Genomic DNA, 57406 nt, shown 5'->3' with positions numbered 1-57406 from the left:
GACTTCGCCCTCGGCTGTGGCGGCAAGGGCGCCAACCAGGCGGTCGCCGCGGCCAAGCTGGGCAGCGAGGTGCTGATGGTGACCAAGGTCGGCGACGACCTCTTCGCCGACAACACCCTGGCCAACTTCCGCCGCTTCGGTATCGACACCCGCCACGTGACCCGCGCGCCGGGTCGCTCCAGCGGCGTGGCGCCGATCTTCGTCCAGCCCGATTCGCACAACAGCATCCTCATCGTGAAGGGCGCCAACGCCGCCCTCGCGCCGGCCGACATCCAGACGGCGGAAGCCGACCTGCGCGGCTGCGCGCTGATCGTGCTGCAGCTGGAGATCGCCCTGGAGACCGTCTATGCCGCCATCGACTGCGGCCAGCGGCTGGGTATCCCGGTGCTGCTCAATCCGGCGCCGGCGGTGGCCGACCTGAGCGCCGCGCACCTCGCCCGGCTGGATTACTTCGTCCCCAACGAGACCGAGCTGGCCCTGGTCAGCGGTCTGCCCGTGCAGGATCGCGAGAGCGCCTTTGCCGCCGCGCGGGTGCTGGCCGGTCGCGGCATCCGCCACGTGGTGGTCACCCTCGGTGCCCAGGGCGCGCTGTACGTGGGCGCGGAGGGCGAGTTCAGCCTGCCCGGCCAGGCGGTGGCAGCCATCGACACCACCGGCGCCGGCGATGCCTTCATCGGCTGCTTCGCCCATGGCCGCGTCCAGGGCCTCGGCCTGCGGGACGCCATGCAGCGGGCGGTGGCCTATTCGGCGCTGTCGGTCACCGGGCGCGGCACCCAGACCTCCTATCCCGAGGCCGCGGTCTTCGCCGACTACCTCGCGTCCCTGGATCTCTGACCCACACGCGGCAATCCCCCCACCCTGGCATCCCTACGGAGAACAACAATGAGCCAGTCACCCCTGCGGCCCAGCGCCGACGGCTACTACCTGAACCGCACGCCGTGGTTCGCCTTCATCCTGCTGTGCTGCATCTTCGCGCTCTGGGCCGCCGCGGCGAGCATGAACGACGTGCTCATCGCCCACTTCAAGAAGGCCTTCCTGCTCAGTGACTTCCAGACCGCCTTCGTCCAGTCGGCCTTCTATCTCGGCTATTTCTTCCTGGCCCTGCCGGCCGCGCTGATGGTGCGGCGCTTCAGCTACAAGACGACCATCCTCTTCGGCCTGTTCCTCTACATGGTCGGCTGCCTGCTGTTCTTTCCGGCCGCGTCCATGGCCAAGTACGGCATGTTCCTGCTGGCGCTGTTCGTGATCGCCGCCGGACTGTCCTTCCTGGAGACCGCCTGCAACACCTATTCGACCCTGCTCGGGCCGCGCGAGACCGGTACCCGGCGGCTGAACATCTCCCAGACCTTCCACCCCTTCGGTGCCATGACCGGCGTCTACGTGGGCAGCTTCGTGATGTTCAAGGACGGCGACGCCAGCCAGGCGCAGCTGCTGCAGATGAATCCCGCCGAGGCCGCCGCCCAGCAGCTGCAGATGATCCAGGCCACCCTGACGCCCTACCAGTGGATGATCGGCGTGCTGGTGCTGATCTTCGTGCTGATCGCCTGTACCCGCTATCCGTCCTGCAAGGGCAACGATGCCGTGCGCAGCGAAAACGACGGTATCGCCGCCAGCCTCGGGCGGCTGCGGCGCAATCCGCGCTTCGTCTTTGGCGTGCTGGCGCAGTTCCTCTATGTCGGCGCCCAGGTCGGCGTCTGGAGCTTCACCATCCGCCTGGCCATGCAACTCGGCGGCATGAACGAGCGCAGCGCCTCCTGGTTCCTGCTCACCACCTTCGCCGCCTATTTCGTCGGCAAGCTGATCGCCAACCTGCTGATGCGTCGCTGGCATCCGGCCAAGGTGCTGGGCGTCTACGGGGTGCTGTGCATCGCGCTGCTGGCCTACACCATCCTGGTGCCCAACATCACCGCGGTGTACGCCGCCGTGGGCGTAAGCATCTTCCTCGGCCCCTGCTGGCCGACCATCTATGGCCTGACCGTCGACGGCATCGGTCGCGACACCGAATTCGGCGGTTCGCTGCTGGTGATGAGCATCGTCGGCGGCGGGGTGATCCCGATCTTCCAGGGCCTGCTGTCCGACTACACCGGCGGCAACATGCAGCTGGCCTATTCGGTGCCGCTGCTGTGCTTCACGGTGATCGTCGCCTACGCCCTCTACTGCCTGCGTCATCCGGCCAGCGAGCGGCTGCCGGTGGGCGCCGCCCAGACCGCCTGAGGAGGGCGCTGCCATGTCCGTACGCCTGCCCTTGCAACCTGAGCAATTCACCGCGTGCGAGCGCACCCTGCTCGCCAGCGACGCCTTCCAGGTGCGCGCCTGGACCTATCCTTCCGGGGTGCTCGCCCTGGCGCTGGAGAATCGCCGCGGCCGGCTGATCGTGCTGCCCTACCAGGGGCAGATGGTCTGGGACGCCACCTTCGACGGTTGTCGTCTGACCATGCCCGGGCTGTTCGACCAGCCGCGGCCGACCCGGCGGATCATCGAGACCTATGGCTGCTTCATGTTCCACGCCGGGGTGCTGCGCAACGGCTGCCCGGCACCGGAGGACAGCCACGAGCTGCACGGCGAACTGCCCTGCGCGCCGCTGGACGAGGCCTGGCTGGAGCTGGGCCGGGACGCGGAGGGTGACTTCCTGCGCCTGGGCGGTCGCCATGACTACGCCATGGGCTTCGGCGATCGCTATCGCGCCCAGCCGAGCGTGACCCTGAGACCGGACAGCGCCGTGTTCGAGCTGGGCCTCGAGGTGGAAAACCAGGCTGGCCAGCCCATGGACCTCATGTACATGGCGCATATGAATTACGCCTATGTACCTGGCGGTCGCTTCCATGAGCCCCTCGGCGTGGCCCGTACCCGGGTGCGCACCAGCGTGCCGGCCCATGTGCGGCCTACCCCCGACTGGCAGGCCTTCATCGCCGAGCTGGCCGAAGATTCGGAACGGCTACGGGTGCTGGAGGCGCCCGCGCGCTACCAGCCGGAGATCGTCAGCTTCATCGATGCGCCGGGCACCGACGCGGCGGGGGAGGCGCACTTCCTGCTGGAGCATCCGGGCGGCGCCGCCTTCTACACGGCCTATCGCCCGGCGGCCTTGCCCCATGCCACGCGCTGGGTGCTGCACAACCCCGATCAGCAGGTGGCGGCCTTCGTGCTGCCGGCGACCTGCGAGCCGGAGGGCTATCTGGCCGAGTCCGCCAAGGGGCAGGTGCAACAGCTGCACCCGGGTGAACGGCGCGTCTTCAGCGTGCGCACCGGCTATCTCGCCGCTGCCGAGCGCGACGCGCTGCTGGCGCGCCTGGCCGACCCGGCGCGGATCAGGTAAGCAGTTGCGCGCCGTTCGCCTCGATCCGCTCGCGATAGCTGCGCGGAATGCGCCCGTCGCTGACCACCCCGTCGAAGTCGTCGAGCGCCGCGAAATGCGCGGCGCGCACCACGTCGAACTTGGTATGGTCGACCAGCAGCAGCCGCTGCTGGGCCTGGCGCAGGACCTTCTGCTTGACCTCGACCTCGTTGAAGTTGAAGCAGGTGACGCCGAAGTCCTCGCTCACCCCGGCCGCCGAAACGAAGGCATGGGTGAGGCGCACGCCATCGAGCACCCCGGTCTCCAGGCGACTCTCGAAGATCTGGTTCTTGCGCTGGAAGGTGCCGCCGCACACCACCAGGGTGCAGTTGACCTTCTGCTGCAGCTTGAGCAGCACGTTGAGCGAGTGGCAGACGGCGGTGAATTCCAGGTCATCGGGAATGAAGTCCACCACGAAGGGCGTGGTGGTCCCGCAATCGAGGAAGACGGTGTCGCCGGCGCGGATCTGCGCCGCGGCCAGCCGACCGATGCGGCGCTTTTCCTCGACCTGGCGCAGGTCCTGTTCCACCACCTGGTAGCCCGGGGCCTCGCTGCCGCCGACATCGCGGGTGACATGACCGCCGAGCAGCCGCAGGCCGTCCGGCGGGAGCCGCAGGTCGCGTCTCAGGGTCATTTCCGAGACACCCAGCAGCTGGGCCATCTCGCGCAGGTGAATGGCGTGCTGATCCTGCAGCGCCTGGTGCATCAGCTTGAGCCTAGCGGCTTTCTTGCTATCCATGAGGGGTGCGCTACGGGAGTCCGACTAGAGGTGCAGGCCGCACCAACCAAGAATTCTGATTCGATCATACGCTACCCGTGCCTGAGGAGGCCCCATGCAGCTTGAACCCGGCGAACTCGCCAAGACCATCGACCACACCCTGCTCGCCGCCGATGCCCGCCGCGCCCAGATCGACCGCCTGTGCCAGGAGGCGCGCACCCATGGCTTCTATTCGGTGTGCGTGAATTCCGCCCAGGTCCCCCACGCCGCGGCGCAGCTCGCCGGCAGCGCGGTCAAGGTCTGCGCGGTGGTGGGCTTTCCGCTCGGCGCCGGGCTGAGCGCGGCCAAGGCCTTCGAGGCCGAGCAGGCCATCGCCGCCGGCGCCGGGGAGATCGACATGGTGCTCAATATCGGCTGGCTCAAGGATGGTCTGCTGGACGAGGTGTCCGCCGACATCGCCGCGGTGCAGGCCGCCTGTGGTGCGGTACCGCTCAAGGTGATCCTGGAGACCGGGCTGCTCGACGAGACCCAGAAACGCCAGGCCTGCCGGATCTGTCGCGACCTCGGGGTCGCCTTCGTCAAGACCTCGACCGGTTTCGGCCACGGCGGCGCGACCCTGGACGACGTCCGCCTGATGCGCGAGGAAGTGGGTCCGGAGATGGGCGTGAAGGCCTCCGGCGGCGTGCGCGACCGGGCCACCGCCCAGGCCATGCTGGACGCCGGCGCGACCCGCCTGGGAACCAGTTCGGGCGTGGCCATCGTCAGCGGTGGCGAGGGTGGGGCGGGGTACTAGGGTTAGATCCTGAAAGCATCGCGGCCATGGCGGTCCGCCGTAGCGGCCGCTCCTACAGAGGCGTCACTCCCTGTAGGAGCGGCCCATGGCCGCGATCAGACCTGGCACGACTACCCCGGCCCCTGCCGGTACAGCTTGGAATCCTGGAAATCTCCCGGCGCTAGCACCTCGCCGACCAGGATCAGCGCGGTGCGACGGAAATCCTTGTCCCGCGCCCGTTCGACGATGTCGGCCAGGGTGCCCTGGACGCTGTCCTGGTCCGGCCAGCTGGCGCGGTGGACGATGGCCACCGGGCAGGCGGGGCCATAGTGCGGCAGGAGATCGGCGACGATGCGCTCCAGCTGGCCGACGCCGAGGTGGATGGCCAGGGTCGCGCGGTGGCGGGCCAGGTCGGCCAGCGCCTCGCCTGCCGGCATGGCCGTGCGACTGGCATAGCGGGTGAGGATCACCGTCTGGCTGACCCCGGGCAGGGTCAGCTCGCAACCCAGCAGCGCGGCGCAGGCGGCGGTGGCGGTCACGCCGGGAACGATGGCGTAGGGAATGCCCAGCGCCTGCAGGCGGCGGATCTGCTCGCCGATGGCGCCATACAGCGAGGGATCGCCGGAATGCACCCGGGCCACGTCCTGGCCGCGGGCATGGGCAGCGGCCAGATGGCCGACGATGGCCTCCAGGTCCAGGTGGGCGGTGTCGATCACCGTCTCAGCCTGGTGGCCCTCCAGCACCGCGGGCGGCACCAGGGAGCCGGCGTAGAGGATCACCGGGCACTGGCGGATCAGCCGCTGGCCCCTGACGGTGATGAGGTCGGGATCGCCGGGGCCGGCGCCGATGAAATGGACGGTCATGGGGTTTCCTCGGCCAGGGCGACGAGCAACTCGGCGACGCTGGCGAATTCGCGGTCGACGGTGGGCAACGCGGGGCGACGCAGGATCAGCACCGGCAGGCCCCGCTCGCGGGCGACCTGCAGCTTGGGCTGGGTGGCGGCGCTGCCGCTGTTCTTGCTGATCAGCACATCGAAGTCGCCCTGGGCGAAGAGCGCGCGTTCGGCCTCCAGGGCGAAGGGGCCGCGGTCGGCGATGATCCGCGCCCGGGCGTGGCCGGGATGGGGGTCGAGCAGGCGCAGGGTCCAGAACTGCCCGCCGGGAATCTCCTGGAGATGCTCCAGCGGTTCGCGACCCAGGGTGAAGAAGGGGCGGGCGAAGGGTGCCAGGGCTCGCTGCAGCTCGGCCCAGTCGGCCACCTCGCGCCAGTCGTCGTCCGGTCCGGCCTGCCAGCCGGGTCGGCGCAGCGCCCAGCAGGGGAGGCCGGCCTCGGCCGCGGCCAGGGCGGCGTTCTGGCTGATCTGCGCGGCATAAGGGTGGGTGGCGTCCAGCAGCAGCTCGATGCCCCCGTCGCGGAGAAAGGCGGTCAGCCCGGCGCCGCCGCCGTAGCCGCCGACCCGCACCTGGCAGGGCAGGTCCTGGGGCACCCGGCCGAGACCGGCGAGGCTGTAGAGGGCGTCCGCCGGCAGCGTGCGGGCGATGGCCAGGGCTTCGGTGGTGCCGCCGAGCAGGAGGATCTTCATGGGCAGTCTTCCGTCAGAGCGGCGGAGGTTTCGTCATGCATGGCGTGCTCTCGCCCCCGGCCCCTCTCTCCGAGGGAGAGGGGAGGAAAAGCAGTGCCTGGGGGCGAGCGGCGGAGTAGGGCGGTGGGCCGCGCAGGCCGCTTGCTCGTCGGTTGGCGCAGCGCGCGCAGCGGGGGCATCAAAGGCCGGCTTGAGCGCCAGACTTCCATCAGCCCAGCGGACCACCCCCTCTCCCCCGCAGGGAGCGGGTTGGAGTGAGGGGGCAAGGCGCCGCTCACAGTCTTCGAGGATGAAGGAGGCATACTCAATCACCCTCCCTACTTTTGGCAGGCCACCGCCACTCACGGCTTAACCACTTCCAGCAAGGTGATGGGCAGCGCCGCGCGCCAGGTATCGAAGGCGCCCAGTGGCTGGGCCTGGGCGACTTGCAGGCGGGTCAGGTCACCACCGTGGCGTTCGCGGAAGGCCACTAGGGCGGCTTCGGTCTGCAGGGTCACGGCGTTGGCGACCAGGCGGCCGCCGGGGCGCAGGGCGGCCCAGCAGGCGTCCAGCACGCCAGGGGCCGTGAGGCCGCCGCCGATGAAGATGGCGTCCGGGGTGGCCAGACCGGCCAGGGCCTCGGGCGCCTGGCCGGCCACCAGGTGCAGCGCCGGGGCGCCGAGCTGGTCGCGGTTATGGAGGATATGGGCCTGGCGACCGGCGTCGGCCTCGATGGCCAGCACCCGGCAGCGGGGATGGCTGCGCGCCCATTCGATGCCGATGGAGCCGCAGCCGGCGCCCACGTCCCACAGTAGTTCGCCCGGGCGCGGCGCCAGGCGCGCCAGGGTCACGGCGCGCACGTCGCGCTTGGTCAGTTGGCCGTCGTGGCGATAGGCGCTGTCCGGCAGGCCGGGGGTGAGCGGCAGTCCCGCTTCACCGGTCTCGCTCAGTACCTCGATGGCGACCAGGTTGAGCGCGGCTGCTTCCGCCTGCGACCAGTCCTGGGCGCGGCCGCTGATCCGTCGCTCCAGAGGACCGCCCAGGTGCTCCAGCACCTGCAGCTGGCTGGCGCCAAAGCCCTGGTCCACCAGCAGCGCGGCCAGGGCGGCGGGGCTGTGGCCGTCATTGCTCAGTACCAGCAGGCGTGCGCCGGGATGCAGGTGGCGCACCACCCCGGCCAGGGGCCGCGCCACCACCGACACCAAGGCGACCTCCTGCAACGGCCAGCCCAGCCGAGCCGCGGCCAGGGAGTAGGAGGAGGGCGCCGGCAGCACCTGCAGTTCGTCGGCCGACAGCTGGCGCGAAAGGCTCGCGCCGACGCCGAACAGCATGGGATCGCCGCTGGCCAGCACGCAGACCGGGGTACCGCGGCGGTCCAGAACCGGGGTCAGGGCGAAGGGTTGCGGCCAGGGCTCGCGGATGGCGCGAATGCAGGGTGGCAGCAGCGCCAGCTGGCGTGGACCGCCCATGATGACCCGGGCGTCCAGCAGGGCGCGGCGGGCCTGCTTGCCGAGGCCGGGGTAGCCATCTTCGCCGATACCCACCACGGTCAGCCAGGGAATCATGAACACACCTCATCGAACGTCAGCCGACCGGGCGTTTTCAAGGGGTCGGGCAAAGCGGGCATAATAACGTCTTTCCCCGTCCAGCCCGACCTTCCGCCGTGAATCCTCCCTCTCCCTCCGCCCTCGTCCCGCGGCCTTCGGCCTGTCCGGGGCTGCTGCGCATCGTGCCCGCGCGCGATGGCGGCCTGTGCCGGGTGAAGTTGCCGGGCGGGCGACTCACGGCGGGCCAGGCGCGGGCCATCGCCGCCGCCAGCGAGCGCTGGGCGAACGGGGTACTGGAGCTGACCAACAGAGCCAACCTGCAACTGCGTGGCGTGCGCCCGGACGGCGCCGACGCCCTGGTGGCCGCGCTGCAGGCCGCCGGTCTGGGTCCGGCCGATCCGGCCGCCGACGACGTGCGCAATCTGCTGCTCAGCCCGGCGGCGGGCCGCGATCCGCAGCAGCTGCAGGATGTCCGCCCGCTGGCCGCCGAGTTGCTCGCCCTGCTGGAAGGCGACCGCCGGCTGCATGGCCTGTCGCCCAAGTTCGCCCTGCAACTGGACGGCGGCGAAGCCCTGGCCCGGCTCGACCATCCCCATGATGTCTGGCTGTCGGCCCACGCCGAAGGCTATCTCCTCGGTCTGGCCGGTACCCCGCTGGATGCGCCGCTGGGCCTGATCCCCACGGGGCGCGAGAGGGCGACGGTGGCAGCCCTGCTGCACCGTTTTCTCGACCTCGCCGGTCCTGAGCAGAGCCGCATGCGCCAGTTGCTGGCGCAGCATCCGGTTGCGGAGCTGTTGGCTGGACTGGACCTGCTGCCGGCCCCAGCTAGCCCTCGTTCGCCAGCGGCAACGGCGCGGCGCCTGGGCAGCCATCCCCAGCGTCAGCCAGGTCGCTGCTGGGTCGGTGCCCAGCCCGCGTTGGGGCGGCTGCCGGCCATGACCCTGGCAGCGGTCGCCGAACTCGCCGAGCGTCGCGGCAATGGCGAGCTGCACCTGACGCCCTGGCAGGGCCTGCTGCTACCCGATGTACCGGTCGGCACGGCGCCCGACCTGCTCGCGGCCCTGGGCGCCCTGGACCTGGTCACCGACCCCGCCGCGTCCCTGGCCCGGCTGATCGCCTGTACCGGCAGCCAGGGCTGTGCCAAGGGCCAGGCCGACACCAAGGGCGATGCCTTGCGCCTGGCCGAGCGGCTGCCGGCGGACGTGGAGGTGCACCTCTCCGGTTGCCCGCGCAGTTGCGCCCTGGCCGGCCAGGCGCCCCATACCCTGCTGGCCGTGGCCCCCGGCCGCTATGACCTCTTCGTGCGCGACGCCACCCAGCCCGGTCCGGGCCGGCGGCGCGCCACCCATCTATCCCTCGACGAGGCCGCCGCCTGGCTGGCCCGGAGTCCCAGTGATGCTTGAATACGAACGCGACGGTCAGGCGATCTATCGCCAATCCTTCGCCACCATCCGCGCCGAGGCCGATCTCTCGGCCATCCCCGCCGACCTGGAAAAGCTCGCCGTGCGGGTGATCCACGCCTGCGGCATGGTCGACGTGGTCCAGGACCTGGCCTTTTCCCCGGGTGCCGGGGCGGCCGGTCGCGCGGCCCTGGCGGCCGGCGCGCCCATCCTCTGCGATGCGCGCATGGTCGCCGAGGGCGTCACCCGCACCCGCCTGCCGGCCAACAATCAGGTGATCTGCACCCTGCACGACGAAGGCATCCGCGAGCTGGCCGTGGCCCAGGGCAACACCCGCTCGGCGGTGGCCCTGGAGCGCTGGCGACCGCACCTGGCCGGCAGCGTGGTGGTGATCGGCAACGCCCCCACGGCGCTGTTCTATCTGCTGGAGATGCTCGATGCCGGCGCGCCCAAGCCGGCGCTGATCCTCGGCATGCCGGTGGGCTTCGTCGGTGCCAGGGAGTCCAAGGACGCCCTGGCCGCCGACAGCCGCGGCGTGCCCTATGTCATCGTCCGCGGCCGCCGGGGCGGCAGCGCCATGGCCGCCGCGGCGGTCAACGCCCTGGCCACGGAGGTGGAGTGATGGCGGGCCGCCTGCTCGGCCTGGGCGTCGGCCCCGGCGATCCGGAACTCATCACCGTGAAGGCCCTGCGCCTCCTGCAGGGCGCGCCGGTGGTGGCCTATTTCGTCGCCAAGGCCAAGGCCAACGCGGGCCAGGGCGGCAATGCCTATGGCGTCATCGAGGGCTATCTGCTGGATGGCCAGCAGCGCCTGCCGCTGGTCTATCCGGTGACCACCGAGAAGCTGGCGCCGCCGCTGTCCTACGAGACGGTGATCGCCGACTTCTACGACACCGCCGCCGCCCAGGTGGCCGGCCATCTGGACGCCGGCCGTGACGTGGCGGTGATCTGCGAGGGCGATCCCTTCTTCTACGGCTCCTACATGTACCTGCACGACCGCCTGGCCGAGCGCTACGAAGCCCAGGTGGTGCCGGGGGTCTGCTCCATGCTCGGCGGCGTGGCCATGCTCGGCCTGCCGCTGGTCTATCGCAACCAGACCCTCACGGTGCTCTCCGGGGTGCTTTCCGCCGAGGAGCTCAAGGCGCGTCTCGCCAGCGCCGACGCCGCCGTGGTGATGAAGCTCGGGCGCAACTTCGAGAAGGTGCGCCAGGTCCTGCGCGACCTGGGCCTGGACGAGCGCGCCCGCTACATCGAGCGCGCCACCATGGACAACCAGCGCATCGTCGCGCTGGATGCCGTCGAGCCCATGGCCTCGCCGTATTTCTCGCTGGTGGTGGTGCCGGGGGTGAAATGGAAGGGTTGAGCCCGGCCATCGTCATCCTCGGCCCCGGTGCCCTGGCCACCGCCCGCCGCGTGCAGGCCGGCCTGCCGGGCAGTCTGGTACACGGCCTGGCCGGGCGGGTCGAGGGCGATGTCAGCTACAGCGCCTTCGGCGACCACCTGCGTGACCTCTATCGCCAGCAGCGCCCGTTGCTGGTGCTCTGCGCCGCCGGCATCGTCATCCGCAGCCTGGCGTCCTTGTTGGATGACAAGACCGCCGAGCCGCCGGTGCTGGCGGTGGCCGAAGACGGCAGCGCCGTGGTGCCGCTGCTGGGCGGCCTGGCCGGCGCCAATCGCCTGGCTCGTCAGCTGGGTAGGCTGCTGGACGTGGCCCCGGCCATCACCACCAGCGGTGAACTGAGATTCGGCACCTGCCTGCTCGATCCGCCGGCCGGCTATGCCCTGGCCGATGTCGACGTGGCCAAGCACCGGGTCGCCGATCTGCTGGCCGGCGCCCCGGTACGCATCGAGGGCGAGGCGCCCTGGCTGGACGAGGTGCCCCTGGCCCGCGATCCCGAGGCGCGGCAACGCATCCTGGTCTCGCCCATGACCAGCGCCGACGACCATACCCTGTTGATCCACCCCCGCGCCGTGCTGGTGGCGGTACGCGCCGATGCCACCGCCGCCGCCATTACCGCGCTGCTCGCCAGCACCGGCTATGCCACCGGGGCCGTGGCGGTGCTGCTGGCCCAGGCGGCCGACATGGCCGCGCCCGGCCTGGCCGAGCTGAGCCAGGCGCTGGAGGTGCCGCTGAAATTCGTCGACGCCCGCACCCCGGAATTCGCCCAGGCGGCCGTGACACGGGCCCAGGCCCAGGGCCTCGCCCTGCATCTGCATGACCGGCCGCTGGACGCCGATGACCTCGGCCAGCGCCGTGGGCGCCTCAGCGTGGTGGGCCTCGGCCCCGGCGCGGCCGAACTCATGGCACCGGTGGTACGCCGCGCCCTGGACCAGGCCCAGGACGTACTCGGCTATGCCACCTACGTGCAGATGGCCGGCCCCCTGCGCCCGGACCAGCTGGCCCATGCCAGCGACAATCGCGAAGAATTGCAGCGCGCCCGCCACGCCTTCGAACTGGCCGCCAGCGGGCGCCAGGTGGTGATGGTGTCGTCCGGTGATCCGGGCGTCTTCGCCATGGCCGCCGCGGTACTGGAGGTGCTGGAGGGCGCCGCTGACCCGCGCTGGGCGGCGGTGGAGCTGGAGATCCTGCCGGGCATCACCGCGGCCATGGCCAGCGCCGCCCTGGCCGGGGCGCCGCTGGGCCACGACTTCTGCCTGATCTCCCTGTCCGACAACCTCAAGCCCTGGACGGTGATCGAGCATCGCCTGCGCCAGGCCGCCGCGGCGGACCTGGCCATGGCCTTCTACAACCCCATCTCCAAGGCCCGACCGCATCAGCTGGACCGGGCGCTGGACGTCCTGCGCAGCTGTCGCTCGGCGAACACCCCGGTGATCCTCGGTCGCGACGTCGGCCGTCCCGGTGGCGGTCTCGAATACACCAGCCTCGGCGCCCTGCGCAGCGAGATGGTGGATTCGCGCACCCTGGTGATCCTCGGCTCCAGCCATACCCGGCGCTTTCCGCGGGCCGACGGCGGCGAATGGGTCTATACGCCGCGCTGGTACGATACGGAATTGTTATAAAGTAACATTTAGTGCTTGAATCCTGGTCGCCGCTGGCTCACCCTCGGCGACCTTTCCGTTCCCTGGCGGGAAGCCGGTGCAACTCCGGCGCGGTCGCGCCACTGTGAGCTTCGCGAGAAGTGAGCCAGACCTTGCCAGGGGACATCCATCATCCACCAGGGACGCGTCATCCCAAGGAGAGTCCATGTTTCGCCATCTTCTGCCGCTGCTCGCCGCCGGCCTGCTGTCCGTATCCTCCCTTACCGCCCAGGCGGCCACCCCCTATCCGCTGACCATCCACAACTGCGGCCGCGACCTGGTCTTCGAGCGCGCGCCCCAGCGCCTGGTCAGCCTGGGCCAGGCCAGCACCGAATTGCTGCTGCGCCTGGGCGTGGGCGCGCGCCTGGTGGGCACCGGCGTCTGGTTCGGCGGCTTGCCCGCGGACCTGCAGGCGGCGGGCAAGGGCATTCCGCGGCTGGCCGACAACGCCCCCAGCTTCGAGGCCGTAGTCAGTACCCGGCCGGATCTGGTGGCGGCCCAGTACACCTATCACGTCGGCCCCGGCGGCGAGGTGGCGGACTTCCCCCGCTTCGCCAAGCTGGGCATCGCCGCCTATGTGGCGCCCAGCGATTGCGAAGGCAAGGCGGTGACCGCCGATTCCAACAGCGACGGCAGCCGCAGCGCGCCCTTCGACATGCAACTGGTGACCCGCGAGGCCCAGGAGCTGGCGGCCATCCTCGATGTGCAGCCGGCCGGCAAGCAGCTGGTCGCCGAGCTGGACCGCCGCATCGCCGCCGCCGGCGAGCAGGCCAAGGCGGCCGGGGTCCAGGGGCGTTCGGTGCTGTTCTGGTTCTCCAGTCCGCGGCTGGAAGGGGACCCCTGGGTCGCTGGCAACCTCGGCGCACCGGCCTGGATCGCCCGCGCCCTGGGCCTGCGCAACGTGGTCGACAGCGCCGAGGAATGGCCGGCGGTGAGCTGGGAGCGCATCGCCAGTCTGGACCCTGACTATATCGTCGTGGCGCGCATGGACCGCCGTCTCTATCCCGCCGATGACGTGGACAAGAAGCTGGCCTTCCTGCGCAGCGATCCCCTGACCCGCGAATTGCGGGCGGTGCGCGAGAACCACCTGCTGGTGGTGGACGCCCCGACCCTCAATCCCTCGCTGCGGGTGGTGGACAGCGTCGAGACCCTGGCCGCCGACCTGGCCAAGCCGCAACCATGAGCCTGCCCCTGGCGGCCGAGGGGGCCCGGCCCTGGCGCTGGCTGCTGGGCCTGGCCGCGGTGCTGGCGCTGGCGGCGAGTGTGGTGCTGGCGGCATCCTTCGGCGAGATGCCCATCGCGCCCCTGACCAGTCTGCAGGCCATCGCCAACGGCCTGGGCCTGGGGCCCTATCCGGTGGAGCGCATCGTCCAGGGCATCGTCTGGGAATACCGCCTCAGTCGTGCCCTGGTGGCCGCCTGCTGCGGTGCGGGCCTGGCGGTCTCCGGCGCCATTCTCCAGGCGCTGCTGCGCAATGCCCTGGCCGAACCCTATGTGCTGGGGCTGTCGGCCGGCGCCTCCACCGGCGCGGTGCTGGTGATGCTGCTGGGCGTCGGTGGCGGCATGCTCGGCGTGTCCCTCGGCGCCTTTCTCGGCGCCGTGCTGGCCTTTACCGTGGTGCTGCCCTTTCTCGGCAGTGGCGGCAGCACCCGCATCATCCTTGCCGGAGTGGCCGCTTCCCAGCTGTTCAATGCCCTGACCGCCTACATCGTCGCCACCGCGGCCAATGCCGAGCAGGCGCGCAGCGTGATGTTCTGGCTGCTCGGCAGCCTGGCCGGGGTGCGCTGGCCGGATGTCTGGCTGGCCGCCGGGGTGGTGCTCGCCGGGCTGCTGGTGTGCCTGGCCTGCGCCCGGGCGCTGGATGCCTTCGCCTTTGGCGAGGACGCCGCCGCCAGCCTCGGCGTGGCGGTAGGGCCGCTGCGTCTCCTGCTGCTGGCGGTCACCGGCCTGATCACCGCCTGCCTGGTCAGCCTGGTGGGCGCGGTGGGTTTCGTCGGCCTGGTAATCCCCCATGTGGCGCGCTTCCTGGTCGGCCCGGGGCATGGGCGGCTGCTGCCTACCTGCGCCCTGATCGGCGCGCTGTTCATGGTGCTGGCCGACATCGTCGCCCGTACCCTGGTGGCCAAGCAGACCCTGCCCATCGGCGTGGTCACCGCCCTGGTCGGCGCCCCGGCCTTCGCCTTCATCCTCTATCGCGCACGGGAGGTCCGATGAGCCTCGCCGCGCGTGAAGTGGCCTGGAGCGCCGGCGGCCAGCCGATCCTCGCCGGGGTGACCCTCGCGGTGCCGCCCGGCGGGGTGCTCGGGTTGCTCGGCCCCAATGGCTCGGGCAAGTCCAGCCTGCTGCGGCTGCTGGCCGGGCTGCGCCGACCGGAGCAGGGCAGGGTCAGTCTCGACGAGACGCCGCTGGCCGAGCTGCGCCGCCGCGACCTGGCACGGCGGGTGGCGCTGGTGGAGCAACAGGCCGGCACCGAGGCCGATCTGTCGGTGGCCGAGGTGGTGCGTCTCGGGCGCACGCCCCATCGCGGTCTGCTCGACGCCTGGAGCGCGCGCGACGCCGAGGTCTGCCAGCGCGCCCTGGCCCAGGTCGGCCTGGTCGACAAGGCGGCACGGCGCTGGCACAGCCTCTCCGGTGGCGAGCGCCAGCGCGCCCAGATCGCCCGTGCCCTGGCCCAGGAGCCCAGCGAACTCTTGCTGGACGAACCCACCAATCACCTCGATATCCAGCACCAGCTGGAGATCCTCGACTTGGTCCGCCGCCTGCCGGCGACCTGCGTGCTGGCCATCCACGATCTCAATCTGGCCGCGCTGTTCTGCGACCGCCTGGCGGTGCTGCGCGACGGTCGCCTGGTCGCCGAAGGCAGCCCGGCCGCGGTGCTGACGGCCGAGCTGATCCAGCAGGTCTGGGGAGTGAAGGCGCAGGTGACGCTGGACGGTCCCGACGGTCGGCCGACGATCCGCTATCGACTGGGCTGACGGCGCCGCACCGGGCCGGCCCGTTCTTCGATCGCCTGCCTGAGCTGCTGGCGACCCCCCAGCCAGAAGACGGCCTCGGTGGCGATGAACAGCGGGCCTATGGCCAGGCCGGCCAGGTCGTCGAGAAAGGCCGGCTTGCGCCCCTCGTAGTGGTGGCCTACGAACTGGATGGCCCAGCCGACCAGGAACAGACCCAGCCCCCAGCCCAGCCAGACGCCCGTGGTCCGGGCCGCCTGCGCGGCACCCAGCCAGAGGGCAAGCCCGAGCAGGACGCCCATCAGCAGCCCCAGGGGCCGATCCAGGCGCAGGTAGAAGAACGCCACCGCGCCGGCCACGGGGACCGCGGGCGACAGCGGCCAGCCGGCCAGGCTGAGGACCGGTCGCGACAGCAGGATGGCCACCGCCAGCACGATCAGCAGGATGCCGGGGAAGTGGCTGGCGATGTTGCGCGGATCGCGGTGGTAGCGTGCGTATTGGCTGAGATGATCTTCCAGGGTCTTCATCGGCAGGCATCCAGGCGGCTGGGCGGGAAGCCTGAGCATGCGCCTGGAAGCCCCTGCGCGTCTGCGGGCACCGGGCGAAAGACGATTGCGATAATCGCCCCCTCGCTCGATAATCGATCAAAAGCCTGCCGAGGACCGGTCCGATGGACGATAACCGCACCGCTCATGCCACCGGCCTGCCGCCCCTGGCCGCGCCGCCCATCATCGCCTCGCCGGCCAAGCGCATCGAAGCCTTCACCGGCGACCCGAACTTCATGACCTCCCTGGCTCGCGGCCTGGCGGTCATCCATGCCTTCCAGGAGCGCAAGCGCCAGCTGACCATCGCCCAGATCAGCCATCGCACCGAGATACCCCGCGCCGCGGTGCGCCGCTGCCTGCATACCCTGATGAAGCTGGGCTACGTCACCACCGACGGGCGCACCTATTCGCTGCTGCCCAAGGTGCTGACCCTGGGGCACGCCTATCTGTCGTCGACGCCGCTGGCGGTCACCGCCCAGCCGGTGCTCGACCGCCTCAGCGAGCAACTGCACGAAGCCTGCTCCATGGCCACCCTGGAAGGCGACGAGATCCTCTACATCGCCCGCTCGGCCACGCCGCAGCGGCTGATCTCGGTGGATCTCAGCGTCGGCAGCCGGCTACCGGCCTATTGCACCTCCATGGGCCGCATCCTGCTCGCCGCCCTGGACGATGCCGCCCTGCACGACTACCTGGAACACGCCGACCTGCAGGCCAAGACCAGCCGCACCCTCTATCAGCCGCCGGCGCTCATCGAGTGCCTGGGCCAGGTGCGCCAGCAAGGCTACGTCATCGTCGACCAGGAGCTGGAGGTGGGGCTGAGATCCCTGGCGGTGCCCCTGCGAGACGCCGCCGGCCAGGTGCTGGCGTCGCTCAACGTCGGCACCCACGCCAGCCGGGTCAGTCGCCAGGAGCTGGAGACGCGCTTCCTGCCGGTGCTGCTGGCGGCCAGCCAGGAATTGAGCACCCGGCTGTTTCACTAGCGAATCCGGTCGATTATCGGCCATATCGCCGATAATCGAATTGTCAGCTGTTCGGGGTTGGGCTTAACGTCAGCGCAGTGGCGCACCTAGCCGATAACAACAACACGAGCAGACCACCATGACGCAAACCCTCGCGGGCGCCGTGCCCCTGGCCGATTCCTCGGCTACGGCGACAGCCGGCACCCTGGACGTCCAGCACTTCATCAATCGCCAGGCGCTGTCCGCCTACCAGTGGCGCATTGTCGCCCTGTGCTTTCTCATCGTCTTTCTCGACGGCCTCGACACCGCGGCCATGGGCTTCATCGCCCCGGCGCTGTCGGTGGAGTGGGGCATCCCGCGGGCCAGCCTGGGGCCGGTGATGAGCGCCGCGCTGGGCGGCATGGTCTTTGGCGCCCTGGGCTCCGGGCCGCTGGCCGATCGCTTCGGGCGCAAGGGCGTGCTGGTGGTCGCCACCTTCATCTTTGGTGGCTTCAGCCTGCTGTCGGCCTTCAGCGCCAACCTCGAACAGCTGGTGATCCTGAGATTCCTCACCGGGCTGGGCCTGGGCGCCGCCATGCCCAACGCGACCACGCTGCTCTCGGAATACACTCCCGAACGCCTCAAGTCGCTGCTGGTGACCAGCATGTTCTGCGGCTTCAACCTGGGCATGGCCGGCGGCGGCTTCGTCTCGGCCTGGATGATCCCGGCCTATGGCTGGCACAGCCTGCTGGTGCTGGGCGGGGTACTGCCCCTGGCGCTGGCCGTGGTGCTGCTGCTCTGGCTGCCGGAATCGGCGCGCTACCTGGTGGTGCACGGCAAGAGCGCCGAGCGCATCCGCCGGGCGCTGGCGCCCATCGGCCGCGAGGCCGCCGAGGCGCGACACTTCGTGGTGCCCGAGCAGAAGTCGGTCAAGACCGGCAACGTCTTCGCGGTGATCTTCAACCGCAACTACAGCGCCGGCACCCTGCTGCTGTGGCTGACCTATTTCATGGGCCTGGTGATCGTCTACCTGCTTACCAGCTGGTTGCCGACGCTGATGCGCGACGCCGGCGCCAGCCTGGAGCAGGCCGCCCTGATCGGCGCGCTGTTCCAGTTCGGCGGGGTGCTCAGCGCGGTGTTCGTCGGCTGGGCCATGGACAGATTCAATCCGCACAAGGTGATCGGCCTGTTCTATGTGCTGGCGGGCGTCTTCGCCTATTGCGTCGGCCAGAGCCTGGGCCAGGTCGCCCTGGTCGCCACCCTGGTGCTGGTGGCCGGCATGTGCATCAACGGCGCCCAGTCGGCCATGCCCTCGCTGGCGGCACGCTACTACCCGACCCATGGCCGCGCCACCGGGGTGTCCTGGATGCTCGGCATCGGCCGCTTCGGCGCCATCACCGGCGCCTGGATGGGCGCGACCCTGCTGGGCCTGGGCTGGACCTTCACTCAGGTGCTCACCGCGCTGCTCCTGCCGGCGGGTCTTGCCGCCCTGGCGGTATTGATCAAGGGCGTGGTCAGCCACGCCGATGCCACCTAGCGTCGACGGCTTCCCCTTTGCCGGTGGCAGGCGCTAGGCGCAGGCACTGCCACCGCGTAAAGTTGCACCCTTTGCTAGCTTCGCAGTCACCCGCCCTAGAGCCTGTCCATAATCTGCTGCGCGTCGGCCAAACAGCGTTGAAAACCCCCTGGGTCGCCAGCCCGGTCGGAATGCTCATTTACTTCAAGTAAACTCGAGCGCGAGTCCGATCCGCGTCCTCAGGCCTTTTCGCCTTGTTTGGCTCTAGCTCGCGAGATTATGAACAGGCTCCTGGAGCGGGTGCAGACGTCCAAGGGGTTCCATGAAAGGTTTCGCTCGCAGCGGGCAGTGGGCTGTCCGGCTGGTAACGCTTATCGCTTGCTTTCTGATTGCTCCGGCCTTTGCCGAGACCCGCCAGGTCACCGACGTCCTCGGCCGCACGGTGACCATCGAGGCGCCGGCCAAGCGCGTGGTACTGGGCTTCCACTATGGCGACTACCTGGCGGTCGGCGGCGAGCAGGCCTTCGACGCGGTGGTCGGTGTCTCCCGCGGCGCCTGGGAGCGCAAGGTGCCGGCCAACTGGGCGCTCAACGTCGCCCACCGCCCCTCCCTGGCCAGCCTTCCCGATGTGGGGGAGACGGAAAACAACAGCTTCTCCGTGGAAAAGGTCCTCGCCCTCAAGCCGGATCTGGTGGTCTTGGCCGCCTGGCAATTCCAGGCGCTGGACAGCGAGGTCAAGCGCCTCGAACAGCTCGGCATCCCGGTGGTGGCGATCGACTACAACGCCCAGACCCTGGAGCGCCACCTGGCCTCCACCCGCCTGCTCGGCGTCATCACCGGCCAGGAGGCGCGCGCCGCCGAGCTGGCCGACTTCTATGCCAAGGTGGTGCAGGACATCCAGACCCGTATCGCCGCGGCCAATCGCCCGAAACCCCGGGTCTACGCCGAGTTCGGCAACAAGGGGCCGGCCGAATACTCCTTCACCTATGGTCGCAACATGTGGGGCGCCATGGTCACCCTGGCCGGTGGCGACAACATCGCCGCGCCCTTCATCCAGTGGTGGGGAGTGATGAATCCGGAGCAGGTGCTCATGGCCCAGCCGGAGGTCATCTTCATCTCCGGGCGCGAGGACAACAGCAATCCCACCGCCTTGCCCATGGGCCCCGGCGTCACCGCGGACGATGCCCGCAGTCACCTGCGCGCCTTCATGCAGCGACCGGGCTGGGCCAATCTGCCGGCGATCCGCGACGGGCGTCTCTATGGCGTCTACCAGGGCGCCTCGCGCAGCCTGGAGGACTTCGCCATGCTGCAGTTCATCGCCAAGCAGCTCTATCCGGATCTGTTCCAGGACGTGGATCCCATGGCCAACTACCGCGAATACTATCGCCGCTACATGCCGATCCAGCCCCAGGGCACCTTCGCCATAGGCCTGACGCCATGAGCGAGGCCGCGAGCGCCAGCCACGGCAACGCCATCGCCGAGCAACGCGCGCGCGAGCGCCGCCGCTGGCGCGCCTGCGGGGTGTTTCTGCTGCTGACCCTGGCGGGTCTGGTGCTGGACATCGCCACCGGGCCCTCGCTCCTGTCGCCGCTGGAGGTGCTCAAGTCGCTGACCGGTCTCGGCGAGCGGCAGCCGATGACCGACGCCATCGTCCGCGACCTGCGCCTGCCGGTGGCGCTGATGGCGCTGGCGGTGGGCGCCGCCCTCGGCGCGGGCGGGGCGCAGATGCAGACGTTGCTCAACAACCCCATGGCCAGCCCCTACACCCTGGGCATGGCCGCCGCCGCCGGCTGTGGCGCCGCCCTCAGCCTGGCATTGGGCAGCTTCGGCCTGGGCGTGCTGATCGGGGTGCCGCTGGGCGCCTTCGCCTTCGCCATGCTGGCGGCGCTGTTTCTCTTCGCCCTGGCCTCGCTCAAGCGCACCGGCAGCGACACCATCATCCTCGGCGGCATCGCCCTGCTGTTCCTCTTCCAGTCGCTGCTGTCGCTGGTGCAATTCCTCTCCTCGCCGGAGCTCTCGCAGCAGATCCTCTTCTGGCTGTTCGGCAGCCTCGGCCGCGCCACCTGGACCACCCTGGCCATCGTCGCCGGGGTGACCCTGCTGTGCTGCCTCCTGCTCTTGCGCGATGCCTGGAAACTGGCCGCGCTGCGCCTGGGCGAGGCGCGGGCCGAGAGCCTCGGCGTCGACATCCGCCGGCTGCGCCTCAAGGTGCTGATCCTGGTGGCGGTGATGACCGCCACGGCTACCAGCTTCGTCGGGGTGATCGGCTTCGTCGGCCTGGTCGCGCCCCACATCGCCCGCTGGCAGGTCGGGGAGGATCAGCGCTTCCTGCTGCCGCTGTCGGCCATCTGCGGTGCCCTGATGCTGTCCTTCGCCTCCGTGCTGTCCAAGTCCATCCTGCCCGGGGCGCTGTTTCCGGTGGGCATCGTCACCGCCATCGTCGGGGTGCCCTTCCTGCTCTGGCTCATCTTCGCCCCACGCAGGTCCAGCCCATGATCCGCCTCCAGGACCTCGCGCTGAAGCGCGGCGACCGCACCGTGATTTCCGGACTCTGCACCGAGCTGCACGCGGGTCAGGTGCATGTGATCCTCGGCCCCAACGGTACCGGCAAGACCACCCTGCTGCGCGCCCTGGCCGGTGACCTGCCGCTGGCGGCCGGCCAGATCGAGCGCGGTGCGCGGCGGCTGGTGGCGGGGGCTTCGCTGCGCAGTCAGCGGGATGGCTGGCGCCAGGGCGTGGCCTATATGCCCCAGGATTCCTATGCCGAGGCGGCGCTGTCGGTGCTGGAGACGGTGGCGCTGGGCAGCCTGGAACGGCTGACCCTGCACCTGGACGACGAATTGCTGGAACGGGCGCTGGGCAAGCTCGACGAGGTGGGTATCGGCCACCTGGCGTCGCGCCAGCTGGGCGCCCTGAGTGGCGGCCAGCGGCAACTGGTGTTCTTTGCCCAGGTGCTGATGCGCGAGCCCGAGGTGATGCTGCTGGACGAACCGGTCAGCGCCCTGGATCTGCGGCACCAGATCAACCTGCTCGATCGGGTACGCCACGAGACCCGGCTGCACCAGCGGGTGACCGTCGTGGTGCTGCACGACCTCAACCTGGCCTGCCAGTACGCCGATTCGCTGCTGGTGCTGGTCAACGGTGGCCTGCTGGCCGCCGGCCGACCCGCCGCCATCGTCACCGCCGACCTGCTGGAAGCCACCTACGGCGTGGCGGTGGACATCCTCCACGACCGCCAGGGCCGCCCGGTGGTGCAGCCGCTGACCGGTCAGGCCTTCAGCGAGGCCTGACTCGATAGAGCCACAAAGCGGCTAACAAAACGTAGCGAGCGGCTGTCAGGCGGGTGCGCGCGGCGCGCAGGAGCCGCAGTGTACAAGCAGTACATGAGGACTCCGAGCACTGCACGCGCCCGCCTGGCGGACGCGCAGTAGTTTTGTTGGGTGCTTTTAGAAGGTGTAGGTGAAACCGGCCTGCACGGTGCGCGGCTCGCCCGGATAGCTGTAGGCGTTCCAGGAGCTCTCGTCGTAGCCCTTGGCGAAGACGTTGCGCACGTCCAGGTTCAGCCGCAGGTGCTCGTCGACCTTGTAGAAGCTCAGCAGGTCGGTGACCGTGTAGCTGTCCATCGTGTAGTCGCTGACCGCGGTCTTCTGGCCTTCGCGCTCACCCACGTACTTGAGGTTGGCGCCTAGCCCCAGGCCGCGCAGCACGCCTTGGTGGAATTCGTAGACGTTGAGCAGGTTGACGGCATTGCGCGGGATGTTGGTCAGGCGGGTGCCGCGGGCCAGGGTGTTGTCCTTGGTGACCTCGGCATCGGTGAAGGCGTAGCCGCCGAGGATGCGCCAGTTGGGCGTCAGGTCGCCGGTCACGTTGACTTCGAAGCCGCGGCTGCGCACCTCGCCGGCGGCGACGTTGAAATTTGGATCGACCGGGTCCAGGGTCAGGACGTTTTCCTTGACCGTGTGGAAGATCGCCGTATTGACGCTGAGGCGGCCGTCCAGCGCCGCCCACTTCATGCCCACTTCGTAGGCCTTGCCTTCCTCGGGGTCGAAGCCGCCGCCCAGGCGCGCCGCGCCGGTGTTGGGCTTGAACGACTTGGAGGCGCTGGCATAGAGCGCCAGTTCCGGGGTGAGGTCATAACTGACGCCCAGGCGCGGGGTGACGGCGTTATCGGCGTTGGACCAGCTCTGACCACCGGCGACGAAGTTGTCGTAATCATGCTCGAAGCGCTCCAGGCGCACGCCACCCAGCACCTTGAGGCGCTCGGTGAGGGCGATCTGGTCCTGCACGAAGGCGGCCCAGGTCTTGAGGGTCTCGTGGTCGTGGGTGGGCGTACGGGTCAGGGCCGGGCGCGGCTGGCCGAGGACCGGATCGACCAGGTTGACCGGATAGGCGTTAACACTGCCCGATGAGCGCTGGATGATCGACTGATAGTCGTAGTCTTCCACCTCGATCCCGGTGATCAGGGTGTGGCCGAGGCCAAAGGTGTCGAAGCGACCGGTCAGGTTCAGCTGCAGGTCGCGATCGCTCCACTCCAGCTTGCGGTAGTTGAAGTTGCGGCCCAGGGTTACGCCGTCGGGCTGCACGCCGTTGGCTTCCACGGCATTGCCCTTGAGGCTGCCGTCCAGGTACTGGAAGCCGCCGGCCAGGGTCCAGGCGTCGTTCAGCTGGTGCTCGAAGCGCAGCTGAAAAGCCTCGCTGTCGCTGTGCAGCAGGTTGGTGGTGCCCTTTTCCCAGGCATTGGTGGAGCGACTGGCCTCGGCGCGCTGGGTCAGGTAGTTGGTGCGACCGCGATCCAGCGGGGCGTTGCTGCGGATGATGTCCGCCTCGAAGGTGATGAGGGTGGCATCGGTGGCCTGCCAGCTCAGCACCGGGGCGACTTCGTAGCGCTCGGTGTGCACGTCGTCACGGAAGCTGTCGCCGCCTTCGGCGATCAGGTTGAGGCGATAGGCCAGGCGACCGTCTTCATCCACCGGACCGGTGGTGTCCAGGGTGCCGCGACGCAGGCCCTGGTCGGTGAACTGGCTGCCGAGGGTGGTCTTGCGCTCGCCCAGTGGCTGCTTGGTGACCACGTTGAAGGTGCCGCCCGGATCGCTGCGGCCATAGAGGGTCGCCGCCGGGCCGCGCAGGACCTCGACCCGCTCCAGGGTGGCGGCATCCGGCGCGCTGGGATAGCCGCGGTTCATGGGGAAGCCGTTGCGGAAATACTCGGAGCTGGTGAAGCCGCGCACCGTGTAGCTGGTCAGGCCCTGGCCACCGAAGTTGTTGCCACGGCCGACGCCACCGGCCTGGTCCAGCGCCTGCTGCAGGCGGGTGGCGGAGAGGTCGTCGAGGGCTTCGCGGGAGACCACGCTCACCGACTGGGGCGTCTCGTGCAGCGGGGTGTCGGTGCGGGTCGCACTGCTGGACCGTTCCGCCTTGTAGCCCTGCACCGGACCGGTGGGCGATTCGGCCGCCCCGACGATGGTGAGATCGGACAGCGCCTGGGGCGAATCTTCCGCCTGCTCCTGGGCATGACCGGCGAGGGGGAGGGCACAGAGGGGCAGCAGATAGAGAGCAGGGACCAGCCGGCGCATTGTTATCGTCCTGGGGTTCGGGGAGGCGGATTCTAGAGCGGCTTGTAAACTGGATACAACTGCGAGTCGTTACCGCCTGAGACATATTTTCATCGGACTGGTCGGTTCGTTGGCGACGGCGCGCCCCAATACCTTCGTCGCCAATCGCCGGCAGACGTCTGGCGGGCCTGAGCCGGGAGGCGAGCCCGGCACTTTTGCCGTAGCATGCCGCTCCTTTGCCGTCGTGACCGCCCATGAATACCGCCACCCTTGCCCACCTCTCCGAGCTGCTTCTCGCCGCCCTCGATTCGCCACCCGCCGAGGCGCGCCGGTTGGTGCACGGCCGTGGCCGACTGCTGCCGGGGCTGGAACAACTCACCGTGGACTGGCTGGAAGGCGTGGTGCGGGTAGGGCTGTTTCGCGAATTGCCCGCGGCCGAGCTGGACGCCCTGCGCGCGACCCTGGCGGCCTTGGGCGAGACCCCGGCGTGGCGCGCCAGCGGCGCCCGCAGCCTGCTGCTGCAGCATCGCTATCGCCTGGACGCCGCCAGCGAGGCGCTGATCGGCGCGCCGGTGGGCGAGCACGTCATCCACGAAGACGGCCTGAAGTTCGGCCTGGACCTCACCCGCCACCAGAACATGGGGCTGTTCCTCGACATGCGCCTGGGCCGCCGCTGGGTGCGCGAGCAGGCCGCCGGTCTGCGCATCCTTAATCTGTTCGCCTACACCTGTGGCTTCTCGGTGGCCGCCCTGGCCGGCGGCGCGGCCCAGGTGGTCAACCTGGACATGGCCCGCGGGCCCCTGACCCGCGGTCGCGAGAATCACCGGCTCAATGGCCATGAGCTGGGCAAGGTCAGCTTTCTCGGCCATGAACTGTTCAAGTCCTGGGGCAAGGTGCGCAAGCTGGGGCCCTATGACCTGGTGATCGTCGATCCACCCAGCTTCCAGCAGGGCAGCTTCGCCCTGACCAAGGACTACGCGCGCATCCTGCGCCGCCTGCCCGAACTGCTCACCCCCGGTGGCCGGGTGCTGGCCTGCGTCAACGACCCCGGCGTGGGCGCGGACTTCCTCATCGCCGGCATGGCCCAGGAAGCACCGGGACTGGCCTTCGTCGAGCGCCTGGCCAATCCGCCGGAATTCGCCGACGAGGACCCCGAGGGCGGCCTCAAGGTGCTGGTGTTCCAGCAGGACCAAGCGTCGTAGGTTGGGTTGAGCGCAGCGAAGCCCAACGGTGCCCGGTTTCGACCCCGCCCTGTTGGGCTTCGACGATAAGGCCGTCTCAACCCAACCTACGGAATCCGCCCGTAGGTTGGCGCCGAGCGCAGCGAAGCCCAACGGTCCCCAGGTTCAACCCCAGTTCGTTGGGCTTCGACGGTGGAGCCGTCTCAACCCAACCTACGGAACCCGTCCGTAGGTTGGGTTGAGCGCAGCGAAGCCCAACAGTCCCCAGGTTCAACCCCGGTTCGTAGGGCTTCGACGGTGGCGCCGTCTCAGCCCCACCTGCGCGACAGGGCGCCACTTCATCGGCCGCTCGGTACCACTCGGAGGCCCTGGTGGCGGATGAGCGCAGCAGCAGCCATGCTGTGGCGTTACCTGGAAGGAGCGGCAATGGACGTGCAATGGTGGTACTGGCTAGTGCTGGGCGTCGGCCTGATGCTGAGCGAATTGGTGGTGCCGGCCTTTTTCCTGATCTGGTTCGGCCTGGGCGCCCTGTTGGTCGGCGTGCTGCTGCTGGCACTGCCGGCCCTGGCGCTGGCCGTGCAACTGCTGGTCTGGAGTCTGGCCTCGCTGGTGGCGGTATTTCTCTGGTTTCGCTATGGCAAGGACCGGGGCAAGCCCGGTGAGGACTGGAGCGCCGACGTCCATCTGGGCGAGATCGGCCTGCTGGTCGCGGCGGTCGGCCCCTTCGCCCGCGGCCGCGTGCGCTTCCAGAAACCCATCCTCGGCAGCGATGAATGGCCCTGCCTGGCCGATGCCGAGATCGCGGCCGGCGAGCGGGTTCGGCTGCTCGCCTTCGAAGGCAACCTGGTCAAGGTCGCCCGTCAATCCTGACGTCTTCCACCTGTAGAGACATACGCCATGAGTGTCAGCCTTATCGTCGCCCTGCTGTTGCTGGTCTTCATCGTCGTCACCGTCGCCAAGGGCGTGCGGCTGGTGCCCCAGGGGCAGGAGTGGATCGTCGAGCGCCTCGGCAAGTACCGCACCACCCTCAAGCCCGGGCTGAATTTCCTCATCCCCTACATGGATCAGGTCGGCTACCGCCTCAGCACCAAGGACCTGATCCTTGATGTGCAGCAACAGGAGGTCATCACCCGCGACAACGCGGTGATCCTGGCCAATGCCCTGTGCTTCGCCAAGATCGTCGATCCGGCCAAGGCGGCCTATGGCGTCGAGGACTACGCCCAGGCCATCACCAGCCTGGCGATGACCTCGTTGCGGGCCATCATCGGCGAGATGGAGCTGGACCAGGCACTGTCCTCGCGGGACGAGATCAAGGCACGGTTGCGGATCAGCATGGCCGAGCAGACCGTGGACTGGGGCATCACCGTCAAGGCGGTGGAGGTGCAGGAGCTCAAGCCGACGCCCTCGATGCAGGCGGCGATGGAAATGCAGGCGGCGGCCGAGCGGGAGCGCAAGGCGGTGGTGACCCGCGCCGAGGGCGCCAAGCGGCCGCCATCCTGGAGGCCGATGCCCGTCTCGAAGCGGCCAAGCGCGACAGCGTGGCCCAGGTGACCCTGGCGCAGGCCTCCGCCGCCGCCCTGAGCAAGATCTCCGAAGCCGTGGGCAGCGACCCGACTCCGGTGCTCTATCTGCTGGGCGAGCGTTATATCAATGCCATGGAAAAGCTGGCCACCAGCGACAACGCGAAGACGGTGGTCTTGCCGGCCGATATCCAGCAGACGCTGCGTGGCCTGCTGGGGACCAAATCCTAAATCCGTTAGTTGTGCGGGGCCTGCCTTAGCCCTGCTTCGGCAACCGCCGATAGAGCTGCTCGACCTTTTCCCGTGCCCAGGGTGTGCGGCGTAGGAAGGTCAGGCTGGATTTGATACTGGGCTCATGGGTGAAGCAGCGCAGCGGGATGCGGCGACCGAGTTCCTCCCAGCCGTGATGCTCCACCAGGCGGGTGAGCAGGGCTTCGAGGGTGATGCCTTCGAGGGAGGCGCGGGGCTTGTCGGACATCGGCTGGGCTCTGGATGAGGGGAGCCCAGTGTAGCCGCTGCCACAGCGCGCTGCGCATCGAGGTGGTCGACGGTCCACGGAACGATGCTGTTCGATAATCGAACTGTTAGTCGATTATCGGATTGTTTGCGTGGATGGGCCTTTGTAGTCTGACTCCAGACCGCCGCACCGGGCGGCGCCGACAACAAAGACGCGAGTCGACAATCCATGGCCCAGATCCTGTCCCTGAGCGAAGCCATCCAGCGCTTCGTCCACGATGGCGAGACCGTCGCCCTCGAAGGTTTCACCCATCTCATTCCGACCGCCGCCGCCCACGAGCTGATCCGCCAGAATCGGCGCGACCTGACCCTGGTGCGCATGACCCCCGACCTGGTCTATGACCTGCTGATCGGCGCCGGCTGCGCCAAGCGGCTGATCTTCTCCTGGGGCGGCAACCCCGGGGTCGGCTCCCTGCACCGCTTGCGCGATGCGGTGGAAAAGGGCTGGCCGCACAAGCTGGAGATCTCCGAGCACAGCCACGCGGCCCTGGCCAACGCCTATGTCGCCGGCGCCTCCAACCTGCCGTTCGCCGTCCTGCGCGGCTACCAGGGCTCGGATTTGGCCAAGGTCAATCCGGACATCAAGTTCATCGCCTGCCCCTTCACCGGCGAGCAGCTCGCCGCGGTGCCCAGCGTGCGCCCGGACGTCACCGTCATCCATGCGCAGAAGGCTGATCGCCAGGGCAACGTGCTGATCCAGGGTATCCTCGGCGTGCAGAAGGAGGCGGCGCTGGCCGCCCAGCGCTGCATCGTCACCGTGGAAGAGCTCGTCGACGACCTCCAGGCACCGATGAACGCCTGCGTGCTGCCGACCTGGGCGCTCAGCGCCGTCTGCGTGGTGCCGGGCGGGGCGCACCCGTCCTATGCCCACGGCTACTACGAGCGGGATAACCGCTTCTACCAGGCCTGGGACCCGATCGCTCGCGACCGCGACACCTTTACCCAGTGGATCGACACCTACATCCGCGGTACCGCGGACTTCGCCGCATTCCAGGCGAAGCTGGCTGCGGAGGCCTGAATCATGAGCGACTTCACCACCAATGAAATGATGACCGTGGCCGCCGCGCGCCGCCTCGGCAATGGCAGCGTCTGCTTCGTCGGCATCGGCCTGCCGTCCACCGCGGCGAATCTCGCGCGCCTGACCCATGCGCCGGACGTGGTGCTGATCTACGAATCCGGTCCCATCGGTGCCAAGCCCTCGGTGCTGCCGCTGTCCATCGGCGACGGCGAACTGGCCGAGACCGCCGACACCGTGGTGCCCACCGGCGAGATCTTCCGCTACTGGCTGCAGGGCGGGCGCATCGATGTCGGCTTTCTGGGCGCGGCCCAGGTCGATCGCTTCGGCAACATCAACACCACGGTGATCGGCGACTACCACCAGCCCAAGGTGCGCCTGCCGGGCGCCGGCGGCGCGCCGGAGATCGCCGGCTCGGCCAAGGAGGTGCTGATCATCCTCAAGCAATCGCACCGCAGCTTCGTCGACAAGCTGGCCTTCATCACCTCGGTGGGCTTCGGCGAGGGTGGCGATCACCGCCAGCAGCTGGGTCTGCCGGGCAAGGGTCCGACCGCCATCATCACCGACCTCTGCATCATGGAGCCGGAAGCCGGTACCCACGAATTCGTGGTGACCGCCCTGCATCCCGGCGTGACCCGCGAGCAGGTGGTGGCCGCCACCGGCTGGGCCATCCGTTTCGCCGACCAGGTCGCCACCAGCGCGGCGCCGACGGCGACCGAACTCGTGGCCCTGCGTGACCTGCAGGCCCGGACCAATGCCGCCCACGGCGGCCAGAAAGGAGCTGAGGAATGAGTCGCCCCGTCTATATCTGCGACGCCATTCGGACCCCCATCGGCCGGCTCAACGGCGGTCTCTCGGCGGTACGCGCCGATGACCTGGCGGCCATTCCGCTCAAGGCGCTGCAGGAGCGCAATCCCCAGGTGGACTGGACGGCGGTGGACGAGGTGTTCATGGGCTGCGCCAACCAGGCCGGTGAGGACAACCGCAACGTGGCACGCATGGCGGTCTTGCTGTCGGGACTACCGGAAACGGTGCCGGGCGTGACCCTCAATCGCCTCTGCGCCTCGGGCATGGAAGCGGTGGGCCAGGCCTATCGCGCCATCGCCTTGGGCGAGATGGAGCTGGTGATCGCCGCCGGGGTGGAATCCATGACCCGCGCGCCCTATGTGATGGGCAAGGCCGACAGCGCCTTCGGTCGCGGCCAGAAGCTGGAAGACACCACCCTGGGCTGGCGCTTCATCAATCCGGCGATGAAGGAGACCTATGGCGTCGACAGCATGCCGGTCACCGGTGACAACGTCGCCGCCGACTATGGCGTCAGCCGCGCCGACCAGGACGCCTTCGGCCTGCGCAGCCAGCAGCGTGCCGCCGCGGCCCAGGAATCCGGCTACTACGCCGAGGAAATCGTCCCGGTGACCCTCTCGGGCAAGAAGGGCGACGTGGTGGTGGCACAGGACGAGCATCCGCGTCCGGATACCACCGCCGAAGGCCTGGCCAAGCTCAGGCCGGTCAACGGCCCGGACCGGACCGTGACCGCGGGCAACGCCTCGGGGCTCAACGACGGCGCCTCGGCGATCATCCTGGCCTCGGCGGAAGCGGTGCAGAAGCACGGCCTCACGCCCCGCGCCCGGGTACTGGGCATGGCCAGCGGCGGGGTGGCGCCGCGCATCATGGGCGTCGGTCCGACCCCGGCAGTGCGCAAGCTGCTCAAGCAACTGGACCTGTCCATCGAGGCCTTCGACGTCATCGAGCTCAACGAAGCCTTCGCCGCCCAGGGCATCGCCGTCCTGCGCGAGCTGGGCGTGGCCGACGACAGCCCCAAGGTCAATCCCAACGGCGGCGCCATCGCCCTGGGTCATCCCCTGGGCATGAGTGGCAACCGCCTGGTGCTCACCGCGGTGCACCACCTGGAAAAGACCGGCGGCCGCCTGGGGCTCGCCACCATGTGCGTGGGCGTCGGCCAGGGGTTGGCACTGGCGGTGGAGCGGGTGGACGGGATCTGAGGCAAATCGCGGCCATGGGCCGCTCCTACAGGTACGGCACCTGTAGGAGCGGCCCATGGCCGCGATTCTCGGGGCCGATCGTAGAGCCCGTGCTGAGCAAATCACCAAATCTCGTTCACCCCATGCCCATCATCCCCTGTAACCGCGTGTGTCTCTGCGGGTCCGATGGCGGTAGGCTGTCCTCCGTCCATCCATACCTATAATTAAGGATCTCCATGAGCACTCACCCGCATTACAGCTTCGAGGAGCGCAAGAAGCGCATCTTCGCCATCGTCGGCGCCTCGTCCGGCAACCTGGTGGAATGGTTCGACTTCTACGTCTACGCCTTCTGTTCCATCTACTTCGCCGCCGCCTTCTTCCCGAAGAGCGATCCCACCGTGCAGCTGCTGAGCACCGCCGGCGTCTTTGCCGCGGGCTTCCTGATGCGGCCCCTCGGCGGCTGGATCTTCGGGCGCGTCGCCGACAAGTACGGCCGGCGCACCTCCATGGTCATCTCCATCCTGATGATGGGCGCCGGCTCCCTGGCCATCGCCTGCCTGCCCACCTATGCCAGCATCGGCGTCGCGGCGCCGGCCCTGCTGCTGCTCGCGCGCCTGCTGCAGGGAATCTCGGTGGGCGGTGAATACGGCACCACCGCCACCTACATGAGCGAGGTGGCGCTGCGGGGCCAGCGCGGCTTCTTCGCCTCCTTCCAGTACGTCACCCTGATCGGCGGCCAGTTGCTGGCGGTGCTGGTGGTGGTGATCCTGCAGCAGGTCCTGAGCGATGCCGACCTGCGTGCCTGGGGCTGGCGGATTCCCTTCCTGGTCGGCGCCGCCGCGGCCGTGGTCTCGCTGTTCCTGCGTCGTTCGCTGGAAGAGACCACCACCGCCGAGACCCGCGCCAACAAGGAGGCCGGTACCCTCAGCGGCCTGTTCAAGCACCACAAGGCGGCCTTCTTCACCGTGCTCGGCTACACCGCGGGCGGCTCGCTGATCTTCTATACCTTCACCACCTACATGCAGAAGTACCTGGTCAACACCAGCGGCATGGACGCCAAGACCGCCAGCGCCGTGATGACCTGTGCCCTGCTGGTGTTCATGCTCATGCAACCGCTGTTCGGCATGCTCTCCGACCGCATCGGTCGGCGCGCCTCCATGCTGCTGTTCGGCGGCCTGGGCACGGTCTGCACCTGGCCGATCCTCACCGCGCTGGCCAGCGTCCAGAGTCCCTTCCTGGCCTTCCTGCTGATCTGCCTGGCCATGGCCATCATCAGCCTCTACACCTCCATCAGCGGCCTGGTGAAGGCGGAGATGTTCCCGCCGGAAGTACGGGCCCTGGGCGTGGGCCTGTCCTATGCGGTGGCCAATGCCATCTTTGGCGGCTCGGCGGAATTCGTCGCCCTGAGCTTCAAGACCCAGGGGCATGAAGAGGTCTTCTACATCTATGTCTCGGTGATGCTGGCGGTGGCCTTCCTGGTCAGCCTCCGGCTGCCGCGGCAGGCCACCTACCTGCATCACGACCACTGAGCCCCGAGGAGTCCCCATGTCCAACCTGCTGTTCGACGCCTATTTCACCCAGGTCGCCATGCGCGCGGTGTTCTGTGACCGGGGGCGACTGCAGGGCATGCTGGACTTCGAGGCCGCCCTGGCGCGCGCCGAGGCGGCGGTGGGGGTGATCCCCCAGGCGGCGGTGGCGCCCATCGCCGCCGCCTGCCGCGCCGAACGGTATGACCCGGCCGAGCTGGCCCGGGCCGTGGTCAGCGCCGGCAATTCCGCCATTCCGCTGGTCAAGGCCCTTGGCCGGCAGATCGCCACCCGGGATCCGGAGGCCGAGCGTCATGTGCATCGTGGCGCCACCAGCCAGGACGCCATGGACAGCGGCCTGGTGCTGCAGATCCGCCAGGCGCTGGACCTGCTGGACGCCGATCTGGCGCAACTGGCCGGGGCCCTGGCCGCCCAGGCCGAGCGCCATGCCGCTACCGTGCTGGCCGGCCGTACCTGGCTGCAGCACGCGACACCGGTAACCCTGGGTATGAAGCTGGCCGGAGTGCTGGGCGCCATCACCCGGCACCGCCAGCGCCTGGCCGAGCTGCGGCCACGGGTGCTGGTGCTGCAATTCGGCGGTGCCTCGGGCAGCCTGGCCGCCCTGGGCGATCAGGCCCTGCCAGTCGCCGAGGCCCTGGCCCGGGAGCTGGAACTGAGCCTGCCGGAGCAACCCTGGCACACCCAGCGCGATCGCCTGGTCGAGGTCGGCGCCTGGCTCGGCCTGGTGGCCGGCAGCCTGGGCAAGCTGGGCCGCGACCTGTCGCTGCTGATGCAGACCGAAGCCGCCGAGGTCTTCGAGCCCTCGGCGCCGGGCAAGGGTGGCTCCTCCACCATGCCGCACAAGCGCAATCCGGTGGGCGCGGCGGTGCTGATCGCCGCCGCCACCCGCGCGCCGGGTCTGGTCAGCACCCTGTTTTCCGCCATGCCCCAGGAGCACGAACGCAGCCTGGGCCTCTGGCACGCCGAGTGGGAAACCCTGCCGGAGCTGTTCTGCCTGGTCTCCGGCGCCCTGCAGCAGGCCCAGGCCATCGTCGCCGGCATTGAGGTCGATGCCGCGCGGATGCAGGCCAACCTGGAACTGACCCATGGCCTGGTGCTGGCCGAGGCGGTCAGCATCGCCCTGGCCGGACGGCTAGGGCGCGAGGCCGCCCACCACCTGGTGGAGCAGAGCTGCAAGCGCGCCGTCCAGGAGGGGCGTCACCTGCGGCAGGTGCTGGGCGATACGCCGGAAGTGACCGCCGAACTCTCCAGCGCCGAACTGGATCGTCTGCTGGACCCCGCCCATTACCAAGGGCAGGCCCGCGCCTGGGTAACCCGCGCCCTGGCCGAACACCGCACCCTGCTTGCCCATCCCTAGACCAGAGGACTGCCTGATGCCCAGCGTACGTCTCGCCGATGGCGACCTGAACTACCGACTGGAGGGCCCCGAGGGCGCTCCCGTACTGATCCTGTCCAACTCCCTGGGCACCCATCTCGCCATGTGGGACGACCAGGCCGCCGCCTTCAGCGAGCGCTTTCGCCTGCTGCGCTACGACACCCGGGGCCATGGCGCCTCCCTGGTGACGCCCGGCCCCTATCGCATGGACGGGAACGGCCGTGATGTCCTGGCCCTGGCCGATGCCCTGGGCATCGACCAGTTCGCCTTCTGCGGCCTGTCCATGGGCGGCTCCATCGGCCAGTGGCTGGGCATCAACGCCCCCGAGCGGATCACCCGTCTGGTGCTGTGCAACACCGCCGCCAAGATCGGCACCCCCGAGGTGTGGAACGGGCGCATCCAGACCGTGGAAGCCGGCGGCGAGCAGGCCATGCGCGACCTGCGCGACGCCTCCATCGGTCGCTGGTTCACCCCCGACTTCGCCAGCGCCGAGCCGGACCGGGTCGACCGCATCGTCGCCATGCTCGCCGGTACCTCGCCCCAGGGCTATGCCGCCAACTGCGCGGCGGTGCGCGACGCCGATTTCCGCGAGGTGCTGGACGCCATCCGCGCGCCGACGCTGATCGTCGCCGGCAGCCACGACGCCGTGACCACCCCGGCCGACGGCCGCTTCCTGCAGGAACGCATCCCGGGCGCCGAGTACGTCGAGTTTCCCGCCGCCCACCTGTCCAACGTGCAGATGGGCGCTGCCTTTACCCAGCGCGTGCTGGCCTTTCTGAGCGCCTGAAGGAGTCGATCTTGGACGAAAGAGAACGTTATGAAGCCGGCATGCAGGTCCGCCGCGCGGTGCTGGGCGACGCCCACGTCGATCGCAGCCTGGAAAAGCTGACCCCCTTCAACGAAGAATTCCAGGAGATGATCACCCGCCACGCCTGGGGCGACATCTGGACCCGCCCGGGCCTGCCGCGGCACACCCGCAGCCTGATCACCATCGCCATGCTGATCGGCATGAACCGCGAAGGCGAACTGCGCCTGCACCTGCGCGCCGCGCGCAGCAACGGGGTGACGCGGGAGGAGATCAAGGAGTTGATCATGCAGAGCGCCATCTACTGCGGCATCCCGGCAGCCAATGCCACCTTCCACCTGGCGGAGGCGGTGTGGGATGAGTTGGGGGTGGAGTCGCTGGAGGGCTGAGTGTCCCCCTCTGCCGCCCCCTTGAGTGTCCCCCTCTGCCGCCCCCTTGAGTGGCGCCCGCTGGAGTGATCTGGTGGGCGTCGTTGTTTGGGACGGGCGTAGGACGTAGGTTGGGTTAAGCGAAGCCAAACGCTTTGGGCATTTGATCAATGCCCAGGCGAATTACCGAGAGCTTTGAAAGTTTTGGTTTCGCCCACCCGGGCGAGTCACTTTTGCCAGTCGCGGCAAAAGTAACCAAAAGCGCTTGCCCCACGTTTCGGCCCTTCGCTGCGCTCCAGGTCCCCTCGTTCCGGCGCCGCTCCGGGGGTACGGCACGAAGGGGCCTCCTGCCCCTCGCGCCTTGCTCGGCGTCCTGCCTCGCATCCCCCTCCGCGACACCTGCACTCGGCCTCACTGACGGGGCGGGACGCCAGCCCGAGGCTGAGGTGTTTACAAGCGGAGCCAGAGCGATTCGTAGCGTGGAAAACCGCGCAGCGTTTTCCACTGTTGGGCACCGACACCATTAGTGGACAAGGCGTTGCCGTTGTCCACGCTACGGGCTTTTGTGGCTTTTCAGCCAAAACTTTCAGGCTGGCGAATCGCCCCGTTCAGGAGGGCGAACGCCAGCGTCGTGGAGTGGGTCGAGCCGTATGGATGCGGCGAGAGGCCTAACGGGCCATGGACGGCCCGTGTAGGCCGACCCCGGAGCGGCGCTGGGGTGAGTGGACCCGGAGCGTAGCGTAGGGCCGGATGGTCGGAGCAAGCGTTTTTGGTTACCTTTGTCCGGGGCGCGCAGTCGCGACTGGCAAAAGTGACTCGCCCGGGTGGGCGAAACAAGAGCCGCAAGCAGACCACGATAAACGGCTAGGGCATCTATAACCCCAGCCGCAATCCGTTGGGCTTCGCTAACGCTCAACCCAACCTACAAAAACGCCCCAACCTAGGCCAGGGGCGGCAGGCCTCTTACTTAGCCACTACCCGCGTAATCCGATCTCCCTCGGCATCATCCTGCCCCTTGGCCTTGTTGACCGCGTAGACCACGCCCTTGGCGTCCACCACCGCATGGTTGGGATAGGTGCCCAGCTCCAGGTTGGCCTTGATGGTGCCGTCAGGGTCGACCACGGTCAGGGTGCCGGCGCCGCGGTTGGTGACGTAGGCCAGGCGCTTGACCGGGTCGAAGGCCACGTTCAGCGCCCCGGCGCCGGTGGTGACGTTGTGCAGGGTCTGGCCGGTCTTGGCGTCGACGATCAGCAGGTTGTCGCTGCCCTGGGCGGTGATGAACAGGCGATCGGTCCTGGGATCGTGGGCCACGCCCATGGGGGTCCTGGCGCCCTGGATCGGGAAGACCTTCTCGACGGTCTCGGTCTTGGCGTCGATCACCGCGGCCTCGTTGGTCTTCAGGCTGACGGCATAGAGCTTGTGCACCGCCGGGTCCAGGTGCATGCCGACCACGGCGAACTGCTCGCCGCGCACGCCCGACTCGATGGTGATGTGCTTGCGCACGGCCGGGGTCCTGGCATCGAAGCTGACGATGTCCGGGGTCATGGCCGCCGAGGCGAAGGCGCGGTCGAGTTTCTCGTCGACCACCACGGTGTGGGCATGGGGCACGAGGCCGGGTTCGAATTGCCTAACCAGGCCCAGGTCGCTCTGGCGATAGACCGCCACGGTGTTCTGCCGGGTGTTGGAGGTCCAGACGGTGCCGTTGCGGTCGTCCACGCCCACGCCGTAGACGGCGTAGACACCGGCGTCCGCGCCGGGAGCGGCGGCCGGGGTGATCTGGCGTTCGATGGCCAGGTCTTTGGGGTCGAGCTTGAGCAGTTGCGAGACCTTGACCGGCGGGCGGCCCACGGCCGAGGTGACGAAGAGGGCGCCGGTCTTGGCGCTGCTGTCCACCTGGTAGAGGCCGGGGACCAGTTTGACCGCGGTGAGGCTATAGGCATCGGCGCCGGATAGCGGCACCACCGGCGAGACCTTGAGCGGGAAGACCGCGGCGCCCGAGGGCTGGGCGGTGCTGATGACGATGGGGTGCTGGCCGGGGGCGGCGTCTTCGGGGATGCGCAGGGTCGCCTTGAAGTTGCCCTGGGCGTCGGCCACGTAGGCGGCGTCGGGGTTGAGCGCCACGCCGCCGCGCGACAGGGTGATCTGCTGACCGGGGGTGAAGCCGCGGCCGTCCAGCGCGACCTCGCTGCCGGCCAGGATGGCGGTGCCGGTGACGGGGCTGGCCTTGATCTCGCCGTGGTAGTCCGGATCGGGGGCTTCGAAGCTGGAACGCGCCTGGGCGGCTTGCCCACCCAGTGCCAGCAGGGCGGCCAACAAGGTAACGGAAAAGACGCGCCGGCCCTTGGCCGAAGACGCTGGAGCGATGTTCATCAGGGATTCCTTGTAGCGGCGATCAAGATACCCGCGCCAGAGCGCCGGGCAGCGGAGGCCCTCCTGGGCTAGACCATGTTAAGGCGAAAGCGAAATACTTGCATTTAGATTTGCAAGGTTTGGGCGTGCTCGGCTTCCGGGGTATCGAGGGTGCGCTGCATCAGGCAGGCGCCATCGCCATAGCCGGCCAGCTTGGCCTTGAGCGCGGCGTCGGCGGGAACCGGATGGTAGTGATGGCGCTGCCAGTAGCCGATGGCACCGGACAGGGACACCAGCCGCCCCTGGCGCAGGCGGGCACGCCGGGCCTGGCCCTTGGCATGGCGATAGAGCCGCCCGGCCACGCCCTGGCCCTGGGCCTCGGGGTGCACCGCGCAATCGTGCAGGAACCAGGTGGAGGCCTCGCTCGGCAGCTGCTCCAGGCGAGCCCCCAGCACCGGTGGCAGGCCGTCGTCCCAGGGATAGGCGATCAGATAGCCGCGCAGGCGATCCTCGGCATCGGTCGCCGCCCAGCAGTGTTCCGGGGCGAGTTCCAGGCGATTGACGTAGAAGGCGCGGTCTTCGAGCAGGTCGGCGGGGTAGGTGGCCGCCTGGATATCGAGAACGGCAGGGATATCGGCAGGGCGCAGCGGGCGTATCGAGGGCATGACGACGAGGCGAAAAGGTCCGGCCGGGCAGTATGGTCACTGCCCGGCCGGGAGGCAAATGCCTCGGAGCCGTGGGTGGTGAGTCCCGTTGGCCAGCCTGCGCCTTGGCGCGAGGGACCGGATTCCGCCGGCGACCTCGGCATGTCTGGCGCCGCCCATGACTTCAAACCTTGGCGATCAGCCGCGAATTGCGCTCGTTGCGGAACTGCAGGTCCTCGATCCGCTGGGTCGCGGTCTCGGCTTCCTGGCGGGCGGCGAGGATAAGGTCGTGGTGCGGCGACTTGGCGCAGACCGGGTCGGCGTTGCGCGCATCGCCGGTGAGCATGAAGGCCTGGCAGCGGCAGCCACCGTAGTCCTTTTCCTTCTCGTCGCAGGAGCGGCAGGGCTCGGGCATCCAGTCGTAGCCGCGGTAGACGTTGAAGCCGAAGGAGTCGTACCAGATGTGCCGCAGATCCTGCTCCTTCACGTTGGGGAAGGCGATGGGCATCTGCCGGGCGCCGTGGCAGGGCAGGGCGGTGCCGTCCGGCGTGATGGTCAGGAACAGCTTGCCCCAGCCATCCATGCAGGCCTTGGGACGCTCTTCGTAGTAGTCCGGGGTAACGAAGATCAGCTTGCAGGGATGGTTCTCGGCCTTGAGGCGCGCGCGATATTCGTTGGTGATGCGTTCGGCGCGCTCCAGCTGGGCTCTGGTTGGCAGGAGACCGGCGCGATTGCGCTCCGCCCAGCCATAGAACTGGCAGGTGGCGAGTTCGACGAAGTCGGCTTCCAGCGCCAGGCAGAGGTCGATGATCTGGTCGATGCGATCGATGTTGTGCCTGTGGGTGACGAAGTTGAGCACCATCGGGTAGCCACGGGCCTTGACCGCCTTGGCCATGGCCAGCTTCTGGGCGAAGGCCTTCTTCGAGCCGGCCAGCAGGTTGTTCACCTGTTCGTCGCTGGCCTGGAAGCTGATCTGGATATGGTCCAGGCCGGCTTCCTTGAATTCGGCGATGCGCGCCTCGGTGAGGCCGATGCCGGAGGTGATGAGGTTGGTGTAGTAGCCCAGCCGGCGCGCCTCGCGGATCAGCTCGGCGAGGTCCTGGCGCACCAGGGGCTCGCCCCCGGAGAAGCCGATCTGGGCCGCGCCCATCTCCCGTGCCTCGGCCATGACCTTGAACCACTGCGCGGTGGTCAGCTCGCGCCCCTGGGCGGCGAAGTCCAGCGGATTGGAGCAATAGGGGCACTGCAGCGGGCAGCGATAGGTGACCTCGGCCAGCAGCCACAGTGGCAGGCCGACATTCGGTTTGGCCACTACCGGCGGTTGCGGCAACTGCATGGGCGTGCCCGGCAGGCTGGTGTCAGCCGAGCAGGAGCCAGTGCTCTGCACGGGCGACCTCCATGAATTGTTCAACGTCCGCGCCCAGCTCGGGCACGCCGGGGAAGCGTTCGTCGAGGGCTTGGATGATGGCGGCCACGTCACGCTGGCCGTCGATCAGCCCGCCGATGGCGGCGGCGCTGTCGTTGAGCTTGATCATGCCCTCGGGATAGAGCAGCACATGGGCGTCCTGCGCCGGCTCGAACTGGAAGCGGTAGCCGGGGCGCCAGCGCGGCACCTGGGTGCGGTCGAAGCTCATAGGTCGATTCCTCGGTGCCAGCGGCGCTCGGCGGTGACACTGTGGTAGGGCGGGCGGTGCAGTTCGTAGGCCATGCTCATGGCGTCGAGCATGCTCCAGAGGATGTCCAGCTTGAACTGCAGGATCTCCAGCATGCGCTGCTGGGACTCCCAGGTGGTGTAGTGCTGCAGGGTGATCTGCAGACCGTGTTCGACGTCGCGGCGGGCCTGGCCCAGGCGGGTGCGGAAGTACTCGTAGCCGGCCGGATCGATCCAGGGGTAGTGGGTCGGCCAGGCGTCCAGCCGCGACTGGTGGATCTGCGGCGCGAACAGCTCGGTCAGGGAGCTGCTGGCGGCCTCCTGCCAGGAGGCGCGGCGGGCGAAGTTGACGTAGGCGTCCACCGCGAAGCGCACCCCGGGCAGCACCAGTTCCTGGGAGAGCACCTGCTCGCGATCCAGGCCGGTGGCCTCGGCCAGGCGCAGCCAGGCCTCGATGCCGCCTTCGCTGCCGGGCTCGCCGTCGTGGTCGAGGATGCGCTGCACCCACTCCCGACGGATCTCGCGATCCGGGCAGTTGGCCAGGATGGCGGCGTCCTTGAGCGGGATGTTGACCTGGTAGTAGAAGCGATTGGCTACCCAGCCCTGGATCTGCTCGCGGCTGGCGCGACCCTGGTACATGGCCACGTGATAGGGATGGTGGATATGGTAGAGGTCGCCCTTGGCGCGCAGGGCAGCTTCGAATTCGGCGGGAGTGAGGGCGTTGGGCATGGCGTTCACAACTCGATGGACATCCCGTCCCAGGCGACTTCCACGCCCTGGCGCTCGACGATGGCGCGCTCGGGGGAGTCTTCGTCCAGGATCGGATTGGTGTTGTTGATGTGGATCAGCACCTTGCGCTGGCGCGCGAAGCCGGCCAGCACTTCCAGCATGCCGCCGGGACCGCTCTGCGGCAGGTGACCCATCTCGGTGCCGGTCCGGGTGCCCACGCCGCGACGCTGCATCTCGTCGTCGGTCCAGAGGGTACCGTCCACCAGCAGGCAGTCGGCCTGGCCCATCAGCTCCAGCAGGGCGGCGTCCGGCTGGCCCAACCCCGGGGCGTAGAAGAGCTTGCCACCGGTACGCCGGTCATGAACCAGCAGACCCAGGTTGTCGCCGGGGTGCGGATCGTGGCGATGGGGCGAGTAGGGCGGCGCGGCGCTGCGCAGCGGGAAGGGCGTGAATTCCAGATTCGGGCAGGCCGGAATGGTGAAGCTGCCGCTCAGGGCGATGGGCTGCCAGCTGAGCCCGCCGTTCCAGTGTTCGAGCATGTTGAACAGCGGAAAGCCGGTGGTGAGGTCCTGGTGGACCATCTCGGTGCACCAGACCTGGTGGGGGCAGCCTTCCCGCAGGCTGAGCAGGCCGGTGGTGTGGTCGATCTGGCTGTCCAGCAGGACGATAGCGCGGATGCCGGTGTCACGCAGGGCCCGCGCCGGCTGCAGCGGGGCGAAGCCGGCCAGCTGGGCACGGATGTCGGGCGAGGCGTTGCACAGGATCCAGTTCACCCCGTCGTCGGACAGGGCGATGGAGGACTGGGTACGGGCCTGGGCCCTGAGGGTGCCCTTGCGGAAGCCGTCGCAATTGACGCAATTGCAGTTCCACTGGGGAAAGCCACCGCCGGCGGCGGAGCCGAGAATCTGGATATGCATGGGAAAGGCTAAACCTGGAAAAAGTACGCCCCGGCGAACCGGGGCGTGGGGCGCATCAACGGTTGGCGAAGTACATGGTGACTTCGAAGCCGATGCGCAGGTCAGTGTAAGCAGGCTTGGTCCACATGGGAGGTCTCCTCTTTTGACTGCGAAAGCCGGATGGATCCGGTCGTCAAGTCTAACAAATGTTACCTAGCTAAGGGTTTTTGCCGCGACGAATCGCTGGCGGTCCGGCGGACATAACTGTCTTACCGATCCTGCAACAGATTGACCGCCGGCAGCGGCCGACGCTCCCGGGAAAGTGTTGAAAGCTATGACATCCAGCCGGATGGCGCGCTGGCATTGGCCAGGGCGAAGCGCGGTGCGTCGCTGGCGGTGAGTTGCTGCCAGGCCTGCTGCAGGGCCCCAGCGTCCAGGGCGGCCAGGGCTGCCTGCAAGGGCGCGAGATCCAGCGCCCCGCTACGCTGGAAGCCCCACCAGAGGCGCTCGGCCAGGGCCGCGCGTTGAGGGGTGGCGGGGCTGAAGTCGCGCACCAGCTGGCGGATGTTCTGCGAAAGCGTCGCGCCCTCGGCCTGTATGGCGGCCAGGCTGTCAGCCAGGCAACCCTCGATTTCCGCCAGGATCTCCGCCGCCCGGGCCTGGGGTGACTGGACACCGATTAAAAGGCCGGCCTGATCGCCCAGCTGGCGATAGGCGGAAAACACCGCGTAGCCCAGTTGCCGCTCGCTGCGCAGACGCTGGAACAGCGGCCCTTGCAGACGCGCTGCCAGCAGCCGCCAGGCGGCTTCGGTGGTGGGGCGCGCATCGGGTTGCAGACAGAACAGCAGCAGCGCCTGCTGGGCGTCGGCGCTGGGTTCGGGGTGCCAGTGGCGACCGGTGAAGCCATGCGGTTCGCCCAGCGGCCCTGCCTGGGGCCGAGGCGGCGGCGTGAGGGCGGCCAGGGACGCCTGTGCAGCCGTGGGCAGGCCACAGGCCAGGGCCTGCCAGCGCGGACCCGCTTCATTCCCTGTGGGCGGTGTGGCCGTGGTCAGTCGCTCGGGCAGGACCTTGAGCAACTGGCGGATCAGCATGGGCTCGATCGAGGTTTCTGGCAGCGCCCGGGGCAGCTCCAGCGCGTGCGTCAGGCGGCCGAGCGCCTGTTCCAGCACCGCCGGCAGCGCCGCGGCCCAGCCTTGCAGCCGCAACTCCCAGGGCGCCCCCGGCGGACTCCAGCGCAGGGTGACGCCCGCCTCGGCGGCCAGCCGGGGGAGCGCGCCCAGCACCTGGACGTCGGGCGCGACCGCCTCCGGCCATCGCCAGCGCAGGAACAGCAGGCCTTCGCGCTGCTGAGGGGCGAGGGCCTGGCTGATCGGCCAGGACTGCATCGCCGGGGCGCTGGGAATGATGGGATCGGTGAGCAGCGGATTGGGCGGTGGCAGGGTAAAGCTGGCGATGACGGGCGATGCCTGGTTCGGTGCAGCGGCCAGGCCGCCGGCAAAACCGCTGAGACGTTCCGGGACCAGTTGCGCGAGCAGCCGCGGCCAGGCGGCCTGGGCGGCAGGCGAGAGAGCCGGTTGTGGCCAGGCGTCTCCTGGCCGATCCAGCCAGAGGCGTTCACCCAGGCGTCTTGCCAGCGCCAGGCCGGGCAGGGTGGTCCACTGGCGCCGGACCCGTTCGGCGTGGCCCTGCTGCAGCGCGGCGAGAGGTGACTGGCGCAGGCTGTCCAGCCAGGCGAACAGGATGTCGGTCAGGCGACGGGGACTGGCCTGGGAGCCGGGCGAGAAATCCAGCCGGAGCAGGCCCTGGCGCGCCTGGCGATAGGGCCAGGCGAGGCTGAGCCGCTCGGCCTGGCCCGCCTGGCGCAGGCTGGCGGGCAGGCCGCCGGGATGGTCGCCGAGCAGCAGGGTTTCCAGCAGCTCGGCCGCCTCCCAGCTGCCGGGCGGCAGGTCGTCGAGAGCGAATTGCAGGGCCAGCATGGGCGGCGTGGCGGTAATGGTCTGCCAGCGTTCGCCGGTGGCCGGGAGTGACGGGGGCGCTGCATGTGCGGACGCAGGACCGGATGCCAGGACTGCACCCTGTTCGCGGGCCAGCTCTGCCAATTCGGCCAGCGATTGTGGCCCGGCCAGCACCAACAGGGCGTTGTCGGCGCGGTAGTACTGGCGCTGGAAGTCGCGCAGGGCCGCCTGGAAGATCGGACTGTGCAGCGGCAGGCTGTATCGGTTGCCGGCATGGAAGCCGGCGGCCGGATGGTCCGCAGGCAGGCCGGCGGCCAGGGCCAGGTCGCGGCGGGTATCGGCGCTGCGTGCCCAGGCGATGAATTCCGCGTGCAGCACCTCGCGCTCACGACGCTGGGCGTCCGCTGCCAGCAGGGGCGCGGCGAGCATGTCCAGCAGGCGGGCGAGGCCGGCGGCGAGGTGCTCGGGCGCCAGGGCAAAAAAGAAGTCGGTGGTGGTCTCGCGGGTGCTGGCGTTGAGTTCGCCGCCCAGGCGCTGCACCAGCGGCATCAGGCCGTCCGCCGCTGGATAGCGGCGGCTGCCGAGAAAGAACAGGTGTTCGAGAAAGTGCGCCAGCCCCGGAAAGGCCCGCGGCGCCTGGTGACTGCCGGCGCCGATGCGGACCAGGGCGGCCGCCTGGGGCAGCTCGGCATCGTGCAGCAGGGCGACGGCCAGGCCGTTGGCCAGGCGCAGTCGGCGGTGTTGGGGCGGGGAGGTGGGCATGGGGGATAGCTTAACCGAGTCCAAGGGACGGTGATGGAGCGGGGTGTGCCCTTACCCCGGCCCTCTCCCCTGGGGAGAGGGGGAGGAGCGGGTAGGGTGCCCGGGTTGGCCCCCACCTTGGCCTTCTGCCAGGGGAGAGGGAGCGTTCGAGGCACGGTCTTGACACTGTAGCGTGGAAAACGGCGCAGCCTTTTCCGCTGGGCCTTGGGTGCCAGGTGGCTCTTTTCATAGAAGCAAAAAGCCCGGGCGAAAAAAATCCCGGCTGGGCCGGGATTTCGGGTTGGGGCGAGGTGGGTTCCAACAGGATGTCAAAATGCTCGAAGCATCCTCGCCCCAAACCCTCTCCCTTAAGGAGAGGGGAGCTCGGGCGCGGGCGCCCTTACTTCTTCTCGGGCAGGGCGAAGGCCATCACATAGTCACCCTGCTTGGTGCCCAGCGAGCCATGGCCGCCGGCATAGACCAGCACGTACTGGCGGCCGTCCTTGCCGGTGTAGGTCATGGGGGTGGTCTGGCCACCGGCCGGCAGGCGGCCTTTCCACAGTTCCTTGCCGTTCTTCACGTCATAGGCACGCAGGTACTGGTCCAGGGTGCCGCTCAGGAAGGCCACGCCACCGGCGGTGGTGACGGTGCCGCCCAGGCTGGGCACGCCCATGGGCAGGGGCAACGGAACCGGCGAGTTGTCGCGCACGGTGCCGTTCTTGTGCTTGTAGACCAGCTTGCCGGTGGTCAGGTCGAGACCGGCCACGTAGCCCCAGGCGGGTGCCTGGCAGGGCAGGCCGAGCGGCGACAGGAAGGCCGACAGGATCACGCCATAGGGCGCGCCCTTGTTGGGCTGGATGCCCTCGGTCTCGCTCTTGCGCGCCGGCTGGTTGGCGATCTCTTCACGCGGCACCAGCTTGGAGGTGAAGGCCATGTAGCTGGGGTTGAGGAAGGCGATCTGGCGCACCGGATCGACCGAGAGGCCGCCCCAGTCGAACACGCCGAAGTTGCCCGGGTAGACGATCGACCCTTGCGTGGACGGCGGGGTGTAGATGCCCTCGTAGCGGTGCTCGCGGAAGGCGATGCGGCACAGCGCCTGGTCGAAGGGCGTACCGCCCCACATGTCGCTTTCCTTGAGGGTCGGCGCGGCCAGGTTGATCGAGGAGACCGGCTGGGTCGGCGAGGTGTGGTCGCCTTCCACCGCGCCCTGGGGCACCGGGGTTTCCTTGATCGGGTAGATGGGCTGACCGTTGGTGCGGTCCAGCACATAGATGCTGCCCTGCTTGGTCGAGGCCATCAGCGCGGGTTTCACGCCGCCTTCGGTCTTGATGTCCACCAGGGTCGGCTGACCGCCCACGTCCATGTCCCAGAGGTCATGGTGGGTGAACTGGTAGTTCCAGCGCACCTTGCCGGTGGCGATGTCGAGGGCGACCACGCCGGCGCTGTACTTCTCGGAGGCCGGGGTACGGTCACCGCCCCACTGGTCGGGCATCTGGTTGCCCATGGGCAGATAGACCATGCCGATCTTCTCGTCGACGGCCATCATCGACCACATGTTGGGCGAGTTGCGGGTGTAGATGCCATCGGCGGCGATGGGCGCGGTGGCGTCCGGATTGCCGCTGTCCCAGTTCCACACCAGCTTGCCGGTGTGCACGTCATAGGCGCGGATCACGCCGGACGGCTCGTCGGTGGAGACGTTGTCGGTGACGTGGCCACCGATGATCACCAGGTTGCGGGTCACCGCCGGCGGCGAGGTGGAGTAGTAGCCGCCGGGCGTGAAGCTGCCCATGTTGGCGGTCAGGTCGACCTGGCCGTTGTCGCCGAAGTCGCTGCACACCTTGCCGGTATCGGCGTTGATGGCGATCAGGCGGGTGTCGGCGGTGGGCAGGAACAGGCGGCGCGGGCAGCTGCTGGCGGCCGGGGTGCTCTGTTCATCGACCGGGACGGCACTGCCGTTGGCCGGGCTCTGGCCGGCGGTGGTGGTGCCGGCGTAGGTGGCGTCGTCATGGTAGGCCACGCCGCGGCAGGTCATGTGCGCCCAGCCCTTGAAGCTGTCGGCGTGCTGGGTGCTCAGCTTGGGATCGAAGCGCCAGATTTCCTTGCCGCTGTCGGGGTCCACGGCGATCACCTGGCTGTGCGGCGTGCAGACATAGAGCTTGCCGTTGACCTTGAGCGGGGTGTTTTCCGCGGTGGTTTCCTGGGGATCGTTCGGGCCGGGGATGTCGCCGGTACGGAAGGTCCAGGCCGGTTGCAGATCCTTCACGTTGTTGACGTCGATCTGCTTGAGCGGCGAGTAGCGATCACCGAAGGCGGTGCGGCCATAGGACGGCCAGTCGCCATCGGCGGCGGTCGGGGCGGCGCTTTCGACGCCTGCGGTATCGCGACCCAGGTCACCATCCAGACGGTTGTAGTTGACGAACTGGGCGATCAGGGCGACGACCGCGGCGATCACCAGGGAGCCGACCAGCGGCAGGCCGCCGCTCCGGCTGTCCAGCGGACGGCGGAACACCGGGATCAGCAGCACCAGGCCGAGGACGAACCAGAGCGCCAGGCGCGGCACCAGCTGCCACCAGTCGAACTGGACTTCCAGTACGGCCCAGGCGGTGGAGACCACCAGGAAGAAGGCATAGACCCAGACCCCGCTGGCCCGCCGGATGCACAGCAGGTAGCCACTCAGGGCGAGCAGCACGCCGCCGCCGAGGTAATACAGGGAGCCCCCGAGGGTGGCCAGTTTGATGCCCAGCCCCAGCAGGGCGAGGCCCAGGAGGATGAACAGGATGCCGAGTAACCTGGCAGGCAGGCCTCCCGGTCTCGCGTTGGAAGTGACAGTCATGGCAGCGCTCGCAATGCAATCGTGAAAAGAGACTTCGACTCGATCGACGACATCGCAAATCGGAACCGCATGCGGATCTGTCGTCTGCTACGTCTGAACCTGTTGTCTGTCTTATTGTTCCACCCCTTCGCCGGCTTCCCTGGCAGGAAGCTAGAGCGGTCGCGCTGAGGCGAAGCGGGGGATGGATCGGGGGCGTCGTCTGAATCGGGCGGGTAGATAGTAAGCTAAGCATTGACTGATGTCACTTCGCGATGACGGAAGGAGGGGCCCGGTGGCGCGCCGTGCCTGCTACCATCGCGAGCCGTTCCCGCGATGCCTTCCGCCATGTCCGACGTGCTTGCCCTGGTCCAGGCGACCTTCGACGTCACCGCCCCGGTCTTCGCCCTGGTGCTGCTGGGCTGCGTGCTCAGGCGGCTGGGCTGGATCGACACCCCCTTCATCAACACCGCCTCGGCGCTGGTGTTTCGCGCCACCATGCCGACCCTGCTGTTTCTCGGTATCCTCAAGGCCGACCTCGGCGAGGCGTTGCAGCCGCTGCTGCTGGGCTATTTCGCCCTGGCCACGGTGGCGAGTTTCCTGGCCGCCTGGGGCTGGGCGATCTGGCGCTGTCCCCATGCCGATCGCGGCGTCTATGTGCAGGGCGCCTTTCGCGGCAACTGCGGCATCGTCGGCCTGGCCCTGGCGACGACCCAGTACGGCGACTATGGGCTGTCGGTGGGCGGGATCATGGCCGGCATGGTCATCCTCTTCTACAACGTGCTCTCGGCCATCGTGCTGGCGATCTACAGCCCGCACCTGGAGGCCAACTGTCGCACCCTCCTGCGCAGCATCCTCGGCAATCCGCTGATCATCGGCATCCTGCTGGCGATTCCCTTCGCCTATTTCCAGTGGCAGCTGCCGCGCTGGCTGGATACCTCGGCGCACTATTTCGCGGGTCTCACCCTGCCGCTGGCGCTGATGTGCATCGGCGCCACCCTGTCGCTGGCCTCGCTGCGCGAGAGCAGCGGCCTGGCGCTGGGCGCCAGCCTGTGGAAGATCGTCTGGATTCCGCTGCTGGGGGTGCTGGGCGCCCTGGCGCTGGGCATCCAGGGACCGGCGCTGGGCATCCTCTTTCTCTACCTGGGGTGCCCGACGGCAGCGTCGAGTTTCGTCATGGCCCGCGCCGCCGGCAGCAATGCCCAGCTGGCGGCGACCATCGTGGTGCTCAGTACCCTCGGCGGGATGCTGAGCACCAACCTCGGCCTGCTGTTGCTGAAGGGATTCAGCCTGCTGTAGGGCGCGCCGGCCAGACATCGGCGTTGTGAGAACGTTTATCGGTTGGCGCCAGCTAAAAGTCAGGTTTGAGCGTAATAGTGCGACGTCGACCATCCCCGGTCGTCTTGCCCTCTCTATACTTATCGCAATATCTACCTGCGAGGAGAGCGGCTGCTCACTACCCAAGCCTTACGCGTGGTATCCATGAAACGCTCGCTCCAATTCAGCCACAAGATCCTGCTGGCGGCCGCCCTGGTGGTGACCATCGCCCTGGCCGGCTTCGCCAGCTTCAATGCCTATCTGCAGCGTCAGGCGATCACCCAGAGTCTCGAAGCCTCGCTGGGCGAGATCGGGCGCATCACCGCCGGCAACATCGCCTACTGGCTGGACGCGCGGGTCAAGCTGATCGACAGCCAGGCCCAGGCGCTCAGCCGCGACAGCAGCCCGGCCAACGTGGCGGGCCTGCTGGAAGAGAAGCTCTACACCAGCAACTTCGACTCCACCTACCTGGGTGAGGTCGACGGCACCTTCACCGACCGCCCCCATACCCCCATGGAGGCCGGCTACGACGCCCGCCAGCGCGACTGGTACAAGGCCGCGGTCGGCGCCGGCGGCCCCATCCTCACCGAGCCCTATCTCACCGCGCCGCCGCAGAGCTTCCTGTGCATCACCATCGCCGCGCCGGTCCTGCAGAACGGCAAGCTGATCGGCGTGGTGGCCGGCGACCTGGTGATGGACAGCCTGATGAAGATGATCACCTCGCTGGACGCCGGCGGTCTGGGCGAAGCCTTCCTGGTGGACGGCGACGGCAAGATCCTGGTCAGCAGCCACGCCGACCAGGTGCTGAAATCGCTCAAGGAGGTCTTCCCCGAGCAGACGCCGAGCCTGGCCCCCGGCTTCCATCACGTCCTGCAGAACGGCAGCGAGCGCCTGGTGAGCTTTACCCCGGTCGCGGGCCTGCCCTCGGTCAAGTGGTACCTGGCACTGTCCATCGACCAGGCCAAGGCCTATGCCCCGGTGACCCAGGCGCGCAACCTGGCCATCGTCGCCACCCTGGTGGCGGTCATCGCCATCATCCTGCTCCTAGGCTTGCTGATCCGCGTGCTCTTGCGCCCGCTGCATGACCTGACCCGTGCAATGGACGACATCGCCGAAGGCGAGGGCGATCTGACCCGCCGCCTGCCGGTGCAGTCCCGCGATGAATTCGGCGCCCTGGCCGAGGCCTTCAACCACTTCGTGGCGCGCATCCACACCTCGATCCGTGACGTGGCCCAGAGCACCGGCGAACTCAACCAGGGCACCCGCCGGGTGCTGGAGGCCTCGCAGTCGTCCATGCAGCAGTCCGATATCCAGGCCCAGCGCACCACCAGCGTGGCCGCTGCCATCAACGAACTGGGCGCCGCCGCCCAGGAGATCGCCCGCAATGCCGCCCATGCCTCCGGCGAGGCCAGCACCGCCCGCGCCCAGGGCGAGGAGGGCCGCGAGGTGCTCGATGAGGCCCTGTACGCCATGCAGGCGCTGTCGGCCAAGATCGGCACCAGTTGCGAACATATCGAGGCGCTCAACGGCAAGGCCGCCAACATCGGCCAGATCCTCGAAGTCATCCGTGGCATCTCCGAGCAGACCAACCTGCTGGCGCTCAACGCTGCCATCGAGGCAGCCCGCGCCGGCGAAGCCGGGCGTGGTTTCGCCGTGGTGGCCGACGAGGTGCGCTCCCTGGCCAGCCGCACCCAGAGTTCGGCGCAGCAGATCCAGCAGATGATCGAGGAGCTGCAGAGCGGTTCGCGTGACGCCGTGGCCCTGATGCAGGAAAGCCAGCGGCAGAGCGCCCACAGCATGCAGGTGGCCAAGAGCGCCGGCGAGCGGCTGGGCAGCGTGACCGAGCGCATCGGCGAGATCGATGGCCAGAACCAGTCGGTTGCCACCGCGACCGAGGAGCAGACCTCGGTGGTGGAAACCCTGAACATGGACATCAGCGAGATCAACCTGCTGAACCAGCAGGGTGTCGACAACCTCCAGGCCACCCTGGCGGCCTGCACCGCCCTGGAAGCCGAGGCCGGCCGCCTGCAGCGGCTGGTGGGCGGCTTCCGCATCTAGCGCGGGCCTGCGCAAAAGAGGCTGCCGCTCCGCTCAAGTCGTAACGTACGTGCCCGATAACGAGTGACCGCCATGCCCTGAATCCGGCATGGCTCCACTCTGGCCACGGACGCAGACCTGTATGAAGCGACACCTGAAATTCAGCCACAAGATCCTGCTGGTCGCGGCGCTGGTGATCACCACCGCGCTGGCCGCTTCCGCGGGTTTCAATGCCTATCTGCAACGCCAGGCCATCGACCAGAGCCTGAGTGCCAACCTCGCGGAAACCGGCCGGGTCACCGCCGGCAACGTCGCCTACTGGCTGGATGCGCGGGTCAAGCTCATCGAAGGCGAAGCCCAGACCCTGGCGCGCGATCGCTCCCCCGAAGGCCTGGTCGGCCTGCTGGATCAGAAGATCTACACCGGCACCTTCGATTCCACCTACCTGGGCGAGGTGGACGGCACCTACACCACCCGCCCGCTGCGCACCCTGCCGGCCGGCTACGATCCGCGCAAGCGGCCCTGGTACGCGGCCGCCACCGCCGCCGGCACCACGGTGCTGACCCCGCCCTATATCTTCGCCTCTTCCGGACAGCTGGGCGTGACCATCGCCACGCCATTGCAGCGTGACGGCCAACTCGCGGGTGTGGTGGCCGGCGACCTCAACCTCTCGGCGCTGGTGGAAATCATCACCTCGCTCAACGTCGGCGGCCTGGGCGAAGCCTTCCTGGTCGACGGTGACGGCAAGATCCTGGTCAGCAGCCATCCCGAGCAGGTGCTCAAGACCCTCAAGGACGTCTTCCCCGAGCAGACCCCGTCCCTGCAGCCCGGTCTGCACGCGGTCACCCAGCAGGGCAGCGAGCGCCTGGTGAGCTTTACTCCGGTCAATGGCCTGCCTTCGGTCAAGTGGTACCTGGGTCTGTCCATCGACCAGGCCAAGGCCTATGCCCCGGTGACCCAGGCGCGCAACCTGGCCATCGTCGCCACCCTGGTGGCGGTCATCGCCATCATCCTGCTCCTAGGCTTGCTGATCCGCGTGCTCTTGCGCCCGCTGCATGACCTGACCCGCGCCATGGCCGACATCGCCGAAGGCGAGGGCGATCTGACCCGCCGCCTGCCGGTGCAGGCCCGCGACGAATTCGGCGCCCTGGCCGAAGCCTTCAACAAGTTCGTGGCGCGCATCCACACCTCGATCCGTGACGTGGCCCAGAGCACCGGTGAGCTCAATCAGGGCACCCGCCGGGTGCTGGAGTCGTCGCAATCCTCCATGCAGCAGTCGGATCTGCAGGCCCAGCGCACCACCAGCGTGGCCGCGGCGATCAACGAACTGGGCGCCGCCGCCCAGGAGATCGCCCGCAATGCCGCCCATGCCTCCGGCGAGGCCAGCACCGCCCGCGCCCAGGGTGAGGAAGGTCGCGAGGTGCTCGACGAAGCCTTGCACGCCATGCAGGCGCTGTCGGCCAAGATCGGCACCAGTTGCGAACATATCGAGGCACTCAACGGCAAGAGACCGCCAACATCGGCCAGATCCTCGAGGTCATCCGCGGCATCTCCGAACAGACCAACCTCTTGGCGCTCAACGCCGCCATCGAAGCGGCGCGTGCCGGCGAAGCCGGGCGTGGTTTCGCCGTGGTGGCCGACGAGGTGCGCTCCCTGGCCAGCCGTACCCAGAGTTCGGCGCAGCAGATCCAGCAGATGATCGAAGAGCTGCAGACCGGCTCGCGCGACGCCGTGGCCCTGATGCAGGAAAGCCAGCGGCAGAGCGCCCACAGCATGCAGGTAGCCAAGAGCGCCGGTGAGCGGCTGGGCAGCGTGACCGAGCGCATCGGCGAGATCGACGGCCAGAACCAGTCGGTGGCCACCGCGACCGAGGAACAGACCTCGGTGGTGGAGACCCTGAACATGGACATCAGCGAGATCAACCTGCTGAACCAGCAGGGTGTCGACAACCTCCAGGCCACCCTGGCGGCCTGTACCGCCCTGGAAGCCGAGGCCGGTCGTCTGCAGCGGCTGGTGGGCGGTTTCCGCATCTAGTCCGCGCACAGGTCCTCGAAAGGGAGCGCCGACGTCAGGTCGGTGCTCCCTTTTTGCTGTCCGGAAGGTCAGGAAGGCGTGCTCGGGCACCGATCTTTCCTGTACCACTCGTCAGAAACAGTAAAACTAATTAGCGCGTGAACTTGCTCTGGCCTGCCGCTTCGCGCGTATCCGTCGCGGCGCTTCGGCCAGGCGCGCGATCTGCGGTATCAAGAAAGCCTTTTTTCCCGCCGATGGGCTAGCTGTTACCGCCAGGTCTGGTGGAGGCCCCGCTCCGTCCGCGCTTCCCGTTCCTGGCACCGTCTAACCTACGGCGTGGCACCCTTTGCCACCAGGGGCTCCATGTTCACCAGGCTGTGCAAATCCTCTCGCGTACGCTGGAGTCTCGGCGTCTTTCTGCTCGGCGTCCTGCTGACCAGCCTGACCATGCGCCATCTGACCGAGCGCAACGAGCGACAGGTCCGCAATGCCCTCGACGCCGCGGCGACCGATGTGCGCGAGCAGATTGCCGAGCGGCTGCGCGTCTACGAATACAGCCTGAGCGGCATGCGGGACGTCATCGTGGTGGCCGGCAAAAGCCTGTCCCGCGAGTTGCTCGAGCACTATGGTCGTACCCACGATCTCAATCAGGAATTTCGCGGTGCCCGCGGCATAGGTTTCATTCGCCGGGTTCCGGCTGCCGAGGAAGAGGGCTTCCTGCGCGCAGCCCGTGCCGATGGCTGGCCCGATTTCACCATTCGCAGTTTCACTCCGCACGCGGGGGATCGTTTCGTCGTCCAGTACGTGGAACCGCTGGCCCTCAATCTACGGGCGGTAGGCATGGACGCGGCCTCCGAACCCAGGCGTCGCGAGACCGCCGTGCTGGCCATGCAGCGTGGCAGCATGCACCTCTCCGGTCCGGTGGACTTGCAGGCCTACCAGCCACCGGAGCACGGCCTGCTGCTGATGCTGCCGATCTACCGCGAGGGCCTGGTGCCCAAGGATCCTGCCCAACGCGAGGCGGCTACCCTGGGTTGGTCGTATGTGCCCTTGAGCATTCGCGAGCTCTTCGACAGCCTGCGGCTGGACATTCCTGGCTTGCTGATCCGTCTGACCGACGTGACCGAGCCCGCCCACCCGCAGCTGTTCTACACGCGCGGTGCTAGCGAAGAGGCGGGCGACGTCACGACGGCGGGGCTGTCCGAGGTGGTCAACACGCGTGAGGTCTACGGTCGGCGCTGGCAGATGGCGTTCACCGCTACACCGGCCTTTGTCGCCGGTCTCAACCTGGTCTCGATACCCCTGGTGCACCTGGTCGGCAAACTGGTCAGCCTGCTGGCCGCCGGCCTGACCTTCGCCCTGCTCACCACCCGCCAACGCCGTCGCCAGTACCAGCAGGACCAGGCCAATCTCACCGCGGTGGTGGAAAGCTCCTCCGACGGCATCATCAGCAAGGACCTCCAGGGCGTGGTGCTGAGCTGGAACCACGCGGCGGAAGAGCTGTTCGGCTACTCCGCCAGCGAAGCCGTGGGCCAGCGCCTGCTCGACCTGGTGGTGCCCACGGAGCTCGAACACGAGGAATGGTCGGTGCTCGAACGCATCGGCCGCGGCGAGCCGGTGCCGCACTTCGAGACCCGTCGCCAGCACCGCGACGGCCGTCTCATCGATGTCCTGGTCAGCGTCTCGCCCATGCGCGGCCGTGACGGCCGGATCATCGGCGCCTCCAAGACGGTGCGCGACATCTCGCTGCAAAAGGCCGCCCAGGCCGAGATCCTGGCGCTCAATGCCCGGCTGGAGGAGCAGGTGGCCCAGCGCACCGCCGAACTCAGCCAGACCAACCGGCTGCTCGGCGACGTGCTGCGCGCGGCCTCCGAGGTGGGCATCATCGCCACCGACCGCGAAGGCCGCATCACCCTGTTCAACGAAGGCGCCGAGCGCCTGCTGGGCTATTGCGCCGCCGAGGTGGTGGGGCGCTGGCAGGCCAGCGATTTCCATCTGCCGGAAGAGCTGGAGACCCAGGGCGCGGCCCTGGAAGCCGAGTACGGCCTGCCGGTCGCCGGCTTCCGCGTGCTGGTGGAGCGCTCCGAGCGCGCCGGTGCCGATGCCCGCGAGTGGACCTTTGTCCGGCGCGACGGCGAACACCGTGACGTCAGCCTGGTGGTGACCACCATGCGCGATGCCTCGGGCCAGGTCAGCGGCTACCTGGGGATCGCCTCCGATGTCACCGAGCGCAAGGCCGCCGAGCAGGAGCTGGCCGCCAGCCTCGCCCTGACCCGGGCGATCCTGGATACCGCGGTCAGCCCCATCGTCACCGTGGACAGCAATGGCCTGGTGCGCTCCTTCAACCCGGCCGGCGAACGCATCTTCGGCTATCGCGCGGCCGAGGTGATCGGTCAACCCATCCGCCGGCTGATTCCCGGCTATCTGGCCGGCTACGAGGCGCTGTTCAGCTGCTCGCAGGCGCTGCCTGACGACAATGCCGCTCAACAGGGCCAGGAAATGGAGGGGCGCCGGGCGGACGGCAGTGTCTTCCCGATCACCCTGAGCCTGGGGGTGATGTGGACCGATGGCGAGCGCCTGGCGGTGGCCATCATCGCCGACATCACCGAACAGAGTCGCCAGCGCCAGGCGCTCGTGCAGACCCGCGATCAACTGACCATGGCCGCCGACGTCGCCCAGCTCGGCATCTGGTGCTGGCAGCCCGATACCGGCCAGGTGCAGTGCAACGAGCGGATGTTCGATCTCTACGAATGGAACGAGGAGCAGCGCACTCGCGGCATCACCTACAACGACTGGCGCGACCGCGTGCACCCCGACGACCTGGGCAGCGCCGAAGAGCGCCTGGGCGCCGCCATAGCCGGACGCGCGGTGTTCGATCCGGTGTTCCGCATCCGCCGTCGGGATGGCTCGCTGCGGCACATCATCGCTGGCGCCCGCACCGAGCGCGATCCGCGCGGCCGGGTGCTGCGGGTGGTGGGCATCAACCGCGACATCACCGAACAGCTGGAGCTGGAACACCGGTTGCGCGAGGAGCGTACCCGCGCCGACCTGGCCAGCCAGGCCAAGTCGTCCTTCCTGGCCAACATGAGCCACGAGATCCGCACCCCGATGAACGCCGTGCTGGGCATGCTGCAACTGCTGCAGCGCACCACGCTCGATGCGCGCCAGGGCGACTACCTGACCAAGGCCCAGCAGGCGGCGCGTTCGCTGCTGGGGCTGCTCAACGATGTGCTGGACTATTCCAAGATCGAAGCCGGCAAGCTGCAGCTGGATGTCCATCCCTTCAGCCTGGAGCAGGTGCTGCGCAACCTGGGCGTGGTGCTCTCCGGCAACAGCGGCGAGAAGAACGTCGAGATCAACTACCACCTGGATGCCGGGCTGCCCACCGCCCTGATCGGCGACAGCCTGCGCCTGCAGCAGATCCTCATCAACCTGGCCGGTAACGCCCTCAAGTTCACCGAGGCGGGGCAGGTGCTGGTCAGCGTGCGCCAGCTGTCGCGCGACGGCGGCCAACTGCGCCTGGAATTCTCGGTGCAGGACACCGGCATCGGCATCAGCCCGGCGCACCAGGAGCAGCTGTTCCAGGGTTTCACCCAGGCCGAGGCCTCGATCAGCCGGCGCTTTGGCGGAACCGGGCTGGGCCTGGCCATCTGCAAGCGCCTGGTGGAGCTGATGGATGGTCAGTTGCAGGTGGAAAGCGAGCTGGGGGTGGGCAGCCGCTTCTGGTTCGATGCCGCCCTGGCGGTGGACAGCCAGGGCGAGACCCAGCTGGCGCCGGTATGCCGGCGGGTGCTGCTGGCCGACGACAACACCCTGGTCGGCGAGGTGCTGGTGGAAACCCTGGCCGCCCTCGGCTGGCAGGTGGACCTGGTCACCAGCGGCGCCGCCGCCCTCGCGCGGGTCGTCCAGGCCCAGCAGCAGGCGCAGCCCTATGAGGCGGTGCTCATGGACTGGCGCATGCCCGACGGCGATGGCCTGCTGGCGGCCCGGCAGCTGCGCGAGCGGCAGGCCGACAACCGACCCAAGGTCATCATGCTCACCGGCTTCGGCCGCGACTTCCTGTCCGAAACCCAGCAGAGCGCCGATGCGCCCTTCGACGACTACCTGACCAAGCCGGTGACCCCGGCGCAGATCGTCGAGGTGGTGGAGCGGGCCCTGGGCGCCGAGATCCCGGCCGGGGTGCACGCCGCCGCGGTGGTCGACGAGAGCCACCGGCTGGCCGGCCTGCGCCTGCTGGTGGTGGAAGACAATGCCCTCAACCGCCAGGTGGCCGCCGAACTGCTGCTGGCACAGGGCGCCCAGGTGGAACTGGCCGAGGGTGGACTGGAAGGCGTCGAGCGGGTGCTCTCCGGCGCACCGCTGGACGTGGTCATCATGGACATGCAGATGCCCGACATCGATGGCCTGGAAGCCACCCGCCGCATCCGCGCCGACGGGCGCTTCCGTACCCTGCCGATCCTGGCGATGACCGCCAATGCCTCCCATACCGACCGCGACGCCTGCCTGGCCGCCGGCATGGACGACCATATCGGCAAGCCCATCGACCTGGAATTGCTGGTCGCCCGCCTGCAGCGCCTGACCGGCCAGGAGGTCAGCGCCGCGTCCGTTGCCGCGCCGGTCGGCGAGGATCGCCAGGTGGAACCCTTGAGCCTCGTCCTGCGCCGCTTCGGCGGCGATGCCCGGCTGTTCGGCTCGTTGCTGGAACGCTTTGCCGAGGACTCCGTCAGCCTGCTGGAAGGACTCGCCCGAGCCTGGCACGCCGCCGACAGCGAGGCAGCGGTGGCCGTACTACACTCCCTCAAGGGCAGCGCCGGCACCATGGGTGCGCAGCGCCTGGCCGCGCGCGCCGCCGAGGGCGAACGCGCCGGCAAGGCCGGCGCGGGTGTCCCTCCGGAGGTGGCGATGGAACTGACGACCCTGCGACAGCTGCTCGACGAAGCCCTGGTCGAATTGCGCAGCGCCCTGGCCGAGCTCCTGCCACCGCCCGCCATTGCCGCAACCGCAAGCGCCACCCACACCGACCCCCAGGTCGACTGGCGCGCCCGCCTGGACGAACTCGAACAACTGCTCAGCCAGGGCAATCTCGACGCCCTGGAACTGATCGCCGAGCTGCCCGTGCACTGCCGCGCCGAAGCCCAGGTGCGCTACGACCTCTTGCGCGCCCAGGTCGAGACCCTCGACTTCACCGCGGCGCTCATTACCCTGCCTGATCTGAAGGAAGCCCTATGACTCCGCCGACCGCGCAGGCCGCCGGACGCAGCAAGCCCAAGCTGCTGATCGTCGACGACCAACCGCTGAACATCCGCATCCTCCACGAACTCTTTCGCCAGGATTGCGAGACGCTGATGGCCACCAGCGGCGCCCAGGCCTTGCAGCTGGCGCTGGCCCAGCAGCCGGATTTGATCCTGCTCGACGTGATGATGCCCCAGCTCGACGGCCACGAGGTCCTGCGGCGATTGCAGGCCGAGCCCGCCACGGCCGCCATCCCGGTGATCTTCGTCACCGGCCAGGAAGGCCCCGACGAAGAGGTGACCGGCCTGGAGCTGGGCGCGGTGGACTTCATCAGCAAGCCGATCAATCCGGTCATCGTCCGCGCCCGGGTGCGCACCCAGCTGACCCTCAAGGCGCAGCGCGACGCCCTGCGCAGCATCGCCCTGGTTGATGGCCTCACCGGCGTGGCCAATCGCCGCCAATTCGACGAGGCACTGCTGCGCGGCTGGCGCCAGAGTCAGCGCGAAGGCACGCCGTTTTCGCTGATCCTCATGGATATCGATCACTTCAAGGCCTACAACGACCACTATGGCCACCTGGCCGGCGACCAGTGCCTGCGCCAGGTGGCCCAGGCGCTGGGCCAGGGCCTGTTCCGTCCCTATGACCTGCTGGCGCGCTACGGCGGCGAGGAATTCGGCTGCCTGCTGCCGGGGACCGACCTGGAAGGCGCCACCCAGGTCGCCGAGCGGCTGCTGCAGCAGGTGCACGACCAGCGCCTGACCCACGGCTACTCCTCGGTGACCGGCTACGTCACCCTGAGTCTGGGTGTGGCCACCGCGCTGCCCCCGACCGCCGTCGATCCGGCCGCCCTGATCA

45 protein-coding genes, 1 other RNA gene, 3 pseudogenes and 1 riboswitch (2 of these 50 only partly in view) are annotated in these 57406 nt (G+C 68.7%); of the genes and pseudogenes, 32 read left to right on the top strand and 17 right to left on the bottom strand.

Going from position 1 to position 57406, the window contains the following annotated elements:
* The 3 genes in view from rbsK to QE393_RS17145 are tightly spaced (at most 48 nt apart) and all read left to right on the top strand, a layout consistent with a single transcriptional unit that may run on beyond the window.
* On the top strand, positions 1-834 hold the 3' portion of the coding sequence (rbsK, locus tag QE393_RS17155) for a ribokinase (RefSeq protein WP_273808153.1). It extends 93 nt beyond the left edge of the window; the window shows 834 of its 927 coding nt (coding positions 94-927); its start codon lies off the left edge, out of view; the stop codon is at positions 832-834.
* A gap of 48 nt (positions 835-882) precedes the next feature.
* A complete protein-coding gene (gene fucP, locus QE393_RS17150; RefSeq protein ID WP_273808152.1) occupies positions 883-2214 on the top strand; it encodes an L-fucose:H+ symporter permease in 1332 nt (443 codons plus the stop codon).
* Positions 2215-2227: 13 nt separating this feature from the next.
* A complete protein-coding gene (locus QE393_RS17145; protein ID WP_273808151.1) occupies positions 2228-3313 on the top strand; it encodes an aldose 1-epimerase family protein in 1086 nt (361 codons plus the stop codon).
* On the opposite strand, the gene deoR is transcribed toward QE393_RS17145, so the two are convergent.
* Positions 3306-4070 carry a DNA-binding transcriptional repressor DeoR gene (gene deoR / locus QE393_RS17140; protein WP_187981021.1) on the bottom strand — a complete coding sequence of 255 codons (765 nt, stop codon included), beginning with the start codon at positions 4068-4070 and terminating at the stop codon, positions 3306-3308. The two genes, QE393_RS17145 and deoR, sit on opposite strands and share 8 nt — an antisense overlap.
* Positions 4071-4164: 94 nt before the next feature.
* Here deoR and deoC point away from each other — a divergent pair, with 94 nt between their 5' ends.
* A complete protein-coding gene (gene deoC / locus QE393_RS17135) occupies positions 4165-4842 on the top strand; it encodes a deoxyribose-phosphate aldolase (protein WP_273808150.1) in 678 nt (225 codons plus the stop codon).
* 110 nt (positions 4843-4952) lie between these two features.
* Here deoC and cobM read toward each other — a convergent pair whose 3' ends face one another.
* The 3 genes from cobM to cbiE form a co-directional block, all read right to left on the bottom strand.
* Positions 4953-5684 (bottom strand): precorrin-4 C(11)-methyltransferase, encoded by a 732-nt coding sequence (cobM, locus tag QE393_RS17130; RefSeq protein ID WP_273808149.1) that lies wholly within the window; start codon positions 5682-5684, stop codon positions 4953-4955.
* Entirely contained in the window at positions 5681-6403 is a 723-nt protein-coding gene (locus tag QE393_RS17125) for a cobalt-precorrin-6A reductase (protein WP_273808148.1), read from the bottom strand. The genes cobM and QE393_RS17125 overlap by 4 nt, the downstream gene beginning before the upstream one ends.
* 341 nt (positions 6404-6744) lie before the next feature.
* On the bottom strand, positions 6745-7947 hold the full coding sequence (cbiE, locus tag QE393_RS17120) for a precorrin-6y C5,15-methyltransferase (decarboxylating) subunit CbiE (RefSeq protein WP_273808146.1): 1203 nt from the start codon (positions 7945-7947) through the stop codon (positions 6745-6747).
* Between the two features lie 98 nt (positions 7948-8045).
* Here cbiE and cobG point away from each other — a divergent pair, with 98 nt between their 5' ends.
* The 7 genes from cobG to QE393_RS17085 all read left to right on the top strand — a co-directional run bounded on the left by cobG (position 8046) and on the right by QE393_RS17085 (position 15342).
* Complete coding sequence (gene cobG / locus QE393_RS17115) at positions 8046-9332, top strand: precorrin-3B synthase (protein WP_273808145.1); 1287 nt, start codon at positions 8046-8048, stop codon at positions 9330-9332.
* Complete coding sequence (locus tag QE393_RS17110) at positions 9325-9951, top strand: precorrin-8X methylmutase (RefSeq protein WP_273808144.1); 627 nt, start codon at positions 9325-9327, stop codon at positions 9949-9951. Before cobG ends, QE393_RS17110 begins: the two co-directional genes overlap by 8 nt.
* The gene (locus QE393_RS17105; protein WP_273808142.1) at positions 9951-10691 is read left to right on the top strand and encodes a precorrin-2 C(20)-methyltransferase; all 741 of its coding nucleotides are present in this window, start codon (positions 9951-9953) and stop codon (positions 10689-10691) included. Before QE393_RS17110 ends, QE393_RS17105 begins: the two co-directional genes overlap by 1 nt.
* Entirely contained in the window at positions 10679-12349 is a 1671-nt protein-coding gene (gene cobJ, locus QE393_RS17100; protein ID WP_273808141.1) for a precorrin-3B C(17)-methyltransferase, read from the top strand. The genes QE393_RS17105 and cobJ overlap by 13 nt, the downstream gene beginning before the upstream one ends.
* Before the next feature lie 6 nt (positions 12350-12355).
* Positions 12356-12503, top strand: a riboswitch (cobalamin riboswitch).
* Positions 12504-12533: 30 nt separating this feature from the next.
* Positions 12534-13550 (top strand): ABC transporter substrate-binding protein, encoded by a 1017-nt coding sequence (locus QE393_RS17095; protein ID WP_273808140.1) that lies wholly within the window; start codon positions 12534-12536, stop codon positions 13548-13550.
* Entirely contained in the window at positions 13547-14581 is a 1035-nt protein-coding gene (locus QE393_RS17090; protein ID WP_133862284.1) for an iron ABC transporter permease, read from the top strand. Before QE393_RS17095 ends, QE393_RS17090 begins: the two co-directional genes overlap by 4 nt.
* Positions 14578-15342 carry an ABC transporter ATP-binding protein gene (locus QE393_RS17085; RefSeq protein WP_273808139.1) on the top strand — a complete coding sequence of 255 codons (765 nt, stop codon included), beginning with the start codon at positions 14578-14580 and terminating at the stop codon, positions 15340-15342. Before QE393_RS17090 ends, QE393_RS17085 begins: the two co-directional genes overlap by 4 nt.
* Here the strand turns inward: QE393_RS17085 and QE393_RS17080 are convergent.
* Positions 15327-15845 (bottom strand): DUF962 domain-containing protein, encoded by a 519-nt coding sequence (locus QE393_RS17080; protein WP_273808138.1) that lies wholly within the window; start codon positions 15843-15845, stop codon positions 15327-15329. The two genes, QE393_RS17085 and QE393_RS17080, sit on opposite strands and share 16 nt — an antisense overlap.
* A 143-nt stretch (positions 15846-15988) precedes the next feature.
* On the opposite strand from QE393_RS17080, the gene QE393_RS17075 reads away from it, so the two are divergent.
* The 5 genes from QE393_RS17075 to QE393_RS17055 all read left to right on the top strand — a co-directional run bounded on the left by QE393_RS17075 (position 15989) and on the right by QE393_RS17055 (position 21607).
* Positions 15989-16843 carry an IclR family transcriptional regulator C-terminal domain-containing protein gene (locus QE393_RS17075; RefSeq protein ID WP_017642952.1) on the top strand — a complete coding sequence of 285 codons (855 nt, stop codon included), beginning with the start codon at positions 15989-15991 and terminating at the stop codon, positions 16841-16843.
* Between the two features lie 118 nt (positions 16844-16961).
* Positions 16962-18338, top strand: a complete 1377-nt coding sequence (locus tag QE393_RS17070) for an MFS transporter (protein ID WP_273808137.1) — start codon at positions 16962-16964, stop codon at positions 18336-18338.
* Positions 18339-18639: 301 nt separating this feature from the next.
* The gene (locus QE393_RS17065) at positions 18640-19758 is read left to right on the top strand and encodes an ABC transporter substrate-binding protein (protein WP_208692899.1); all 1119 of its coding nucleotides are present in this window, start codon (positions 18640-18642) and stop codon (positions 19756-19758) included.
* Entirely contained in the window at positions 19755-20813 is a 1059-nt protein-coding gene (locus QE393_RS17060) for an iron ABC transporter permease (RefSeq protein ID WP_310044807.1), read from the top strand. Before QE393_RS17065 ends, QE393_RS17060 begins: the two co-directional genes overlap by 4 nt.
* On the top strand, positions 20810-21607 hold the full coding sequence (locus QE393_RS17055; RefSeq protein ID WP_310044804.1) for an ABC transporter ATP-binding protein: 798 nt from the start codon (positions 20810-20812) through the stop codon (positions 21605-21607). Before QE393_RS17060 ends, QE393_RS17055 begins: the two co-directional genes overlap by 4 nt.
* A gap of 19 nt (positions 21608-21626) precedes the next feature.
* Here QE393_RS17055 and QE393_RS17050 read toward each other — a convergent pair.
* Together QE393_RS17050 and QE393_RS17045 are read right to left on the bottom strand one after the other, a co-directional pair.
* Positions 21627-21702: non-coding RNA, sX9 sRNA (locus QE393_RS17050), on the bottom strand.
* A 61-nt stretch (positions 21703-21763) separates the two neighbouring features.
* Positions 21764-23890 carry a TonB-dependent siderophore receptor gene (locus QE393_RS17045; protein WP_273808132.1) on the bottom strand — a complete coding sequence of 709 codons (2127 nt, stop codon included), beginning with the start codon at positions 23888-23890 and terminating at the stop codon, positions 21764-21766.
* 233 nt (positions 23891-24123) lie between these two features.
* Here QE393_RS17045 and QE393_RS17040 point away from each other — a divergent pair, with 233 nt between their 5' ends.
* From QE393_RS17040 to QE393_RS17030, 3 genes and pseudogenes are all read left to right on the top strand, one after another.
* The gene (locus QE393_RS17040; protein WP_273808131.1) at positions 24124-25071 is read left to right on the top strand and encodes a class I SAM-dependent methyltransferase; all 948 of its coding nucleotides are present in this window, start codon (positions 24124-24126) and stop codon (positions 25069-25071) included.
* 405 nt (positions 25072-25476) lie between these two features.
* Entirely contained in the window at positions 25477-25920 is a 444-nt protein-coding gene (locus QE393_RS17035) for an NfeD family protein (protein ID WP_273808130.1), read from the top strand.
* A 27-nt stretch (positions 25921-25947) separates the two neighbouring features.
* A pseudogene (locus tag QE393_RS17030) lies at positions 25948-26801 on the top strand (SPFH domain-containing protein).
* Positions 26802-26826: 25 nt separating this feature from the next.
* On the opposite strand, the gene QE393_RS17025 reads toward QE393_RS17030, so the two are convergent.
* Positions 26827-27048: a VF530 family DNA-binding protein gene (locus tag QE393_RS17025; RefSeq protein WP_027598793.1), complete on the bottom strand. Its 222-nt coding sequence runs from the start codon at positions 27046-27048 to the stop codon at positions 26827-26829.
* A gap of 207 nt (positions 27049-27255) precedes the next feature.
* On the opposite strand from QE393_RS17025, the gene QE393_RS17020 reads away from it, so the two are divergent.
* From QE393_RS17020 to pcaC, 7 genes are all read left to right on the top strand, one after another.
* Positions 27256-28104, top strand: a complete 849-nt coding sequence (locus tag QE393_RS17020) for a CoA transferase subunit A (RefSeq protein WP_183633880.1) — start codon at positions 27256-27258, stop codon at positions 28102-28104.
* 3 nt (positions 28105-28107) lie between these two features.
* The gene (locus QE393_RS17015) at positions 28108-28893 is read left to right on the top strand and encodes a CoA-transferase subunit beta (RefSeq protein WP_273808126.1); all 786 of its coding nucleotides are present in this window, start codon (positions 28108-28110) and stop codon (positions 28891-28893) included.
* On the top strand, positions 28890-30104 hold the full coding sequence (gene pcaF, locus QE393_RS17010) for a 3-oxoadipyl-CoA thiolase (protein WP_273808125.1): 1215 nt from the start codon (positions 28890-28892) through the stop codon (positions 30102-30104). The genes QE393_RS17015 and pcaF overlap by 4 nt, the downstream gene beginning before the upstream one ends.
* Positions 30105-30319: 215 nt before the next feature.
* Entirely contained in the window at positions 30320-31612 is a 1293-nt protein-coding gene (locus QE393_RS17005; RefSeq protein ID WP_310044801.1) for an MFS family transporter, read from the top strand.
* 16 nt (positions 31613-31628) lie between these two features.
* On the top strand, positions 31629-32987 hold the full coding sequence (locus tag QE393_RS17000; RefSeq protein WP_310044798.1) for a 3-carboxy-cis,cis-muconate cycloisomerase: 1359 nt from the start codon (positions 31629-31631) through the stop codon (positions 32985-32987).
* Positions 32988-33003: 16 nt separating this feature from the next.
* Entirely contained in the window at positions 33004-33792 is a 789-nt protein-coding gene (gene pcaD / locus QE393_RS16995; RefSeq protein ID WP_310044796.1) for a 3-oxoadipate enol-lactonase, read from the top strand.
* Positions 33793-33803: 11 nt separating this feature from the next.
* Positions 33804-34199, top strand: coding sequence for a 4-carboxymuconolactone decarboxylase (pcaC, locus tag QE393_RS16990; protein WP_017642968.1), 396 nt, complete (start codon positions 33804-33806; stop codon positions 34197-34199).
* Positions 34200-35141: 942 nt separating this feature from the next.
* Here pcaC and QE393_RS16985 read toward each other — a convergent pair.
* The 9 genes from QE393_RS16985 to QE393_RS16945 form a co-directional block, all read right to left on the bottom strand.
* The gene (locus QE393_RS16985) at positions 35142-36548 is read right to left on the bottom strand and encodes an ATP-binding protein (protein WP_310044795.1); all 1407 of its coding nucleotides are present in this window, start codon (positions 36546-36548) and stop codon (positions 35142-35144) included.
* A 104-nt stretch (positions 36549-36652) separates the two neighbouring features.
* Positions 36653-37192, bottom strand: a complete 540-nt coding sequence (locus tag QE393_RS16980; protein WP_310044793.1) for a GNAT family N-acetyltransferase — start codon at positions 37190-37192, stop codon at positions 36653-36655.
* 163 nt (positions 37193-37355) lie between these two features.
* Positions 37356-38507: a pyrroloquinoline quinone biosynthesis protein PqqE gene (gene pqqE, locus QE393_RS16975; protein WP_310045646.1), complete on the bottom strand. Its 1152-nt coding sequence runs from the start codon at positions 38505-38507 to the stop codon at positions 37356-37358.
* 22 nt (positions 38508-38529) lie between these two features.
* Positions 38530-38805 (bottom strand): pyrroloquinoline quinone biosynthesis peptide chaperone PqqD, encoded by a 276-nt coding sequence (gene pqqD / locus QE393_RS16970; protein ID WP_273808116.1) that lies wholly within the window; start codon positions 38803-38805, stop codon positions 38530-38532.
* Positions 38802-39551 (bottom strand): pyrroloquinoline-quinone synthase PqqC, encoded by a 750-nt coding sequence (gene pqqC / locus QE393_RS16965; protein WP_133862264.1) that lies wholly within the window; start codon positions 39549-39551, stop codon positions 38802-38804. Before pqqC ends, pqqD begins: the two co-directional genes overlap by 4 nt.
* Before the next feature lie 5 nt (positions 39552-39556).
* Positions 39557-40468: a pyrroloquinoline quinone biosynthesis protein PqqB gene (pqqB, locus tag QE393_RS16960; protein ID WP_310044792.1), complete on the bottom strand. Its 912-nt coding sequence runs from the start codon at positions 40466-40468 to the stop codon at positions 39557-39559.
* A 55-nt stretch (positions 40469-40523) separates the two neighbouring features.
* Complete coding sequence (gene pqqA / locus QE393_RS16955) at positions 40524-40595, bottom strand: pyrroloquinoline quinone precursor peptide PqqA (protein WP_003243383.1); 72 nt, start codon at positions 40593-40595, stop codon at positions 40524-40526.
* A gap of 184 nt (positions 40596-40779) precedes the next feature.
* Complete coding sequence (gene pqqF, locus QE393_RS16950) at positions 40780-43164, bottom strand: pyrroloquinoline quinone biosynthesis protein PqqF (RefSeq protein WP_310044791.1); 2385 nt, start codon at positions 43162-43164, stop codon at positions 40780-40782.
* A 379-nt stretch (positions 43165-43543) separates the two neighbouring features.
* Positions 43544-45976 carry a glucose/quinate/shikimate family membrane-bound PQQ-dependent dehydrogenase gene (locus QE393_RS16945; protein ID WP_310044790.1) on the bottom strand — a complete coding sequence of 811 codons (2433 nt, stop codon included), beginning with the start codon at positions 45974-45976 and terminating at the stop codon, positions 43544-43546.
* 324 nt (positions 45977-46300) lie between these two features.
* Here QE393_RS16945 and QE393_RS16940 point away from each other — a divergent pair, with 324 nt between their 5' ends.
* The 6 genes and pseudogenes from QE393_RS16940 to QE393_RS16920 all read left to right on the top strand — a co-directional run.
* Entirely contained in the window at positions 46301-47251 is a 951-nt protein-coding gene (locus QE393_RS16940; protein ID WP_310044789.1) for an AEC family transporter, read from the top strand.
* Between the two features lie 183 nt (positions 47252-47434).
* Positions 47435-48469: pseudogene (locus QE393_RS22620) on the top strand (cache domain-containing protein); the annotation flags it as partial.
* A 93-nt stretch (positions 48470-48562) separates the two neighbouring features.
* On the top strand, positions 48563-49327 hold the full coding sequence (locus QE393_RS22615; protein ID WP_405046308.1) for a methyl-accepting chemotaxis protein: 765 nt from the start codon (positions 48563-48565) through the stop codon (positions 49325-49327).
* Between the two features lie 121 nt (positions 49328-49448).
* Positions 49449-51340, top strand: a pseudogene (locus QE393_RS16930) (methyl-accepting chemotaxis protein).
* Between the two features lie 342 nt (positions 51341-51682).
* Positions 51683-56548 (top strand): PAS domain S-box protein, encoded by a 4866-nt coding sequence (locus QE393_RS16925; RefSeq protein WP_310044787.1) that lies wholly within the window; start codon positions 51683-51685, stop codon positions 56546-56548.
* A protein-coding gene (locus QE393_RS16920) for a diguanylate cyclase domain-containing protein (protein ID WP_273807146.1) crosses the window boundary here: on the top strand, positions 56545-57406 show its 5' portion. It continues 77 nt past the right edge of the window; the window shows 862 of its 939 coding nt (coding positions 1-862); its start codon is at positions 56545-56547; its stop codon lies off the right edge, out of view. The genes QE393_RS16925 and QE393_RS16920 overlap by 4 nt, the downstream gene beginning before the upstream one ends.

The organism is Pseudomonas sp. SORGH_AS_0211, from assembly GCF_031453455.1.
GTDB classification, from domain to species: domain Bacteria; phylum Pseudomonadota; class Gammaproteobacteria; order Pseudomonadales; family Pseudomonadaceae; genus Chryseomonas; species Chryseomonas aestiva.
Note: the sequence above shows the minus strand (reverse complement) of the source record. Positions and strands in the feature narration are given on the sequence as shown.

Bases quoted from the DNA above. Each gene is read 5' to 3' on its own strand.
- fucP (WP_273808152.1), top strand. From the start codon at position 883: ATGAGCCAGTCACCCCTGCGGCCCAGCGCCGACGGCTACTACCTGAAC.
- QE393_RS17145 (WP_273808151.1), top strand. From the start codon at position 2,228: ATGTCCGTACGCCTGCCCTTGCAACCTGAGCAATTCACCGCGTGCGAG.
- deoR (WP_187981021.1), bottom strand. From the start codon at position 4,070: ATGGATAGCAAGAAAGCCGCTAGGCTCAAGCTGATGCACCAGGCGCTG.
- deoC (WP_273808150.1), top strand. From the start codon at position 4,165: ATGCAGCTTGAACCCGGCGAACTCGCCAAGACCATCGACCACACCCTG.
- cobM (WP_273808149.1), bottom strand. From the start codon at position 5,684: ATGACCGTCCATTTCATCGGCGCCGGCCCCGGCGATCCCGACCTCATC.
- QE393_RS17125 (WP_273808148.1), bottom strand. From the start codon at position 6,403: ATGAAGATCCTCCTGCTCGGCGGCACCACCGAAGCCCTGGCCATCGCC.
- cbiE (WP_273808146.1), bottom strand. From the start codon at position 7,947: ATGATTCCCTGGCTGACCGTGGTGGGTATCGGCGAAGATGGCTACCCC.
- QE393_RS17110 (WP_273808144.1), top strand. From the start codon at position 9,325: ATGCTTGAATACGAACGCGACGGTCAGGCGATCTATCGCCAATCCTTC.
- QE393_RS17105 (WP_273808142.1), top strand. From the start codon at position 9,951: ATGGCGGGCCGCCTGCTCGGCCTGGGCGTCGGCCCCGGCGATCCGGAA.
- cobJ (WP_273808141.1), top strand. From the start codon at position 10,679: ATGGAAGGGTTGAGCCCGGCCATCGTCATCCTCGGCCCCGGTGCCCTG.
- QE393_RS17095 (WP_273808140.1), top strand. From the start codon at position 12,534: ATGTTTCGCCATCTTCTGCCGCTGCTCGCCGCCGGCCTGCTGTCCGTA.
- QE393_RS17090 (WP_133862284.1), top strand. From the start codon at position 13,547: ATGAGCCTGCCCCTGGCGGCCGAGGGGGCCCGGCCCTGGCGCTGGCTG.
- QE393_RS17085 (WP_273808139.1), top strand. From the start codon at position 14,578: ATGAGCCTCGCCGCGCGTGAAGTGGCCTGGAGCGCCGGCGGCCAGCCG.
- QE393_RS17080 (WP_273808138.1), bottom strand. From the start codon at position 15,845: ATGAAGACCCTGGAAGATCATCTCAGCCAATACGCACGCTACCACCGC.
- QE393_RS17075 (WP_017642952.1), top strand. From the start codon at position 15,989: ATGGACGATAACCGCACCGCTCATGCCACCGGCCTGCCGCCCCTGGCC.
- QE393_RS17070 (WP_273808137.1), top strand. From the start codon at position 16,962: ATGACGCAAACCCTCGCGGGCGCCGTGCCCCTGGCCGATTCCTCGGCT.
- QE393_RS17065 (WP_208692899.1), top strand. From the start codon at position 18,640: ATGAAAGGTTTCGCTCGCAGCGGGCAGTGGGCTGTCCGGCTGGTAACG.
- QE393_RS17060 (WP_310044807.1), top strand. From the start codon at position 19,755: ATGAGCGAGGCCGCGAGCGCCAGCCACGGCAACGCCATCGCCGAGCAA.
- QE393_RS17055 (WP_310044804.1), top strand. From the start codon at position 20,810: ATGATCCGCCTCCAGGACCTCGCGCTGAAGCGCGGCGACCGCACCGTG.
- QE393_RS17045 (WP_273808132.1), bottom strand. From the start codon at position 23,890: ATGCGCCGGCTGGTCCCTGCTCTCTATCTGCTGCCCCTCTGTGCCCTC.
- QE393_RS17040 (WP_273808131.1), top strand. From the start codon at position 24,124: ATGAATACCGCCACCCTTGCCCACCTCTCCGAGCTGCTTCTCGCCGCC.
- QE393_RS17035 (WP_273808130.1), top strand. From the start codon at position 25,477: ATGGACGTGCAATGGTGGTACTGGCTAGTGCTGGGCGTCGGCCTGATG.
- QE393_RS17025 (WP_027598793.1), bottom strand. From the start codon at position 27,048: ATGTCCGACAAGCCCCGCGCCTCCCTCGAAGGCATCACCCTCGAAGCC.
- QE393_RS17020 (WP_183633880.1), top strand. From the start codon at position 27,256: ATGGCCCAGATCCTGTCCCTGAGCGAAGCCATCCAGCGCTTCGTCCAC.
- QE393_RS17015 (WP_273808126.1), top strand. From the start codon at position 28,108: ATGAGCGACTTCACCACCAATGAAATGATGACCGTGGCCGCCGCGCGC.
- pcaF (WP_273808125.1), top strand. From the start codon at position 28,890: ATGAGTCGCCCCGTCTATATCTGCGACGCCATTCGGACCCCCATCGGC.
- QE393_RS17005 (WP_310044801.1), top strand. From the start codon at position 30,320: ATGAGCACTCACCCGCATTACAGCTTCGAGGAGCGCAAGAAGCGCATC.
- QE393_RS17000 (WP_310044798.1), top strand. From the start codon at position 31,629: ATGTCCAACCTGCTGTTCGACGCCTATTTCACCCAGGTCGCCATGCGC.
- pcaD (WP_310044796.1), top strand. From the start codon at position 33,004: ATGCCCAGCGTACGTCTCGCCGATGGCGACCTGAACTACCGACTGGAG.
- QE393_RS16985 (WP_310044795.1), bottom strand. From the start codon at position 36,548: ATGAACATCGCTCCAGCGTCTTCGGCCAAGGGCCGGCGCGTCTTTTCC.
- QE393_RS16980 (WP_310044793.1), bottom strand. From the start codon at position 37,192: ATGCCCTCGATACGCCCGCTGCGCCCTGCCGATATCCCTGCCGTTCTC.
- pqqE (WP_310045646.1), bottom strand. From the start codon at position 38,507: ATGCAGTTGCCGCAACCGCCGGTAGTGGCCAAACCGAATGTCGGCCTG.
- pqqD (WP_273808116.1), bottom strand. From the start codon at position 38,805: ATGAGCTTCGACCGCACCCAGGTGCCGCGCTGGCGCCCCGGCTACCGC.
- pqqC (WP_133862264.1), bottom strand. From the start codon at position 39,551: ATGCCCAACGCCCTCACTCCCGCCGAATTCGAAGCTGCCCTGCGCGCC.
- pqqB (WP_310044792.1), bottom strand. From the start codon at position 40,468: ATGCATATCCAGATTCTCGGCTCCGCCGCCGGCGGTGGCTTTCCCCAG.
- pqqF (WP_310044791.1), bottom strand. From the start codon at position 43,164: ATGCCCACCTCCCCGCCCCAACACCGCCGACTGCGCCTGGCCAACGGC.
- QE393_RS16945 (WP_310044790.1), bottom strand. From the start codon at position 45,976: ATGACTGTCACTTCCAACGCGAGACCGGGAGGCCTGCCTGCCAGGTTA.
- QE393_RS16940 (WP_310044789.1), top strand. From the start codon at position 46,301: ATGTCCGACGTGCTTGCCCTGGTCCAGGCGACCTTCGACGTCACCGCC.
- QE393_RS22615 (WP_405046308.1), top strand. From the start codon at position 48,563: ATGCAGCAGTCCGATATCCAGGCCCAGCGCACCACCAGCGTGGCCGCT.
- QE393_RS16925 (WP_310044787.1), top strand. From the start codon at position 51,683: ATGTTCACCAGGCTGTGCAAATCCTCTCGCGTACGCTGGAGTCTCGGC.